We start from the raw sequence: 57,671 nt of genomic DNA, 5'->3' as shown, positions 1-57,671 counted from the left end.
TGCCGCTGTCGGCCAGGATCCCATGAGTGCACCGCCCGGCAACTTACCCGCCCCGGGCCCCGATAAGGCCGGGTTTTCGAGCATGCGGCCGGGTGCCCAGCGCCCCGTCATCCGTCGTGCCCTGTTCGCCGTCCACCCCAGGCGGCCTTGCCGACCCGCCTCGGATGCCCCTTGCCCATGGCCCTCTGCCAGCGCCGGGCGCAGACGATTGCCCAGTTGTGCGCGCTGGACAAGGCCAACGGGATCACGTACTTCGCGGCCCTGCTGGCGCCGTCCGCCCCAGGGCGGGTGGTACTGACGGCGGGGCTGCTCCCTGCCTCAGCCGAGCATGCCAGATTCCCGGCGGAGGACGTGCACGAGGGCCGTCTGCTGGTGGGCAGGGCCAACCAGCCCCGTCTGTTCCACGGCTGCGGATACTGCAGCGGAGAACGTGGCCGCACACCGCTATGACCGGGCGAAATACCTCTCGGAAGCCGTGCAGGTCAGGAAGCCCCATAGTGCACAGGGATTCCTTGATGTAGTTTACGCAAGAAGAATTCCCTGACTCCCACACCCCCATCCGGAGAAATCGATCCGATTTTGACTCATTTTCCGGGAACGCCAGAAATTCGGTCACGAATTTCTGGCGCATACTTTTTAGCAAGCCGACGAAGAGACGAGGACCCGAGGATACCGCCAGCATCATCATCAGAATATCCCAGGGTTCCCTGGCGGCGAGAATACACTTCCCGCACCTTCGTGCCGAATTTGTCACCATCAGCAGAAAAATCAGCTCTCCGATCTCTTCTGAAAGGGCACTGCGCACGATACAGGTATCGTCCGGGCCATCCCGCGTCGGACAAGATCCACAGCTTTCCGCCTCCCCCACGATCCGGCCTGGTAGGAATTATAGTTTTAGCCGGGTCACCCAGGCGGGCGGAAAAATAGCGCCGTAACTTATTCACATCGAGGGATGGGGCGATCTCCCGATCCGTTTATTCGTTGTGGCCGATTACAGAATCGGCTCACCAGCCATGATTACGGAAGATAACTGTGGTGTAACGTACGGCCGCGTCATACCGGACTTCCGGGTGAGGACCGTCTCGGGCTCCTTGATTTTCTATTTCAATGCCGTAAAATTGAATCTTTCCATCCGCCGCCTCGCCGCCTGGGAAGCGAGGCGCCCCGATTCAACAATGACCGTACCAAGCACACTGCCCCCACCTGCGCGGCCAGCCCACCATTACCTATGGCATAGGGATTCGCATCCTTCCCAAGGAATGCGTGGCATACGAGACCAGGAAGCCCGCTGCCACCGTTATGGCAATAGTTAGCCACGCCAGAGCCGACACCTGCAGCGTGGTGGATTATCGCATCATTAACGGGCCCCGGGGGTCGTTAATATTTCAATTGCGCGCACACCAAGATCGAAATCCCCTAACATTACACCCCGCCACGAAGGACCTCAACGAAGGATCGGAGGCAGGGGGAGACTCCGACTTTCACCTTCCTTAAAATACAGACGGACGGAATGACCATAGAATGATCGCACCGTACGTGCGGAACTGATTTTCAGCACTTGTAAGCCTGTCGAGTGAATAACGAACACGGATCAGCGCGTGTCAATACCCGTCATCCCAGCCAGCCCCTTTTAATTATGCATGAGCAGGCAAGACTTCCCGTCCACCGCGAGAAGGCGTGCGATCACATGAGCGCATACGATCCAGAATGGGAGCTACGTAATCTCGGAATCCCTATCCACTATATGCAACTCCGAGACATGCTTGCAGTCTGGGACGCCGAAAGCAACAAGGTCTACTGCGCAATGGGTCTTGGGCCAGTTCAGAAACGATGTGCTCTGGCACACGAAGTCGCACACATCATGCTCGGGCATCATCGTTGTGCACATGGGGGCGGCGCAGCAGCAGTTTCCACTCTGGCTCAGGAACGGGATGCAGAAATCTGGGCAGCCCGTAAGTTGGTCACAGTAGTAGAACTCGCGGTCGCACGTGACTCTGGATTGCCTAATCGCATCATCGCCCAGGAGCTCGGCGTTACAGAACGCATTTATCATGCCCGGCTCCTCGCAGACGAAGAGGACGAGCAACGCTGGCTTGCCCGAGCATAGAACGGGTCATGAACGGATCATACAAGAGGATCCCGCAGAGCGACTTCGACTGATCCACGCCATTCGCTTTGTGCCCCTGCCAAGGGCTTCGAGACAGCGCCCGAAATACGGTTGCGGAATAGGACATGGTGCACTCAACCGATCAGCGCAATACCCACGTGGTGAAGTACGTGCTGCATCGCGCGGTTGAAGCGTCCAGGCGTGTCGGACATACAGAACCGTGAGTTGTGGGTTTGCTGGAAAGCCAGAGAGTTGAACGGTGACCCTTTTCATCCTGCCCTGTAGGGGTGAAGCATGCAGGTCAGGTTGGGTGACATGGTGGAACCCCTCGCCGTTGGGGCAGTTATTGCACTCATCGCCCCCCGGACGATGAGTGCCTCGTCAAGCGAGGCAGGCGGTTCGGGGTTCACAGAAGGCACAGTCACGGAGTGTCGCGAAGAGCACGCTGATGCGGTGCCGGATGAGACGGAGTGAACCTCCTTCATCCTGAATAGTCACTGGTCAGCGTGTGGACGGTTTGGACGGTGTGGCTGATGCGGTTGGCCGAGTATCTGGTCCTGCGGAGGATGCGCCATGTCTTGAGTCGGGCGGAGGCATGTTCGCCCGGTGCCCGGAGGCGGGCATGGGCACGGTTGAACCGTTGGTAGTGGTCGGGGAGTTCGCGGTGTCCGTAGCAGGGGGTGCGGATGGTGGCGTCGGCGCTTGGGTAGGCGCGGCCGGCCAGGACGGGGATGTGGCGCGTGAGGCAGGCCTGGGCGATGCGGTGGGCCCGGGCCGCGGTCAGGTCGTGGGTGCGGCCGGGCAGCGCTCGGGAGAACCACAGGGGTGTTCCGTCCGGGCGGGTAATGACCTGCGCGTTCATCCCGTGCTTCGTGTGTTTCTGGCTGTAGTACAGCTTGTCCGCGGCGATGCGGTCGGGGGGTCAGGGTGCCGTCAACGATGACAGAGTCGCCCTCACCCAGCCCGGCCAGGGCTTCGCGGAGACCAGGTGCCCATGCGGTGAGAACCTCGAGCGTCTCGTCGACGTACCGCCAGGCCGTAACCTCCCGACACCCCGAAACCAGCCCCACCCTGGCGGGTCGCGGATGCTGCGTATCCTTCACGTCACGCTCTCTTTGAATCAGCCCTGCGTACCCGGGACCGTGATCAGCAGTGCGTGCCGACGTTTCGAGAGTCCTTTCAGGGACGCTCGAAGGGGTACGAGGGCTCCACCGCGTTCCCCTCGTTGCCCCAGTATTCTTCTTTCTTTCGCCAGTCTTTCGGCGTGCTGTATCTCGAGGAGCCAGGAGCTTTCTTGGCCTTATAGCCGATGAGGCCGTCATAGCGAGAACCGAGATCAGCGAATGGGTCATACTCCCCTTCCGGATTCTCCATGATATTCCGCAGTACGGGGAATCCGAGATGCCAGGTCTTGATGCTCAGCCGGACCAGACGCTCCTCGGGAAGATCCAGTTGCCCGTCGTCTTTGACGTTCACCGGGAAGGGCTGTTCATCGAGATCGAGAATGAGCTGTGTGCGCCATGCGCTGACGAGACTTCCGGATGGGATCTTGAATGGTGCGACCCATTCGCATTGGCTGGCGGCAAAGGCATGTTCTTTGGCCGTGCAGTACAGCTTGCGGCGGCCCTCCAGAAGGTTTTCCTCAACGCTGATGAAGTAGCGGCTGGGAACCAGGCGGTACAGCCACATTTCCTGGGAGTAGACCTTGGCCTGTTCCGTTTTCCAGCCGTGTGTTTCGTTGCGCTGCATGATCTTGAGCATTTCCAGCGCACCGACGATTGAGCTGCTGGTGCTGATGAATCCGGTACGTCCTCGGTGAGTGCCTCGGACGTGTCCAGCCAGGTCATAGGTTGTGCCTGTCGTGGCGGTTCCGGTCTCCGGATCAGTCCATGTGGTCGTGAACCCTTCGGGGAAGATGATGTCAGGATCACGTCGGTCGAATCGGTACAGCATCGGCGGCAGGGGGCGTGTGCGTAAGTATGGGAATACTCGGGCGCGGACGAGGCCCTGCTTGTCACGGGTGGCGTCGCCCTGGTTCGGCTTGTCCGCGGTGGCGAGAGGCATGCTGGTCACGGGGTACTCCTCATGCTGACGGCTGCCGCTGCAGGGACGGACGGCTGGGGCAATAATGCGAAGGCGACCTTGTTATGCGGGGTTCTGGCCGCAAGCAGCAGGTGGGAGGTACTGCTGGTGTAGGACAGGTCCAGCTCCGTGAAAGTGGGCACCAGGGCACGGGGCATGTTGACGAGGTCGATCCCGAACATGCCTGCCACGGCGTCGAGACCAAGGCCGGGGGTATCGGTCCAGCGTGCGGTCAGCTGGGTGCCGAGATCGCTGCGGGACAGGTCGGTCACCAGTCGCATGACACCGCCGTCAGTCTCCTCGTCCGGGGGCAGGACAAGTGTCATGTCGGCCGTGAAGCCACCGGAAGCGCCTGCCTCACCATGGGCGGCGGCCAAATGCGCACGGAGTTCGACCGCGGCGGGCAGCGTGCCAAGCAGTGTCTCCGCACCCAGGATCAGCTGACAGCTGATCGGCTGAGTGGCTGCGTCAAGGGCGAGAGTGTGCAGTCTGAGGTCGGTGAAGCACGCAGGGATGGCAAACCCTCGTTGCCTAAGCCCTGATCCACCGACGTGGTTTGGGGAGTGATCTTGTGACCGGTTTCGAGCCGGTTTGAGGTCGGTGGTTGGGCATGGGCAGGTTGTAGTCGCTGGTCTGCCCAGCTTTTCCACGGGTTCGGTTCCGGTTGGGCCCTGGCGGTGGGCGGGTCGGGTAGGGGCTGGTCGTGTCAGCCGGGTGGGCCGTGGACGGTGTCGAAGAGGTGTGTCCAGGCATGCTGCCAGGGCCAGTTGTGCGGCAGGTGCAGGGTGATGCGTCGTGCGGAGCGGGCGATCCGGGCCGGAACCTGGACCAGGTGGGTGCGGAGAGTGGCGGTGGTGGCCTTGGCGTGGAAGGCGGAGGCCAGTGCGCCGGCCGCCCGCAGCAGGTTGCAGGTCATCGCCCACAGGGTCAGCCAGGCGGAGTTGGCATGGAAGTGTCCCGAGGGCAGGTGGGCCAGGGCGGAGGCTTTGCTGTCGGCGATGACCTGTTCGACGACGGCGTGGTGGCGGTGTTCTTGCTCGGCCTGGAGGGTCCGGGCGGGATTGTCGGTGAAGAACGGGTGGTAGCGCCAGACGGGGAACAACTCGCCCTGCTCGCCCACGGTGGCGGGTTTGGCGAGGTCACGGACCCGGCGCACGATCAGCCGGGCCGTGACCCGCGAGGCTTTCCTGCGGCTGACGAAGGCGGCGTAGACGGGTATCTCGGCGACTTCGGCGTCCGGGATGAGGTCGCCGGTCTCCGGGTCGGGCACTGCGGTCGGGTAGGTGATCTGCTGCCAGGCGGTGTCGGGGATGCTGTGGATGGCCCGTTTGATGGAGGGGTTCATGCCGGTGGTGACCGAGAAGTGGGCGCCGGCCCGGCGGCAGGCGGCGATGACACCGGCGTTGTAGAACTGCGAGTCCGCGCGCAGGATGCGCATGCCGGTGCAGCCGGCCTCGACGGCGGTGGCCAGGGCCTCGCTGACGAGTTTCGGGGCGCCGCGGGAGTCGGCGGCTTTGCCGCGGCGCATCCGCACGGTGGCGATCACCGGCCGGGAGGCGGGGGTGCAGATCGTGGCGAGCAGGGGGTGCAGGGTGCGGATGCCTTTGAACCGGCCGTACTCGGCACCCTGCTTGGCCCGGCCGTAGACGCGTTTGTGGGTGGAATCGACATCGATGAATGCCTTCTCGTCGGAGCCGGGCAGCAGCGGGGTGTGCGCGGCCAGTTCCGCGAGGAACCTGCGGTGGACAGCGTGGAGTTGGAGGGCATGGCCATGGGTGAAGGAGCGGAGGAAGGTGCCCAGGGTGGACGGGGCACGGATCCCTCGGAACACGGTCGGCATCGCGCCGTGGCGCAGCGCGCCCAGGTCGTCGATGCTGTCGGCCCCTGCGGCCATGCCGGCCACGATGCTGGTGACCTTGGCGTCCGCCGCCGCACCCGCGCCGTTCTTCGCCCCGGTCAGCCTCACCTTCTCCGTCACCAGCCGGGGCAGACCGCACCGCCCGGCCAGTCGCATCACCGGGACCAGCCCGGCATGCGCGATCAGATTCGGGTCATCGAACACGGCGGAGACCGCCGCTGGCGTGTGGGAAACTTGCATCTCGGAAGTGCCTTGCTGATTATGCGTGCTGGAAGCCTGAAGAACTCCCATCATTGCAGGTCACAAGGCACTTTCTTGTTTTCCAAGACGTTATCCACAAGGCGTCCGGCGGTGGATCAAGGCTTAGTGGCCGCAGGACGAGGGCTTCTCTCCTGACTCCGGCGGCCCGCCTTCCGAGGAGGAACGCACTGCGCCCAGAACGGGATCTTCTGGAAGGTATTTATTGACCAAGCGGAGCAGCAAGACAGTCAATACGCCAATAAGAGGGGAAGCGATTTCTAAGTAGACATTACTCATGATTGACCTTTCCGGAATGCCAGCCAACAGGCCCCGGCAGCCAAGGACGTTCCGATGTAAAGAAACAGGTTTGCCACTCTCTGCTCAGGCGAGTACTCGACCTGAAATTCAACCGCTGCAGCCGATGCCATGAAATATCCGGCAGCTAATAGTAGCCCAACGAGAGCGCGGGATGTCAGTAGTGCCGCTAGGCACAGTATGCCGATCACACCACCGAACGCTGCATAGACAGTGGGAAGCCAGGGCCCCGAGTTAGGGTCCAGAGTTCCTTGTTCGAAAGATTCTATCGCCTCATAAGCGGTATTGCCCAGGCAGCTGATTCCGAATCCAAGAGACGCAAGCCTCACCAGACCGACGCGGTCGCTCATTCTTCTTCCTGCTTTCCAATCAAGATCGACATGCTCGTGGGCAGATCCGCCTCCAGCCCTGGCTCGGGAGAACAGACCTTTCGACGGTGATTTCACGTGCTCACTGCCCACAGGTCCGGTACATCGTTGTTCGCCGGCAAGCGAGCAGTCCCTCCCTCACTCCTCAGTCAACTTCCAGGCTTACCTGTTTCCATATAAATGGCATGCCCAAAATTTCATATGCCCCTCTTCCCTGCACTCTCGGATCCGAACAAATCATCCTGCTGCAGGGCGTCACAGATGAAAGATCAACAAGCTGCCGTTCAATCAGCATGAGAACCACGCAACATGACGATAAAAAATATCCAGCCGACGACTTCCAGCACCCCTGACGAAAAAAGCACCAAGAACATTCCTGTAAAGATTCCGACAACGCTGAAGAGGCTGTTGAAATCATCATGCCCTCGCAGCTTGCGCATCCTCTCCGCAATGAGGTCACACTCCTCCACCAGAAGTTGGTGTGCGGCGGAGCCTGCAGGAAGGTTTTTGATACTTTCTCCTCTTTTACTCAACTGCAACCGCAAATCTTCAATCCGACGCCTACGACGGTGCAACATGCACGCACCCTCCTCTCTGTGGCAATACTCCCGTGCGGTAGCGGGTTACGGGGGCGGGGCAGGGTGGTCCCATACCCCGACCCCGTAACTGGATCTTGTTGAGGTGTCCTGGCCGGGCGCGACCGGTGTGAGTGAACCGCAGGCAACATCTCACGGGTGCCAGCCAGGTCGTTGCTGAGACCCCACGCCGACGTACACGTGAACGGGATCTGGCGCTAACTTGCGATGGTGCTGGGCCGAGCTGGGCATCAACCAGATATGCAGTTCAGGGCATTGGGGGTGAGTGCTGCCGCATCTACGGGATGTGGTTGTGGAGATGGCCGAGCGGTGGGCCACTACGCTCGACACCCGGGTCCGCTGTGTTGCGTCGCCGATGGTGCAGGACAGCATGCCGCCGGATGCAGGGCCGCTATATACGAAGGCTGGCGGATACGCCTGTCCGCGGTGTCCGCGGTCATGATCGAGGTGCTGGTGCGCCGATTCGAGTACAGGGCGGCTGACTGCCCAGCGGTGACGTTCGCCGAGCAGATCATCAGGCTGACCGGCCCACACGCCAGATACCAGCCACTACTCATGCCTCCGGGCACCTGAGGTGACCTCCGGGACGGGGCCGGATGACGAGGTGATGCCGCCGATGCTGCACGGCATGCCCCACTCCCGCAGTCGGCCGCGCCGTATCGTCGCCACCATGCTCAAGCTGGCTGCCGTGCAGCAGGGCAACTCCGCACCTATAACGGTCGATACACGGGTCAGCCGCGACCTGAACCTGGAATACTGCGCGGTCCACCGTTATGTCCGGAACCCCCGATGTCCGGCAGCTGCTGGTCAAGGTCACTCAGCAGCGCACGAAGCTCGCCGGGGTGTGGGGCGTGCGTGGTCACGGTTGCACTGCTGGTAGCAGGCAGACAGTTCGCGGTGATCGTCGTAGGGAGTCAGAGCGTTGACCCGACGCCCGGGCAGAGCGCAGGACAACCGCAGGGGTGTTCTGTCCAGCCATGCGATGACCTGCACGTTCATCCCGTGCCGCTTGTGTTTTCCGGGAGAGGTACAGCTCATCCACCTTGATGCAGTCCGTCGTGATCAGGGTGGCGTCGATGACGGCGAAGTCGCCTTCGCCCGGGCCCACCATGGTCTCGTGCAGATCCGGGACCCATGTGCCCAGAATCGCGACGGTCTCGTATATATCTGCCAGGCTGCCGCCTCGGAGACCCCGGAACCGGTGCTCGCATACGCGAATGTCTCGTTCTTCCGCAGATACGCCAGCGCGGGAAGAGCCTGCCTGAAACAGCCCAGCTGCTGCCACCTGATGCCCCATTCATATGCCTTCGAACGTAGGCCGACCGGAAGGTACACCCAGCCAGCTCATGCTGGACGCCGGGCATGGCAGAACGCGCAACCACCGAAGCCCCCGTCATTGGTCGTGATCAGTAAAATCACCACGGCCAACGATGAGGGGCTTTGCCATGTAACCCACCTGACCTGCTCTTTCGCCCTCGCGTGACAGGACGGAGGAGGTCCACTGAGCCTGCCAGTCCATGAACTTCACCCAAAGGGGAACAAAGGCGCTCAAAACCCCATGGTGATGAGCAATAGTGACATGTCTTCGGAGCTTCGTCAACGGAGGTGACGGCTGGTTAGGTTGCACCCGTTCTCGAGGCGGGGAGGCAGGGCTGGTGCACTCTCAGAGCAAGATCGATTACCTGAAGTCCACGGTCTCAACATGACTGGTAATGATCGACCTCGGCAGCGACATCCTCCCAACCCTCCGACGGGCGAGGTTGCCGCCAGCCGACGCGGTGGCACGGCTGTGCGCGAGAGACACAGACCGGCCAAAGACGCGAGCCGCCGAGTTCGGGTGCACCAGACGGCGACTTCTTTCCGTCCTTGCTCTGAGGGGCGTGCCGGCGTGACAGAACCCTTCGCCGTTGGGTCCGTGATTTCACTCATCACACCAGCAACTGGGAGGCTGCGGATTCTGCATGACCTCGCATCGCGAGGTCCAGCGCCTCCGGGACCGCTCCATCTCACACCTCCAGACGGGACCGGGTGATACCTCCATTCGATGGCACACGTATCGCGGTCCAGTTGCCAGAACGCTGATGGGCATGCAGGGTGGATTCATCTGAGCCCGTCTGCAGAGCAAGGGGAATTCAGTGATCATCGAATATTTCCGGATACTGACTTCCCTTATGCAGCACACCGCGCCCTCGCCGGATGTTCCCTGTGGAGCTACTGTCAGCCTGCGGGAATCCAGATACACAAGGCCAGGCAGTTTTCCCGTTGCGGGGATGAACTTCTGTCGTCCGAGTGTGTTTGATACTCAGACTCAAGATCCTTCCAGAGGCAGGGCTGGGGAATGCGGGGAAGCCGAACGGAGTCTCAGCAGACATCTGCCGCCGGACAGATGTCGCCCGGGTGCGCAGGCCCGGCTTCTTCTCGACCCAGCTGCTTCTCACTCACTTCGCGAGCACAGGGCAGTACGGGCTCAGTTCGCGGCCGCATGCTTGCAATCATTACAGGGACCGGCTCCTCGGGGCTGGCCCCTCCGTAGAAAATCGTCTGGAGTTTCCCCCCAACTCTCCAAGTCACAGGTCAGGAACACCTCATGATCTCCCCTCGTACTCTTCCTCCTGCTCTGCGCGGAGGCGCCTGTTCCACAATGCTGATCGCGGTTTGTGCCACTCTGCTGGTCGCGTGCAGTACCGGGGCGCAGGGGCAGCTTTCGGGTTCCAGGAGTGCGCACCCCAGTCCGCGTATCGTTTTCCACCCAGCGAACGGAGCTCGAGGAGTGGCTCCAGATGAGCCGATTACCGTGCAGGTCGAGCATGGATCTCTCAAATCGATCGCTCTTACAGGTCCCGAAGGCCAGCGTGTGCCGGGGCGGGCAGGAGACGGATGGTTCATCCCGGGACAGAGACTCGCGACGAACACCTCCTACCAGGTGACCGCCAGAGTGGGAACCGATGCCGGCAAGGAAATCAACCAGCGCATTACCTTCACCACGTTTGACCCGGACAGCATCAGGGGCTTCGATGAGGACATCGCCTCTTTTGATCTCGTGCCCGCACCCGGCTCCGCCGTCGGCGTCGGTCAGCCCATCTCCCTCGTCTTCGACCGCCCAGTCAAGAACAAAGCCGACATTGAGCGACGGCTCAAAGTGATCACCCACCCGAGAACTGAGGGGTCTTGGGGATGGGTTGAAGAAGTCACCGGACGGGACCGTATCGACTGGCGGCCCAAGAACTACTGGAGACCCGGGACCGAGGTCATCCTGACCACTGACCTTCACAATGCCCCGCCTGCCGAGGATGACTGCTCACCCCGCCCGTCCTCCACCCACTTCGTCATCGGACGGAGCCAGATCGCCCGGGTAGATCTCGCCGCCCACACCCTGACGCTCATCCGTGACGGCAGGCCGGTCAGGATACTCCCGGTGACCGGTGGGACTGCCGAGCACGCTACCTGGAGCGGCATACTCACGCTGATCTCGAAGGAAGGCACGGTACGTATGAACTCCCAGAGCGTCGGCATGGACGACGCCTACGACCTGACTGTGCAGTATGCGATGCGGCTGACGTTTTCAGGCACCTATGCCCATCAGGCCGAGTGGGCCGAGTCCACCATCGGAACAGCCAACACCAGTCACGGCTGTCTCGGGATGAGGTCCGTCGATGCCGCCTGGTTCTACGACCAAGCACAAACGGGAGACGTATTTGAGGTGTCCGGTGGCAAACAGACCGTGACACCTGGCAACGGGTACGGGGACTGGAACCAGTCGTGGGCTGCCTGGCAACAGCGGTCCGCCCTCCACTGACACCACGCCGGACATCCCCGCAAGCCCGCCTCCCCACGTGAGCGCACGGGCCGCATACCTCCAGCCCCCGTCATGACGGTGGCCAATACCAGGACTGGACACATCAGGCAGCCACAGGCACCGGGCATCCCGAGCGCCACAGCCTGGCGAAGAGCCGGGGTACCGGCGCAGCCCGAGCTTGGTTGCCTGCTACGCGGCCCTGCGCATTGTTCGGCTGCGCACAGCAAGCAGCATCGGCACCTCCGCCTGGTATTACCCGTCCAGCAGCTACACGCCCAAACCTAGAGAAGATCGGATCGGCAAACCTGAGAGAAGGAGCCAAGTCCATGAACGTTCTCCGGAGAGTCGACGGCACGCTCCGTCGGGAAGCTGCGGCGGTCTGCAGGTGGGCGGCACCATCTACGGGGAGAGGCCGCTGCCAACGCCATGGGCGCAGCGCCTCGTTGGCGGGTGGTGAAGTGCGCCGCTGTGGGAAGGGCCAACGGGCACCGGCACGTCAGAAAGTGCCTCAGAGCCTCCCGCAAAGTGGGAGAATGAGTCGGCTGACTGAGTCGCCGCGGCATACGGTATCGCGCCCCCGAAATTCCAAGCGCTCCTGCTGGGGCGTGGCCTTTCGAACCTTGGTGCTGGTGCTTGTGGTCGGCATCGTGTTCGGGGCTGCTCCGCCCGAAGCCCACGCCACGCCCATGGGTCTCAGGGCCTTGCATGTTGCTGCCTCGAAGAAGGGGGCTCTGTACAGGTACGGGGCTGATGGTCCGTATCATTTCGACTGCTCGGGGCTGGTGCGCTATGCGTTCAGGAGGGTGGGCAAGCGGCTCCCCCGTACGGCGGCCGGCCAGTATGGCCGCGCTCTCCATATTCCCGCCGCCGCACGCCAGGCGGGCGATCTAGTCTTTTTTCACTCCGGCCGGGCCGTCTATCACGTGGGTATCTATGCCGGGAAGAGTCGGGTCTGGCACTCCCCCAGGCCTGGTGGGAGAGTGAGGCTCGAGAGAATCTGGACCACTCAAGTGTGGTATGGACGTATACGTTGAATTTGCTACCAGGCCTTCCGTGCCCTCGTTGTCATAAGCCTCTCAGGTGTACAGCCTGCGGTGTGGCGGTGACGGTGTGTTGGCTGGGGTGTGACATACGGGGCAGACCTCTGGTCGGCGAGTAGCCGAGCTGCTGCGCCTGCGGAGGTGCCCTGTGTTCTCCTGTGCTGCTGACGGCCTCGTGCCGCGCACGGAGCTGCCCAGTTCCTTGTTCTTCTGCTTGCTCGCGTCACTGCTCTACTGGTTCTTCGCCAGCGTGCTGTTGGTGACTGCTTTCCTCCCGCCGTTGAATCTGGTCCGCCCAGGGAGCGGGGAACGCTTCGGGATTTCGGGGGCCGGTGTGCCGTGGTCTGGGGGTGGATGGACTGGGTCCCGTAAGGCGAACGTGCATACGCTGACACCAGGCCCATCTGGTCGCGCTGGTCGAGTGCGGGACGCGGGCACTGCTAGTGGATCGTCGCTGCTTACCGGTAGTTGTGCCGTGTCTGACAGACTGGCGTCTGGCGAGTTCCAACCCACTTGCCATACAGGACTGTTGTCATGGGTTCGCAGAAGAAGCGGCCAGTCAGGTTGGCTACGCAAGATCGTGAGGAATTGATCCGGCTGACCAGGACGGGTGTCCGCGCGGCTTCGATGATCATGCGTGCGCGGGTGCTGCTCGCGCTGGACACCTCGGTGGGTGAGGTGGACTCCAAGGGGGCGATCGCGGCCCGGCTCGGTGTTTCCGGTGAGACACTGCGGCTGGTCGCCAGGCGTTTCGCCGAGGCCGGCGGGGATGTTCACGCCACGATCGCGCGGAAGAAGCGCGACCTGCCGCCGGTGCCCTCGCCGGTGACCGGCGAGGTCGAAGCCCGGCTGATCGCGATGGCGTGCTCACAGCCGCCCCAAGGCTATACGCGATGGTCACTGCGACTGCTGGAGAAGCACGTCGCGATGGTCGAGGACATCCCCGACCTGGACCACTCCACCATCGGGCGGATCCTAAAAAACGGAACTGCGCCCTCACCTGAAAAAGTGCTGGACCATCCCGCCACGGGCGAACGCACAGTTCGCAGCACGGATGGAAGACGTCCCTGCCGTCTACGCCCGCTCCTACGACCCGGCACGACCGGTGGTGTGCATGGACGAGAAGCCCTGCCAACTCCTCGGCCACGTCCGCGAACCACTCCCCGCCCGCCCCGGGAACGACACCTGCCAGGACAATGAATACATCCGCTGCGGCACCTGCTCCATCTTCGTCTGGACCGAACCCCTGCGCGGGTGGCGCCGCACCCAGGCACTCTCCCGACGGACCCGCATGGACTGGGCCGGCCAGGTCAGGCAGCTGCTGAACGTGGACTACCCCGACGCACAGACCGTGGTGCTGGTGATGGACAACCTCAACACCCACAACATCGCCTCACTGTATGAGGCATTCGAACCGCAGGAAGCCTTCACCCTGGCCCAACGCCTCGAGATCCACCACACACCCAAACACGGCTCATGGCTCAACATCGCCGAGATCGAACTCTCCGCACTCACCCGGCAATGCCTCGACCGCCGCATCGACGACCTCAACACACTCAACACCGAACTCACAGCCTGGCAGAACGCCACCAACACCGACCAACGCCAGGTGAATTGGCAGTTCACCACCCACGATGCACGCACCAAACTGCGCCACCTATACCCCAAGCATTAGCCACGACGATCCGCTGGCTCCCGGATCCGCTTGCGTGCGGCGGCGAGCTCGGCCTCCAGCGGGGACTGCGGCGTCGGGGCCGTCTCGCCCCGGCCTCCGGGCCGACCCGCGCCAGCCTCCCGGGTCCAGTTCCGCAGCGTCTCCGGATTGATCCCCAAATCGGCGGCGACCTGCTTGATCGTCGCCCCGGGACGGGATTGGAAAAGGGCGACCGCGTCCTGCTTGGACTCGGCCGGATAGTGCTTCATGACCACGGCATGTCCGTTCTCAGACTCTCAAGATCTATATGCCTCAGGTGTCCAAGATCCGGGGTCATGGCTCAAGGCCGGGTAGTTAACGTTTCCGCAGGTCATGCAAGCCCGTTGAAGTGTTTCCGACGCAGAACAACGGAGCTCGTTGGTACAGGCAGTCGACCAAGACAGCTTGTTCCCGAGGAGCTCCGTTGCCGTCTCATCATGTCCTGCCTGCTCCGGTGATGGCCATCACCCGTACGGTCACTGTGGCCGCGGGGAGGTTCGCGCCCGGTCACCTGGGCGAACTGACGGCCGTCGTGCCGTTCGAGTTGGTCGACGCGGTCCTGTCGGAGACACGGACAGTGCAGCGGCGGCTGCGTGACCTCCCTTCCCGGGTCGGGGTCTACTTCCTGCTCGCGATGTGCCTCTTTCCCGAGGTCGGCTACCGACTGGTCTGGGACAAGCTGACCGCCGGGCTGGCCGGGATGCCGGTTGTCGCTCCGACACCGAAGGCCCTGCGCGATCTGCGCCGCAGGCTGGGAACCGCGCCGGTGAGGGCGTTGTTCGAGGTGCTGGCGGGACCGCTGGCCCGACCAGCGACACCCGGGGTGCGGTTCGGCCCGTACCGGACGGTGTCGTTCGACGGCTGTAGTTCACAGAAGGTCGCAGACTCCGAGCGGAACCGGGTCTGGCTGGGTCGGACGTCTCATCACGGCTATCCGACGGTGGAGTTGATGACGCTGGTCGAGACAGGGACGCGGGCCTTGCTCGGCGCGGTGTTCGGACCGCCTGCCGGCGGCGAGACCGGTTATGCCTCCCGGCTGCTGCATCTGCTGCGGCCCGACATGCTGGTCCTGTGGGACAAGGGCTTCGACGGCAACAGCTTCCTCGCCGCCGTGACCTCGACCGGTGCCCAGGTGCTGGGCCGGCTCCGCGCCAACCGCCGTACTCCGGTCCTGACGCCTCTTGCCGACGGCTCGTACCTGTCGATGATCGGTGCCGAGAAGGTGCGTGTCATCGACGTGAACATCACGGTGACCTGCGCGGACGGCACCGTTTTCACCGGGTCCTACCGGCTGGTCACGACCCTGACCGACGCCCGCCGCTACCCGGCGTCCACGCTGGCGGGCCTTTATCACCAGCGATGGGAGCACGAATCTGCGTACTACGCGCTCCGCCACACGATCACGAGCGGGCGCGTCCTGCGCTCGGGCGACCCGGTCGGCGTCGAGCAGGAGATGTGGGCCCTCCTCACGCTCTACCAGGCCCTGCGAACCGTGATGGTCGAGGCCGCGGAGTCCCTGCCCGGCACCGACCCGGATCGCTGCTGCTTCACCGTCGCCGTTCAGACCGCTCGTGACCAGGTCGTCCAGGCTGCTGGCATCGTCACCACCGACTACTCCGCCGCCACTCGCACCGGACTGATCGGGCACCGGATCCTGGCCCGCCTCCTCCCACCCCGGCGGCAGCGGGTCAGCACGCGCAAGGTCAAGTCGCCGATGTCCCGTTACAGCACGCGGCACGACGACGGCAGGCCCGACACCAGCCGCACCATCACTCACCTCACCATCAGCGTCATCCGGCCCTCCGAACCGCACCCCCAGCTCCCCGCAGTCTCCCGCGACGACCGAAATGCCGTCCCCGCCGAGCGCCGCCGTCACCGGATCCTGACACTGCTCGAAGAAGACCCCACCCGCCTCTGGCGCCCCCGCGACATCGCCTCCCATTTCGGCGACATCACCATGGAGACCATGTACCGGCAGCTCTCCAGATGGGCCGACAGCGGCCTCATCCACAAACTCGGCCCCGGCCTCTACGCCGCCACAGCATGGACACCAACTCCCCTTGCATGACCTGCGGAAACGTTAACTACCCGGCCTTGGGTCATGGCTCCTTCCCAGGTCCTCGCCGCCGCTGAACGCGGTGGCACGATCACCGGTCATCAAGAATGGGCGTCCTGTCGCCCGCTTCGTCCCCATTGAGGCGCACGAGGTCCCGCCCTACCCGACCGACCCCATGGGTGACATCGACCTGCCCCGGCTTGATCTTCCCGATCTCACCAACGACGAGATCGAGGACACACTCCGGGGAATGGGTTTGTGAGCCGGGTCGTCATCGCCGACACCAACGCCCTGTACCGGCTGCTGGACCAGAAGATCACCGGACACGAGGCCCACAGGAGAGCCTTGGCCGCGATCAGCCATCTTGTCATCTCCCCGCTGGTCCTGGCCGAGCTGGGCTGCCTCATCACGAGCAAGAAAGGGCTCATACACGGCGATCGCGGCCGCACGGTTCATCGAGACGAACACCGCCACCCGGCGGTTCGAAGTACCGCCGGTCGGGCCTCACCTGAGCGCAGCGATCGCCGTGGCACAGGGATACGCGGACGCTGACGGAGGCGGAGGTATCGGTCTGGCCGACGCCATGAACGTGGCCCTGGCTGCTGTGTACGGAACCGACCTCATGTTCACCACGGACCGGCACTTTCGCATGGTGCGCCCCTTGACCGGCCACCAGGCATTCCGGCTTCTGCCCGACGACCTGTAACGGAGGAAAGCCGGGTGTAGGGGGCGTGTACGGATGTTGGCTCTTCCAGACATGCCCGCAGCGTCATTCTCTGGTGTCAGTGTTGCTGACCGCGGCCTGCACGGTCCTGGGCGCCGTCCAAGTGGCAGTGCCGACTGGCGCGGCACCTGAAGCGTGGAAACATGAATCGTGTACGTGTGGGTGCACTGTGCGTGCCCGGCGGTTGGGTCATGTCCTGTGTGTGAGGCCATGCTTGCCGTCTTGCTCCATTCCAATACGCTCGGGCAGAAGACTGGCCAGGAGTCCGGCATGAGCATCGTGTCGGCAAGGCTTGCTCTGCCGGGGCGTGAAGGGATCTGGCGTTGTGCTGCTCGGCAGGGAGACCGTACGCGATGTCGGAGCCCGGGGCCGGAGACCGGCTCCGAAGGAACTGCAGCAGCATGCCCAAGCCAGCTCTTCGAGCTTCTCAAGGTGAGGTTTCATTCTGGGCTGCGCAGGCTGGTACACGGCAGGGGCGGTCCGGTGAGCAGGGTGGTTCAAGGGCAGTCCAGCGGTTGCTGCTGGTCAAGCGCTGCCGGGAAGGTCGAGCGGGAGGCTGTGCGGGGTGTAGTTCATGGCGAACAGGCCTTTGGCAGTGTTGCTGTATCCGGCTCGGCGGAGTGTGTCGCTGGCGAGGCTGAGCAGGATCGCCTTGCTCTCCGGTCCGCGGCCGTCCGCCTCGGATATCGCGCTGGCTGCGCTGGCCGCCCTGGTGGGAGTCAGTGAGGTATTCAGCGGGGTAGGCGATCGGGCGGTTTTCCGGTTCCCGACCATCCCGGCTGTGCTGACATCCGTCGCCCTTGGTGCGCTCCTGCTGGTACGCCGCCGTTTCCCCGTCACCGTGGCTGCGATTGTCGGGTTGATCGACTGCCTCGTCGTTGATGTACCGGCACTGGTCCTGGCCATGTACACGCTCGGCCGGTACTCCCGCACGCCCTGGACCTGGGTGGTCGGAGTGTCAGTAGTGGCACTGAACGCCTTCTCACCCGCCGGCACGCACACCCTGACCCTGCAGTTCCTCAGTTATGCGGCGGTCTTCGTCATCATGCCGGTCGTCGTGGGTGCGCACATCAGAACTCGGCACGAATTGATACAGGCGCTCTCCGACCGGGCGAACCGGATGGAGCGCGAGCAGATGCTGGCTGAGGAACGCGGGCGCAGCGAAGAGCGTAACCGCATCACCGGGGAAATGCATGATGTGGTTGCGCACCGGGTGACTCACATCGTGCTGCATGCGGGTTCGTTGCAGATGAACGTCGGCAAACGGGATCAGGAGTGGATTGCCGGACAGGCCGATCTCATCCGGACCACTGCCACCAGGGTCCTGGAGGAGTTGCATGACATCCTCAGAGTGCTGCGGCGCGGTCAGCCAGGGGTGGCCCAGCTAGCCCCGCCTCCGGGTATCGACGCCATTCCGCCTCTCATTGCTGAGACGCGGAAGGTGGGCCTGCAGGTCGAGGAGACCTGCAGCGGGGCACCACGCCCTCTGCCGCCGCAGCTCGAGCAGACCATCTATCGCATTGTCCGGGAATCATTGACGAACGCACTCAAATATGCACCGGATTCTTCGACCAGTGTGGGACTCTGCTATGCGCCCGGCCGTTTCGATGTTCATGTCTCCAATGGCCCTTCATCCGGAAAGTCTGTCTCCGGGGTGCCCAGTGGTGGCCAGGGGCTGGTCGGTCTTGCCGAGCGGGTCGAGCTGCTGGGCGGCAGGTTTCATTATGGTCCGTCGTCCGACGGCGGTTTTCGTGTGGAGGCTTCTCTCCCCACGCTTTCCGCACTGCCGAGAACCCATAGCCAGTCGCCCAGAGGGGAAGAAGAGGCATGATCAGGGTAGTTCTGGTCGACGACGACGCGATTATCCTTCAGGGGCTGCGCGGCATTCTGGAGGCTGCCGAGGACATTCAGGTCGTCGCTGAGGGGCGGGATGGCGTTGCGGGGGTCGAGCTGGCCCGGTCGATGCGTCCCGACGTCGTACTGACAGACATCAGGATGCCGCGCATGGACGGTCTCGCGGTGACCGCCGAGATTTCCGCTCTCCCTGACCCGCCGAAGGTCATTGTGCTGACCACGTTCGGTGAGGAGGACTATGTACGCACGGCGCTGCGCAACGGGGCCGTCGGGTTTTTGATCAAGGGGGCGGGGCCGGAGGAGCTGATCCAGGCGGTCCGGGTGGTGGCCGAGGGCAACGCGATGCTCTCTCCGCAGGTGACCATGGGACTCCTCGAGGATCTCAGAGGCACGAGGCCGGACGGCGTCACCGCTAAGGAACGGGCCCGGCTGGAGACTCTGACGGCCAGGGAACGTGAAGTTCTCGGCGCCGCAGCCCGGGGGCTTCCCAACCTGGAGATTGCCCAGATCCTGCACATGAGCGAGTCGACGGTGAAGACGCACTTCAGCCGGGTGCTCACCAAGCTGGAGGTCACCAACCGCGTGCAGGCCACGATCCTGGCTCGTGATGCCGGCATCGTGGGCTGAGCAGGGTCGGAGGCCTGCGGCGGCCACCGGGGTGTTACTGGAGGCCGCTTCGGTGCCGCACTTGGCGGGCACGGTTGCGGGCCAGCCGGTCTGCAGGAAAGGCTCAGCACCCGGCCAGCCGGGTGCTGAGCGCTCAGGTCCTGCAGTCGCTCCAGCGGCCGCGCCAGGGTCGGTCCCGGCTATCAGACGTCGGCGAGAGCCCGCTCGCGGGGGTTCTCGCCGTCCCCGCCTGGGTGCGTGTCCGCGCAGGCAGGGATCTGGCTGGTGATCGTCTCGCGCCCCCACCGCCTGAGAGCAGGCGGCACTCACCTGCAAGCACGGGTTCGGCTACCACCCGCTGCTGTGCTTCCTCGACAGCACCGGCGAGACCCTGGCCGGCCCGCTGCGACCGGGCAACGCCGCCGCCAACACCGTCGGCGATCACATCACCGTGCTGGACGCCGCGCTCGCCCAGATCCCCGACGCCCGCCGCCACGGCCCCGACAGCCTCATCCGTGCCGACAGCGCCGGATCCGCCAAAGCCTTCCCGGCCCATATCCGCGCTCTGCGCTCACGCGGGATCCGCACCATATTCTCCGCATTCTCCGTCAGGTGCTCCGTCACCGAGCCTCTCCGGCGCGCGATCCGCCAGCTCCCGGACTGCCTCTGGCACACCGCCCTCGAACAGGACGGGGCCCTGCGCGAAGGCGCCCAGGTCGCCGAGCTGACCGGCCTGGGCGACCTGCCCGGCCATTCCGAAGGCACCCGGATCATCGTCCGGCGCGAACACCCTCACCCCGGTGCCCAGCTGTCCCTGTCGGCCTGGACGCGGGCATGCGCCATCAGGCCTTCCTCGTCGAGGAGCGCGCATCCGCTGCGGCAAGACCACCGGATTCGGCCGCTTTCCCTCCCACCGGTTCCAGATCAACGCAGCCTGGCTGGAGCTGGGCCTTGTTGGGACCGGCCTGCTCGCCCGGGCCCGCGTCCTGCTGCTGGACGGCGAACTGGCCACCGCCGAACCGAAGAAACTGCCCTACCGGCTGCTACATATCGTCGCCCGCATCACCCACGGCGGACAACGCCGAACCTGCAGATCCCCGCGGCCTGGCCCTGGGGAAACGAACTCGTCAGGGCCTTCGGCCAACTCGCCATGCTGCCCCGCCCGGAGAGCTGACACTGCTGCCCCTGCCCGCTCATAACCGGGAAGGACCAGGAGAACCCGGCCACCGCGTCAGTACCCGGCGTGCCCGCAGATAGGCAACAGGCCGAACAGTAATCGATCACAATTAACCACTCCGGCCGGAGCCTAACCAAAACGGCGAGGCTAGAGCATCAGCATGGCTTCAGGAGGACGCTGATGCTGCGGGGGTCCGAGATACGCGAGTCGCTGCCTGACGGTCGCCCCCACGAGCCCATCGGGGCCCCAGGCTGAAGAGCTGAGAAGTCAGACATCTCGCTCGACAGGCCGGGGTCCCTACCGGGTTCACCACCGTCTCGAGTCATCCCGGTCGGTCGCCGTTCCAGGAAAGCTGAGTGGGACGGTGCTCCGCCTGTGCCGTCGCCCGCTACTGGTCCCCGATGGACTGCAGTGTGTTCAGCTGGGCCGCACGGCGGGCTGGCCAGGCCGCTGCCAGGATGCCGACAGCCAGTGAGAGCAGCAGGAACAGGCCAACGCTGCGCCATGGGATGGACATTTCGTAGCCGGGGAACGCGCCGTGGAGCATTTGTCCGCTCGTCCAGCTGAGGAAGAGGCCCAGCCCGATACCGGTCATCGCGCCGAACAAGGAGATGACCAGGGATTCCAGGCGGATCATCTGTTTGATGCCGGTACGTTCCATGCCGATCGCACGCAGCATCCCGATCTCGCGGGTGCGCTCGAAGACCGACATGGCCAGGGTATTGACGACGCCGATCGCCGCGATGGCCACGGACATGCCCAGCAGGCCGTATAGCAGGTAGAGGATCGTGGTGATCGGTCCGGCGGCCTCCTTGCGCAGCTCGTTGTGGTCCTGGATCTTCAGTAGCGGGTTGTTGTCCAGGTGGCTGCGGATCTTGTCGCTCAGCCCGGCGGCTTTGCCGTCCTGGGCCTTCACCAGGATTTTGTTGGCCCTGTCCTCCCCGCGTGTATGGTCACTGATGACCTGGGGGACGGTGAAGGCGTCGGAGACGATGTCGTTGTTCTTGTAGACAGCGGAGACTTTGAGGCGCTCCTTGGAGCCGGTGTTGAAGTCCACCGGTACGGTGTCTCCCATTTTCCAGCCAAAGCGCTTCGCGGTCTTATCGGAGATCGCGAAGCTGCCGGCCTCGACGTCGTTGAGTGAGCCGGCGAGGAGGAGCAGGTCGGTGACATGGCGGAGTGCTGCCGGGTCGATGCCCTTCATGGTGGCGTGGTCATGGCCGATGGCGAAGCCAGTGCTCTGGACGGGGACGGCGGACTGGACCCCAGGCACCTGGGCAGCTTTCCTGGCGGTCTTCGAGGATAGGCCGCCGGAGGAGGAACTGGTGATCTGGTAGTCGGCGGTCAGGTCCTGGGTGCTCCGGAGTTCCATCAGCTGCTGCGAGCCGGTCATGGCGACCGTCACTGCCGTGATCAGGGTGAGGCCGACCATCAGCGCGGAGGCGGTCGCGGCGGTACGGCGCGGGTTGCGCAGCGCGTTCTCCTTGGCGAGCTTGCCGCTGACGCCGAAGAGGTGGGTGGTGACCTTGCCGGCCAGGGTCACCAGTGGCCGGGAGAGCAGTGGGGCAAGGATGATCATGCCGGTCACTGTCACTGCCGAGCCCAGCATGGCAGTGGATACGCCGCTTTCGTTCCGGAGCGTGGACACGTACAGCATGATTGCCACGCCGAGCATGGTGATGGCTGTGCCGATGGAGTTGCGGACCGTCAGGCCGCTTGGCGCAGGCGTCTGGTCGGCACTGTTGAGTGCCTCGATCGGTGCGATCTTCGCAGCCTTGCGGGAGGGCAGCCAGGCGGACAATACGGTTACCAGCACACCGACCGTAAGTGCGGAGAGTACCGCCGTCGGGCTGATGACCAGCGGGCCGTCCGGGAAACCCGGGCCGTTCGCGCCGAGCACGGCAAGCACGCCCCGGGCGATGCCCAGGCCGAGGAGGAAGCCGACGGCGGAAGAGGCGAGGCCGAGCAGGGCTGCCTCGGCCAGTACCGAGCGAACGACCTGTCGGCGGGAGGCGCCGAGCGTGCGCATCAGCGCGATCTCGCGGCGGCGCTGGGCGATGAGCATGGTGAAGGTGTTGGCGATGATGAAGACACTGACGAACTGCGCGATACCGGCGAAGACCAGCAGAGTCTTGCTCAGGGCTTTGTTGTCCTCGGCGATCATCTGGGACTGCTCGGCGGCAAGCTGAGTGCCACTGGTCGCCTTGGCGCGGTCCTTCGGAAGGATCTCCCCGACCTTGGAGGTCAGGGCCTGGTCGTTGCTGCCGGGCTCGGCTGCCACGAGGAATTCATCGAACTGGCCGGGGCTGAGGAACAGTTCCTGCGCGGTGGCGGTGTCGAAGAGGGCGAGGCTGCCGCCCGCTGTCACCCGGGGATCCTCGGTGCCGACGATGCCGACGAGCTTCTTGGTGATGACCGGGCCGTCGGTGGCGAAGCGGACGGTGCCGCCGATCTTGTGGCCGCCCGTCGCGGCGGTCTTGGCTTCCAGTGCGATCTCGTCGGACGCAGCCGGGCCACGGCCCTCCTTGACCGGGTAACGGCTGTCCTTGCCGTCCCGGCCAGGCTGGTAGTTGGCCGCGATGTGCCAGTCGTTGCCTATGGGCTGGTTGTCTTTGCCCACGACGGTAGCAGTGCCGTTGACGTTGGAGCGTACAGACTCAACGCCTGGCAGCGAGCGGATGCGGTCCGCCAGATTGCTGTCGAGGGCGGTGATGTTCTTGCCCTCATCGCTGCGTGAGGGCGCCTCGCCGGAAGGGACGGACGGCTGCACGGAGACGGCCACGTCCTTGAGGTTCTTGGCCGAGGCATTCTTGACGGCCGCGCCGACGGTGTCGCTGAAAACGAGGATGCCGGAGACGAAGGTGACGCCGAGCATGATGGCAAGCGCCGTCATCAGCAAGCGGGCTTTGTGCGCAAGGACGTTACGCAGGGTGGTACGGAGCATGATGGAGGTGTCAGTCCTGGAGTCCGGGTACGGCGGCGGGGGTGTCAGCTGGTACGGCCCTTGGCGTCGAAGCGCTTCATGCGGTCGAGGACGGCGTCGGCGGTGGGCCCGTGCAGCTCGTCGACGATGCGGCCGTCGGCGAGGAAGACGACACGGTCGGCGTAGGAGGCGGCGACGGGGTCGTGGGTGACCATGACGACGGTCTGGCCCAGCTCGCGGACGGAGTTGCGCAGGAAGCCGAGGACCTCGGCGCCGGAGCGGGAGTCGAGGTTTCCGGTGGGCTCGTCGGCGAACATGATCTCGGGCTTGCCGGCCAGGGCGCGGGCCACGGCCACGCGCTGCTGCTGGCCGCCGGAGAGCTGGTTCGGCCGGTGCTTCAGGCGCCCGGAGAGGCCGACGGTGTCGACGACCATGTCCAGCCACTTCTGGTCGGGCCTGCGGCCGGCGATGTCCATGGGGAGCGTGATGTTCTCCAGGGCGGTCAGGGTCGGCAGCAGGTTGAACGCCTGGAAGATGAAGCCGATCTTGTCGCGCCGGAGGCGGGTGAGCTTCTTGTCGCCCAGGTTGGTCAGCTCGGTGTCACCGATGCGGGCGGATCCGCGGGAGACGGTGTCGAGGCCGGCCATGCAGTGCATCAGCGTGGACTTGCCGGAGCCGGAGGGGCCCATGATCGCGGTGAACTCGGCCTGCCGGAACTCCACGGAGACCGAGTCCAGCGCGACCACCTGGGTCTCGCCGTGTCCGTAGACCTTGGTGAGATCCGTGGCGTGGGCAGAACAGACGGGCGGAACCTGGTGCAACACGGCAACTCCTGTACATACGCTGAAAGTACCCTCACATTTTTACTCAGCCATCCGGCTGCCAGCTCATCCAAATGACCCGAATCCACCCACCGGCCAAGGGTGTTGCAGGGCATCAGATGTCATCCTCTGGGACCATCCCCGTAACCCCACAGAATGACGTCACTCGCCCATCCGGCTGACGGCCTGTCAACGGGACCGCCGGGCGGGACCCGGCGTCGCCATGACGCGCACCCGCTGCCTTCATACTGGCCGCCGCCCTGCTGGTGTGGTGCCGACGGCACTGTCAAGCCGGCCGCTGCGGCACGTTGGCTGCTGAGGCTTGTGGAATGGTCTTCAGGTTGGCCATGCCAAGACGTGCCGCCTGTGGACAACGCAGCACTGTCGCGTGCAAGAGGCTGAGGTTCCCGGGGATTAGCACGTACAGAGTGCGGCCATGACCCCGGCGGATGTACCGGGTTGACGCTCTCACCCAGTTGTCTGTACTGCCCCCGTACAGTCTTTGCGGACCCGTGCGCCGCATGAGCACAGCGAAGCGCGGGGCAAAGGCAGTCTCAGGACGACCGGTGGACCCGGAAGCGGCACGGCAGCTGATGGTACGGAACAGCTGCAAACCGAAGACAGTGTTCATCAAGGCCAAGAGTGAACAGCCATACATCTGCACCCGTTACAGGGCGGGTATCGAGCCGGCCTACGACTGCATCCTCAGGATGGCAAAGAGGCACGGCGGCTCCCCGCACGGCTGCCGGGACTGCGCCGACTGTGAACGGGCCGAGACGTTCCGTCTGGACGAAGCCGGGGTTCGACGGCCCAGCCGTTCACTTGAGTCGATGCCTTTGCGGGCGATACGGACGTCAACGTGCTGGCTGTGCAGCCATTGCCACAGGTCAGGGAGGTCATAGGCTTTGTCGGCATGGAGTCGCTCAGGCTTGCAGCGGTCGCTGTGGAGTTCGTGTCCTATATGGAAATGGGTCACCATCGGCTTCAGCCCGAGGCTGTCGTGGACGTTGGCCGCGGAGACTCCGACGTGTAAAGGCAGTCCGCTCGCGTCAGACAGGATGTGCATCTTGGAACACGGCTTTGCCCGGTCCACGGGCGACGGACCCGCAAGCCCCGCAAACTCCGCGCCGACAAGACCTATGACAACATCGAACTGCGCCTGTGGGTCCGCGGGAAACGTAACCGCGGCCAACGGCATCAGGCAGACCCACGCACTCGCCGACAGCATCCCGCCCGCGGCCGGACGCACGGACGCACGCGCAGACGCCCCAGTGCCCTTGCGGCAAGGGGCTATGACAGCAGCCCCAGCCGCCGGGAACTGGGCAAGCACCGCATCCTGCCGGCCATCTCCCCACAGACGCCCCGGACACCGAGGACCTGGGCAAAATCCGGTACCCCGCCGAGCAGACCTTCCCGCTCCCGCACCAGTTCAAGCGCCGCGCCGTCCGCTGGGAACGACACCTCGACCTCCACGGCACCCCGTCTCCCTGGCCTGCGGCCTCATCTGCCGGAAACGCCTGACCAACCCCAAACCATGATCCCGATACGAGCTCCCGCCTAAGCAGAGTGCCAGTTTCCCAGGCCCCCCTTTCCTTCCTGCGCCTGACCAAAACTCAGCAAGGAAAGGGGGAAACTCATCATCAGCTACCAGGCAACGCAGGGAAGCCCCTGCCTCGCGGTAGCCTCGCCCAGACCGCAGACTGCCAAAAGGACGGCTTCCGGATCGGGCTCTGCCCGGTTGCGGAGATCGGCGGTGCACCCATCAGCACTTGGCTATGATCTTCCCGATGATCGCCCCAAAGATCATTCCGATCTCGCCGTCCTGGTATGTGCCGCGGGCGTCAGAGATGTTGCTGCCCAGCGACACACCCGACAGTGCCCTGTCATAGTCGTCGCACTTACTGCCCTTGTCGTAGGTCCCCTTGACCAGGGTTGCACCGTCGCCAACAACAAATCCCACCAGTGCTCGGTTCCCGCCGCCGAACTTGCTGGAGTCGACCTTATGCGACTTAAAATCTGAGCTTGCGGGGACCCCCCAGGTGTTCCCACCCTTGTCTATACCCGACACACCGTGCCTCATCGACTGCACAGTGTAGTTGTTCTTGCCGGAGAACGGGTTCTCCCAGCCGACATTGACGAGCCCGCCGCCGTCAAATTTGTACTGGACCCTGGCGCCGGTCCCCTTCAGGAAAGTCCCCTTGGTCCCGATGTTGGCGCTCTGGCCCGGCTTTATCTCCTTCGGAGGCTTGAGGCTCTTGGAGTAATAACCGTCGTACAGGTCTTCCCAGTCGAGACGCATGGTCTTGTCCGTGCCGTTGATGAGGACAACTTCAGTGAAATTGTCACCGCTGTGACCCGACCCGCCCTGCATCGCAACGGAAAGGTCCCACAGGGACTTTTGCTCGGCAGCGCTCGCCGGAGCTGCGGCGAGGGCGGTGACCGCAACAGCGCCCACCGCAACGGACAGCACGCTCTTCGTTATCGTCTTCACAAGACGCCTTCCTGATAAGAGAGTTGATACACGCGGCTTTGACTCCACTCCGCTCTCGCCACCCGAGAGGCCGCTAAAAAGATCATCGCAAATGCGCGGCACCCCTGTGCCGGACCAAGGTCCTCACCCTCCGGGACCAAAGTCCCGAACGCCAGCCCCCCCCTGAGCATGGAAGTTCATCAACTAGCCTTAATGTGCAATCTCTTGACACTGCATCAGCTCTTCCGCAGGCGGGCGACTGGAGGGGACCAGTGCCGTTGCACCAGCCGATAACTCTGCGGAACCGATGCAGGCCGGGAGCGGAGAGGATACCGGTGGACATATGCGGCCTTGACAGCCGAATTCACGGCTTCCTCGGCCGCGTCGTCCAGGACCAAGCCGACGTGCCCCGTGGGCTGCGACAGCACCCACCCGGCCGCAGACTCTCCCGACGAGCTTCGAGGTCCGCTCATTCAAGGTTTTCTCAGCAACCGATTACGTGGAAGAGAAGTCCGGCCTACATAGCCCCTAAAAGCATAAGAACCCCCTGGCAGGAGGAGACTTGAGCAGTCCCTCGCCCGAGGAGGCTTCACGTGCTGCTCAGTCGTACCGTGCTCAGCGCCCGAGCCCAGGCCCGGAATCCTCGCCAGCCTGCCCCGCGCGACCGGCACGCACCACCGTTCTCGCAGTTCCAGGCACATTGCGCCAAAGCGGTGCTGTTCCGCGGTACTTCTGTACCCACGCATGTGCACCTGGGACACCGGCACCTCACGAACTACCGGACACCGCTACCTGCACGGAGGCACCCAGATTCCCAGATCCGAGGCTCCCGGTCCCGCAGCGATCCTGGGAGGCTGCCAGCAACAGGGACTGCTGTTCACAGTCCTGGACCGCACCCTCATCTGCTGCAGCCCGGACCAAGTCTTGCCCGGCCTCTGCGAGGACGCCCACCGCGGCCTACCCGCCTTCACCAGCAACAGAACCTGGCTCCTGAATCCTGGACACGGGGATATGCAGCTCAGGCCAGCACAGTTGATGCTGTACCGAGTGCCGCCTCAAAGCGATCGGGCTGTGATGCCCGGGGCAAGCAGGAGTGGCAGCAGACGTACTGCAGCGGAGCAGCCGACGCGGAACACACCAGGACATGCCTCGCGCTCGCGAGACCAGCCTCTTTCTGGCCCTGAAGCGTCTTCCACAGGAACCACGTTGACGGACTCCACGAGCGCATTGCCGTCAGAGCTGTCCACCTCACCCATCGGCTGGATCGCACCTCGTGTACTGAGCGCCGTGGCCGGTGTGCATGATGGCGTCGTCGAGGCTGACGAGAGCCCGCCCGGCCACAGCCGGGGCGCCGACGGCGAGCTCGGCCTGATGTGATCGGCAAAAGCCCAGCCGACCAGACAGCGCGAACCGATGTCGGTCACGGCTGCCGGATACAGAACTTCCCGGTTTCCAGCGGGAGATCACAAAGCGTCCGGTGCGCTTCGTGTTCACCGCCTCCGCGGTGAGTCCCGTCCCATCAGGTGCAGAGGCCTTCGCGGCAGCCGGACCGGTGATCGTGATGCAGTACCTGCGCCACAGAGGGTGCCCGGTAGGCCCGGTGGACCGCCTGAGACAGGCGACGCGCCTGCGACTGATGCGCTCACTGCTGTTACGGAGCTTGACAGTGATCCTGGGGACACCGCAGACACCATTAGAGTCACGGCAGGCAGTCCCTCTCCGGGTGGCGAGCTTCACGTCGGCGGACTGGCAGACCACGCAGGCCGCAGCAGTACGGCGCCAGTACCAGAAACTGGGCCATCACGGTCAGGATGCACCGGACGCAGACCTTCCGCAGGCCGCAGCAGCAAACTCTGCACAGTCCGCATAGTTCCGGATCGATCGGCTCCCCCGGTCAGTTACCGCCGGCCTGCACCAGTCTCTCCAGCGAGACCCGCAGCAGCTGAGCGTGCGTACCGCTGCCAGCTGCATGCGGGATCAGCACGCTGGTGACCTCCGGTCTCCACCAGCCGGACCGGCACCATTCACAACCGACCGGCCAGCTCACATCGCCTTTCGGCCAGCCACGCCCAGAGTCTGGTGAGCATCGAGCGTTCAAAGCCCCTTGCGGACACGCCGCTGCGCTGTGTGCACCGTCCGGGCCGGGACCCACAGGAAGCTTCTCAGCCGCGGCGGCCTCGCGCCCCACCCCGGGACCCGAGGCCGCCGCGCACCCTTCCGGTGAAGCAGCATCCGCTCCCCCGCCGTCAGCACCCCAGCAGATCGCCCACGGAGTCCCGGCAATTGCTGGTCGCCGGTACGGCCACCAACCGGACAACAGCTCACGCGAAAGGCCGGGGCGGACCGCCTGAGGCCGCCCCGGCCAGGGATATCCCGGGGCCGGTCACGGTCTCAGGCCGCTCGGCCGCGCCTCAACAGCAAGTCAGCAGCGCCGTCCGACTACTTGCCCTGGTTGTAGGCCTCACGCTGCTTGTCGAACTCTTCCTCGTTGGACGCATCCGTCATACGCGGGAAGTCAATGCCGTCCAGGATCGAAGACAGGTCGCCCTTCTCCCCGTCCTTCGCCTGGGCAGCCTTCTCAGCCTCAGCCTGCTTGTTGTAGGCCTCACGCTGCTTGTCGAACTCTTCCTCGTTGGACGCATCCGTCATACGCGGGAAGTCAATGCCGTCCAGGATCGAAGACAGGTCGCCCTTCTCCCCGTCCTTCGCCTGGGCAGCCTTCTCAGCCTCAGCCTGCTTGTTGTAGGCCTCACGCTGCTTGTCGAACTCTTCCTCGTTGGACGCATCCGTCATACGCGGGAAGTCAATGCCGTCCAGGATCGAAGACAGGTCGCCCTTCTCCCCGTCCTTCGCCTGGGCAGCCTTCTCAGCAAGCCACTCAGCGCGCTGCTTCTCCATGGCCTCCTGGCCAACATGCTCAGCACGCTGCTCCCAGAACTTGGCCATCTCAGCCTCTTCCGAGAAGTCCGGCAGCTCGATGCCGTCCAGGATCGAGGACAGGTCGCCGCCCTCAGTCTCGGGCTTCGTCTCACGCTGCTTAAGGTCGTGGACAGGCTTGCCCTTGTTGTCCTTGACGGTAGTGCTGCCGTCCTTGCCCTTTTCCACCACATACGTGGCGTAGGTGCCGTCGGCAGTCTTCACCGTCACGGGCACGCGCTTGTTGGTGATTTCGGTGATGGAGCCCTTGCGGACATCGACCTTGAAGACCTTGCTGGACGTCGCGTCCTGGAACAGCAGGAGGCCAGTGGTGGACTGCTCGCCCAGGTAGCGGAAGTCCGATCCCTGGTAGGCGCCCTTGGTGCTGTCGACCAGGACTGTCTCCGTGCCGGTCTTGGTGTCCTTGGCCACGATGCTGCCGGTGAAGGTGTCCTTGACAATCGACTTGCCGGTCAGGCCATGCTTCTGCATCAGCACTCGGAAGCCATCGGCCTCGATGTCACGGACCTGGTCTGCTGCTGCGTGGGCGCCGGCGTTGTTGTTCGCGGTGTTGGCCTGCGCCACTCCGGTCATAGCAAGCGAGGCGACGGCTGTGCCTCCGAGGATGGCGGTGAGAAGGTGTCCACGGCGTGAGTTAGCGCGCTTCATTAAAGAATTCCTTCGGTGAAATCAGGGGTGGTGGTGTTACTCATCCATGATGCCGACTGAATCCGCCCTGGCGCGTCACACGATCGTATCCATCACCCTGGACTTTCCGCGTATACGAGCATGCAACTTTAGTTGCAGAGGGGGCGGCTTCTCCGCGTTGCCAGCTTGGCTGATGCCCTGTTCGGGAGCATGATCGCAGGACTGGTTATCCACAGGCCTCGACCGCGAATTCCGGCTACTCAGGATATTCCAATTTTGATGATCCGGGAGAACGGTATATCTCATGGCCGTGAAGGGCTACTCGCTTGAATTCACAGCTAACGCGGTCACGTGTGCCACTCTCGGGCCCGGAACGATGATCAAGCAGATCACCCGTCTGCGGAGATGATGCCCGGGGACAGGCAGTCGGTGATTGCCGAGGCGGTCCCGTGCCTCAGAAACCGCTGCAGACGGAGAACGCAGCTCTGTGCTGGACGGTCCGGAAGCTGAAAGAACGCAGAGGTCTCCTGTCCGTCCAGGAGCGTCCGCTGTGGCACCAGGCAGGCTTAAGGAGGCCGCCTCCAGTCCGTCGCCGGAGACTGGCACCGATACGGCGTGATTCGGCTGGTGCCGGATTTTTCAGAATCGCCGATCGAACCTATTACTTGGCGCTGCACCACACCGGTCAGGGCCATCCGTCAGGCCGGCGGCGCGGAGTACGCCGCTGAATGGCCAAATCGCGTACTTACAGCATGTCTTATGTGGTGAGTTGGAGGAGTCTCTTGTAGCAGAGGAGTGCGGCGGCGTGTCCGAGGAAGGCGAGGTAGTTGCGGGGTTGGCGTTCATACCTGGGTGAGAGTCGGCGGTATCCGGTGAGCCAGGACATGGTGCGCTCGATCACCCAGCGATGACGTCCGAGCTGTTCGCTGGAGTCGATGCCTTTGCGGGCAATGCGGACGGCGATACGTTTCCCGCGGAGCCATCGACGCAGTTCGGAGGTGTCGTAGGCCTTGTCGGCGTGGAGTTTGCGGGGCTTGTAGCGCCGTCCCCGTTCCGGGTCGTGCCGTGACCGGAGTCCGCCAGCCATGGGTTTCAGTCCGTGGAGGCCGTGGGTGTTGCCGGCGGAGATGCCCACGACGAGGGGCAGCCCTCCGCGGTCGGACAGGATGTGCATCCTGGAACCCGGCCTGCCCCGGTCCACGGGCGACGGACCTGCAAGTTCGCCCCCTTTTTGGCCCGCACGTAAGCGCAGTCGAGCACCACACGGGACAAGTCCAGCAGCCCCTTCGCGGCGAGCCGGTCGAGGACTGTCTGGTGCAGCCAGCCCCACACTCCCGCTCTCGACCAGATCAGGAACGGCGGTGAACCGTCGCTCTCGAGGCCCCGGAACAGGGCGGCAGAGCACGCCAGGCACAGCCGCTGACCAAGACGTACACGACCGCGGCGAACACAGCTTCATGGTCGATGTTCGCCGTGCCGCCACCCTGCGGACGGACCTTGTCCGCCGGCAGCAACGGCCGCACCAGCTCCCACAAACCCGCAGGAACAATCCAACCCCACCGCCCACTCCCCATAACCCAACCAACGACCAACCCACCACATAAGACACCGTCTTAACAGCCCTTGCATCAAGGTTTCAGCACTGGAACCGGATCAAGCCAACCAGCGGTGCCCTGGATTCCTGGTCGAGTACCCGTCTGCCGGCGATCGCGAAATCCTGGTCTGCGGCACGTTCGTGATCATCATGGATTGAGTGTGTCTCCGCCGGTTCTGGGGGCCGGTCTGCCCGCCGTATACGGCACACGGCTTTCCAGGGTCCGCACAGCTGTTGTCCGCAGGCGCTGGTGCGGTTTCGCGAGTGAGGCAGCCGGCCATCAGGCCGGCCACGCAGAGGTGGATCACGGCTTCGGAGCAGACAGCCTGACGGGAGGGCCCCTTCGTGCCAGGGCCAAGGCCCCCCGGCACACAGGACACGTTCTTATGGCTCGAAGGATCCGGGGGTGACGTCGTCGGTGGGGAAACGGAGTGAGAATGTCGTCCCGCCGCTGAGGGTGCTGGACACTGTCGCCGTGCCGCCGTGTGCTTCGGTGAGCTTGCGGACGATCGTCAGGCCCAGCCCGCTGCCGCCGGTCTCGCGGTTGCGGGACTTCTCCGCCCGCCAGAAGCGGTCGAAAACGTGTGGGAGATCGTCGGCGTCGATGCCGGTGCCGGTGTCCGTCACCTCGATCACCGTGACGTCTTCCTCCTGGGCTGCGCGCAGGGTCACGCTTCCCCCCGGGGGGGTGTGGCGTACGGCGTTGGAGACGAGGTTGCCTACTGCCTGTCGCAGCCGGACCGGGTCCACGTTCAGGAATGGATCCGCATCGCGGCATACGGAGAGGGTGACCCTGGCTCTGCGGGCGTTCGCGAGGTGGGCCGCCGCCACTTGGCTGAGGAGATCTGCCAGGTATACGGGTTCGGGGCGCAGTCGCAGGGTGCCTGCGTCGGCGGCAGCCAGGTCCTGGAGGTCGTCGATGATGTGCTGGAGGAGGACGGCTTCTTCGAGGAGGGAGGAGAGGAGTGCGGGGTCGGTGGGGACGATGTGGTCCTGGGCTGCTTCCAGCCAGCCGCGGATGTTGCTCAGAGGCGTGCGCAGTTCGTGTGCGATGTCGCTGACCATGGCTTTGCGCAGGTCTTCGAGGCGGGCACGGGTTTCGGACATGTCGTTGAATGCTGATGCTAGTTGGCTGATCTCGCTGTTCGCGGGGACGTTCACTCTGGCGGTGGTGTCGCCTGCTTTCATGCGTTCGGCGGCGCTGGTCAGCGCGCGCAGTGGCCGTACCAGGCGTGTGGCGGCGAAGACGGTGACGGCCAGGGTGACGGTGAGGACGAGTGCTGCTGCTCCTGCGACCCGGGCGGTGTCGGCTGGCGACAGGCGGAAGCCAGCGGACGGGGCGCCGTCCGCGCTGCTGAGGTAAAGGAGTGCGGGAGTTGAGACGTAGGGGGTGAGTTGTTCCCGGCGTCCGGAGTCGACACACGAGGCTGTCGTGGGGTCGGAGCTGCCGGTGTGGGGTGCGGGGGTGGTCCAGGTGTAGTCGAGGCTGAGGTTGACCGGTCCCATCTGGTGTCGTTTCAGGCAGGCGTTGACCAGAGTGTCGAGCTGGTCGAGTGCCCTGCGTTCGGTGGGGGTGGGCTTCCCGAGCTCGGGGATGGCGCACTGGGTGGCGCTGAGGTTCTGGGAGTCGTTGGCCGCCTGGACGTACGGGCGGCCGCTGGGGGTCTCTTTGACGTCTGCGGTGACGGCGTTGCGGTGCAGGCATGCGGCGCTGCGCTCGGCTAGTTTGCGCAGGTCCGCGTGTTCGGCTGCGGTGAGGGTGTAGGGGCCTGCTGCGCGCGGGTCGATGCGGCTGGCGGCGGCTTTGGGAGACAGCGCTGTATCGACGGACAGCGGGTCGAGGACCGCGGCTGCCTTGGCTGAGGGCGGCAGCGCCCTTGTGCTGGAGGAGGCGATCGGCTTGCCGTCCTGGGTGGTGAGCGTGATGCGGCGGCCGGTCTGACGGGCCAGGTCGCTGACTGTGGGGCCGGCGTTTTTCCAGCCCGGGGCGCGGGCGGCGATGCCGAGGAGGGTGTTGTAGATGCGGGTGTCTTCGGCGAGGGCTTGTCCTCGCTCTTGGTTGAACGCGCCGGAGGTGGTCTGTACTGCCAGCCATGTGGTCGCGGCGATGGAGCAGACGGCCACGATGACGGAGGTGGTCAGCAGCCGGGCCAGGAGGGTCTTGTGCGGGGGTACGCTACCCGGCACGGTGGGGGCCTTGCGTGCTGGCCGGGCTGTCGGTGAGTTTGTAGCCGACTCCGAAGACGGTGAGCAGGTGGGCGGGCTGTCGCGGGTCGGCTTCGATCTTTTTCCGGAGGTTCATGATGTGGACGTCGACGGTCCGGTCGGTGATGTAGCGGCCGGAGCCGTGGATGGCCGCCAGCAGTTGGGGGCGGGTGAAGACTCTGTTGGGTTCGGCGGCCATGGCGGCCAGGATCTGGAATTCGCCTGGTGTGCAGTCGATCAGCCGGTCTTCTTGGCGCACCTCGTAGCGGATGGGGTCTACCGTGAGGCCGCCCACGTGGAAGGAGCCGTCGGGAAGGCCGGCATGCCGTGTCCGGCGGAGCAGCGTGCGTACCCGGGCCATCAGCTCGCGCGGGCTGTAGGGCTTGGTCATGTAGTCGTCGGCGCCCAGGTCCAGGCCGAGGAGCAGGTCGTCTTCCGTGGAGCGCGCGGTGAGCAGCAGTACGGGCAGGTCTGTCTCGCGCCGAAGGATGCGTACCACGTCCAGTCCGTCGGTTTTGGGCATCATTACGTCCAGGATGAGCAGGTCGGGCTCTTGGCGGCGGACCTCTTCGAGTGCGGCCCGCCCGTCGTGGACGACGGTGACGGTGTGTTTCTCGTGTTCCAGGTAGCGGTGGATCAGTCCGGCCTGCTTCTTGTCGTCTTCCGCTACGAGGATGTATGCGCACACATGGGTGATCGTAGGCGAGGTGTGGCACTGCAGGCTGGGAACCGGGCCGGGGCCGGGGCGTCCAGCAGGAGCTGAGGGGTTCTTCATATCCGGTCGTGGTTTGTGGTGCTGCGCGTGTATCGGTTGTGTGGGCGGGTCGTCTTCGGACGTGTCTCGGCATGTGGGGGTCGGTGGTTCGTGGATGTGTGCGGGTCTGCAGGCCTGCGGCTGGCAGTCGGGGCTGTGAGCAGTTTGGGGGCTGGGCCTGGATTTCGTCGGGGCGTGGTGCTGGGGGGTGATCGTCGTGGGTGGGCCGGTTCAGGTGTTTCGGCGCAGGCGCGTGATCGCGGTGATGATGAGTACAGCAGCTCCTGCGCCGGCTGCCCATAGCGCTGCCGGGCCGGGCTGTGCACGGTGCCTGTTGCCGGTGGTGGTGTCGGTGTCTTCTGGTGCGGGGCTGCTGCCGTGCGAGGTGGTCTTTATCTTTACTTCGGTGATGTCCTTGGCCGGCTGGGCCGTGCCGTTGAGGATGGCTTCGGCTTTGTCCTGGCCGCGCAGGTGGCGGTCGAAGAAGGCGGTCACGTAGGTCTTGGCCACCTCGCGTTGCTGAGTGGGGGTGAGCTGCTGGACGGCTGCTGAGCCTTCGCCGCTGGTTGTCCGGCAGCGGCCTCCTTCTTCATGGGTGGCGTCGTCGCTCGAGGCGGGCTGGCCGCCGTCGGGGGACCATTGTGTGTTGAAGAAGTTGTGGTTCGCGCCCTGGACGGAGAACTGGTGGGTGGGGTAGCGGTTGCGGCTGTCGCCGAGCGCCGCCGCGGTTTTCCCTTCTTGGTAGAGGCCGTCGCAGGTGCCGAGGAGGGTCGCGAGGGGAAGGCCGGTCACGGGAAGTGGTTCGGGGACGGCCAGGGCGGCTGGTTCCATGGCGAAGACCGCCTTGACCTGCACTCCGGATGGCCATGCCGGGCGTTTTTTGTCCGAGGCGTGATCGAGTACGCCGGCGCCGCCGCGTGAGTGTCCCAGAGTGCCGACGCTGGCCATGTCGATGCGGTTGGTGAAGTCCACCGGCTTGGCTTCGCCGGTTTGCGGGTCGGTGAATTTCCCGGCGAGCTCTCCCCTGCCGGAGGCTGCCAGGCCTTCCCACATTGCCAGATGCTTGTTCAGCAGACTGGTACGCAGAGCACGGCCTTCCAGCTGCTGCTGGGCATCGACGCTGTCGGCGCTGATCGACACGACTGTGTAGCCGCGGCTGGCCAGTTCCTTCCCGAGGTAGTCGTACCCGCGGTAGCTGCGCATCGGCTGGACGTCCGGTGCGCAGGGCCAGCGTCCCAGGGCTTGTCTGTGGGCGGTGGCCTTGGCGCGCTGGTTCTCCGTTTCTGCGGTGTCGCCCCTGGCTTCGGACTGCTTCGCGGCGAGCTCGGCTGCGGCGGCCGCGGTTTCGGCGTCCTTGTCTGCGCAGCTGTACCAGGAGCCGTGCAGCATCATCACCAGTGGCAGGGCTCTGCCGCCGGGCCGTTTGGGGTAGTGCACGATGCCGGCGAGCTCAACGGGCGGAGGATTGTGTCCCTGTGCGGTGAAGGCCGAGTCGCCCAGGTTGTAGACAGCCGAGCCGACCTCGTACGTCCTCGCATCTGTGCTCGGGTCCGGCGGTGCGGCGCCGGCGGGGACAGTGCCCAGCGCTGCTGTGGCCATCGCGGCGGCAGCGGTTGTCCAGAGCCGGGCAGTACACCGCATGTGGGGAACCCCTTTTCGGGTGGCGGCCTGTCGCCCTGATACAGGGGGACCAGGAGGAATGGCTGATGAGGACTTGCTTGTGGGGGCTGTCTCGTGAGTGCGGCCCCGTCTCCCGGCGGGGAGCCGCGCTGGCCGGCGACGGGACAGGAGTGGCGGGCCGTCTCACCGGCGGGGGTGAGAGGAGGTTGCCTGTGTATCCGGCATCCGGAAAGGGCGCACTGCGCTGCAGGCGCGCTCATCCGCCGGCCAGGGCCTCTACAGGGGTGAGACAGGAGGCTCGTACGGACGGGTAGAGACCCGCGGCCACCCCCACAAGCACCGCACCACCGAAACCGGCCGCGACGGACGTGAAAGGGATCACCGCCGGCCAGTCCTGGGACAGCGCGAAGGCTGCGGTAGCAGCCATGCCCAGAGCAGCGCCCATGATGCCTCCCAGCCCTGACAACGCGATAGATTCACTCATGAACTGACCCCGGATCTGGCCTCTGCTAGCACCCAGCGCACGGCGCAGACCAATCTCCCTACGCCGTTCCAGCACCGAGATAACCATAGTGTTGGCCACACCGATGCCGCCGACCAGGAGGGCCACACCGGCCAGTCCCAGGAACAGGGAGGAGAAGGCGGATTCGGTGACGCGCTTGGCGGCGAGGGCGTCGGAGGGGCGGCTGACCTGGACCAGGCCGGGAGTCTGAGGGCTGAGAGTGGGGCCCAGGACAGCGCGTACGTCTTCGAGGGCGGACTCTCTGGCCTGGACGTAGACGACCGTCGGGTGACCGCCGAAACCCAGCTCACTGCGGGCCGCGTCCCATCCGACCAGGACCGAGCGATCGAGGTCAGGGGCGAGCGGGACCGGTGCCAGGATGCCGATGACCGTGAACCAGCGCTTGTCGATGTTCACTTGCGGTGCCTGGCCGCCGGATGTGAGGCTGGCGAGGCCAAGGCGGGCAGCAGCCTCGTAACCGAGGACGGCGGTGGGGAACTTCTGCGTGGTGGGGTCCAGGAACCGGCCGGAGTGCACCGTGCCGTTGACGGTGTCGAGAAGATTGAGTTTGCTTGCCAGGACTGTCAGGCCGGAGGCATCGTTCTCGTCCACGCGGTCGGAACGCCGTACCAGAGCGTGGGTGTTGGCGACCGCACTGGCCTGGGTTACCGGGCCGATGCGCTCGGCCATGCCTACCGAATCCTCGGGCAGTAGTACCGGGGGCTGCTGGTCGGGAACGGGCTGCGCGCGCAGCATGTTGGTGCCCATCGCGGAGAGTTCGTTCATCAGGGCCCGCTGGCTGGAGGCTGGTATCCCGATGACCGCGATCAGGGTGGCGATGCCGATGGAGATGCCCAGGGCTGAGAGCACGGCCCGGGCCTTGCGGGTGCGGATCCCGAGGAACCCGAGGTGCAGCATGTCGAGGGGCGAGATCCTGGTTTTCGGGATCCGGGTGTGGTGGCCGGTCATACCGGGCTGCTCACTACGGGGATGGCGGTGGTGGGTGCGGTGCTGTCGGTGACGATGCGGCCGTCGAGGATCTCCACGCGGCGTGGCAGGCGCGCGGCGATGTCCCGGTCGTGGGTGATGATCGCGATGGTGGTGCCTTCGGTGTTGAGGCGGCGCAGGAGTTCCATGACGGAGCGGCCGGTGGCGGTGTCGAGGGCTCCGGTCGGCTCGTCGGCGAGGATCAGGGCCGGGTCGTTGGCCAGAGCCCGTGCGATGGCGACCCGCTGCCGCTCACCTCCTGACAACTGGTGTGGCAGGTGCCCGATGCGGTGTGCGAGGCCGACCCGGCCGAGTGCTTCGGCTGCCAGGTGGTGGCGGTGGCGGCGGGGAATTCCTGCGTACAGAAGTCCGGTTGCGACGTTCTCGGCCGCGTTCAGACCGTCTGTCAGATGGAACTGCTGGAATACGAAGCCCAGCTGGCGGCTGCGCAGCGCGGAGAGCTGGCGGTCGGTGAGTTCTGCGATGTCCTGGCCTCCGATCTCGACCGTGCCGGTGGTGGGCAGGTCGAGCGTTCCCATGATGTTCAGGAGCGTTGACTTGCCCGAGCCCGACGGCCCGACGATGGCGAGGATCTCGCCTTCCTCGATGACGAGGGAGGCATCCTCCAGTGCGGTGACGCCCCTCTCGTACGCCTTGGTCACGTTTCGGACGGCAAGTACGGGTGTCATGTGGTGGTCACCACCTGGGTGCCTTCGGTGATGTTCTCCCCGGTGATTTCCACCATGCCCCGGGCGAACATCCCGGTCTTCACTGCGATCAGCTTGCCGTCCGGGAGCTGCACGGCGTAGCCGCCCTCGCGCAGCGCCGTGAGCGCGCCGACCGGCACGGCGAGGACACCGCGCCTGGTCTCGGTGGTGAAGCGGACCTGTACCGGTGCCGCGTCCAGGTCCTTGATCTGGTGACCGCTGTCCAGCAGGACTGTTACGTCCAGCTTCGGTGAGGTCCTGGCTTCGCCGGCTCCGTTCTTGGAGCTGTCCGTGGCGGTACGGCTGATCTCCTTGATCTTGCCATCGGTTTCCGTGCCGTCCGGCAGGACGACCGTTACCCGGGCCCCTGCCTTTGCCTGCCCCGCCTGGGTTGCCTCGACCGGTACCGTCACCGTCTTGCCGGTCTGCGTAATCGTCAGCAGCTCGCCTCCTGCATCGTCGCCGAGTGCTGCCTTGATGCTGCTGATGCGGGCCGCGCCGGGAAAGACCGCTATGTCGCCGATGCCGAGGGTGCCAGTGGCTTGCATGCCGGCGGCGCGCTGCCAGCGTTTGAGGGCCTCGGACAGAGCGGGAGTGAACTCGCCGACGTCGTCACCGTGCGGGCGGCCGTCGGCCGGGGTAGTCGGAGACCAGCCCGGCGTGGGCTGTGCGCCGATGTCGTATCCGAGTGCCTTGAGGTTCTCCGCGACCATTTTCACGTCGCGGCCGACGAGCGGTTTCTTGCCTTTCATAGCGGGCTCGAGTGTGCGGAAGAGCGGGGTGTCACCGAAGAACGCCATCACAGGCTGATCGTCGACCCAGTAGACAGGCTTGCCACGGTCCACCGCTGCGCCAGTCTCCGGAAGCCGTGTGACCAGCCCCTTCTTCGCCCCCTTCAGCACTCTTTCAAAGCCGTAGCCCAGGGTTCCCGTCAGCTCCATGGTGTTGGCGAGGTCGGTCCTGGTGACGGCGATGGTGTGCAATGACAGAGGGCGGGACGCGGCCGGCGTCTTGTCCGGACCGCCTGAAACCAGTCCCCATACACCCCCGGCAACGGCACCCGCCGTAACCACCGCAGCAACCGCGATGACAGCCCGCCTCCTGCCCTGCTTGCCCTGCCGGCCCCCGGGCGGTGTGCCTGCGTACTCAGCGCTTTCCGCCACCGAATGTCTCCACCTTGCAGTCGTTGGCGATCTTGTTCACTTCGGTTTCGGACTTGCCCGACTCACCCGCGTACTCCCAGCCGCTGCCGTCGGGCTTCCCCTTGACCGGGACGCCCTTGCTGTTGATGCACCGGACCCAGTCACGGAAGTTGTCCAGGTACTGCGGGTTCTTCTTCTCGTCCATCTCCGGCGGCAACAACGGCATCTTGACCTGGCACTTGTCATACGCGGCCTTCGGCTCCCCGCCTTCAGCAGGCCCCTCTCCCCCTCCGGGACGGGGCTGCATCTCGACACCGTTCGTCTTCAGGCAGGCGTTGTACGCGTTCCAGAGCCGCGCCTCCTCCTCCTGAGAGCTGTCCAGCCGCAGCTGCGGCCGCCCCTTCTCCGCATCGGCGTTCTCCCCTGTGCCGCCCCCGGCTTTTTCCTTGCTCTCACTTTTGGCACCATCGCCACGGTCGACCGAGGCCACCTGGTCGTCCTTCTTTCCCGCACCCGCCGCCCCGTTCCCTCCGCCTCCGCAGGCGGTAAGAACGAAAAGCGAGGCGACAGCGGCTACAGACAGAACGCCGGTCCGCAACTGCGGACGGCCGGGAGAATTCAGCATGTGCCAATGCTCACCAGTGGATATGAAGAACCTGTCAGACCGGCATGATGATCGCGTAGTGAGCACCAGCTGCTGGGCTCTGGCACAGATACAGGATGCCGACGCTCTTCAGGTGACCAAGGTCCGGAACAGTCGCCGGGGCTGAGCGAAAGCCCCGGACAGCACCAGACAGATCCGGGCATAGCATCACTGAATCCATTTCATCCTGGATAGTCGCTGGTCAGGAGGGTTGGACTGCAGCGACGACGGTTCCGGTCCGGTTGGTGGGGCATTGGGCCCTGCGGAGGATGGGCCAGGGCTTCAGGCAGGCGGAGGCGTGTTCGCCGGGCGCCCGGAGACAGGCGTGGACACGGTTGAACCGCTGGTAGCAGCCGGGGAGTTCGCGGTGTCCGTAATACGAGGTGCGGACGGTACCGCCGGCTCCTTGGCAGGCGCGGCCGGCCAGGACGAGGATCTGCTGGGTGAGGCAGGCCTGGACGATGCCGTGGGCCCGGGCCACAATGAGGCCGTGGGTACGGCCGGGCAGAGCCCGGGAGAACCACAGCGGGGTTCCCGTCCGGGCAGGCGATGACCCGTACATTCATACCGTGCTTCCGGTGTTCCCGGCTGCCGTACGGCCCGCCCGCGGCGATCCGGCCGACCGGGATCCATATCCCGTCAGCGATAACGGAGCCCCCCTCACCAGACCCACCAGAACCTCACAGAGACCAGACACCCAGGAGGCAAGGACGCCGAGGGTCTCGCCGACGTACCGCCAGGCCGTTGTGGTGGAGGCCTCTGCTGACTTTTCGGGCGTGATGACGTCAGGGTGAGTCCGGTTGCGGCGAGGCATCTGTCGATGACGTCGCTGCGGTACTGAATCTCGCGGAGGGTCCGGCGCAAGGAGCACATCAGGTGGTCGGGGTCGGTGAAAGCGGTGTTGTTCTGGCCGGCGCGCCGTACCAGTGACCAGATGCCTTCGACCGGGTTGAGGCCGGGTGCATAGGACGGCAGCTGGAAGGAAGTGATCCAGTCGTGGGCGTCGATAAAGGCGCGTAGTCGGGCATGCAAGTGCATGTTCAAGTTGTCCCAGACGAGTACCAACGGGGCATCGAGCTGCTGGTGGGCGGCGGTCAGGAGGTCGCGGTATTCGGCCCAGGTGAAGCTGCGTCGGCCACCGCCCTTGTGGTCCGCATGTCGTCTGGGCCTGAAGATCAGCCGGGATCGTTCGCCGGGTTTGTAGCAGGTCAGGGCGGCGATGGAGAAGCGGCGCTGGGAGCGTCCTCGCACCCGGATCACGGGTGTGTGACCGGGGCGGGCCCAGGTGCGGGTGGTGGGCGGCGTCATCGAGAATCCGGCCTCGTCCTCGAAGACGATGAAGGCCCCGAGCGCCGCCGCGGTGCTTCCGCCTGCGGCCACGTGTCTTTCACCCGGCCGGTGACCTTCTCCTCGTCACGCTCCAGAGGACGCCGGGCCGGGACCTGGTGGCTGAACCCGTGGCTGCGGAGCGTCTCCATGATGGTCGACAGTGCGAGGGTCTTGTGGAACCGGCGTCCGATCAACATCCTGATCCTCACCAGCGTCCAGGTCTGGTCCGGCCAGCCGTACGCGACCGGCCCTTCGGCCAGCTCCTTCTCCAGCACCGTGAACAGAGGCTCACTCAGCTTGCAGTGGGCGGCCGGCCCCGGGAACGCAGGGCCTGTGGCCCGCCGTTCTGCCAGGAACGGCGCCACCGCCGCACCGACCGCACACTGACCCGCAGTTGCTTCGACACCGTCATGTTGTCCTGCCCTGCGGCGAACGTCCCGACCGCTTCCATACGGATGCGCTCGCGAAATGCACGCCGCTCGTCGGCCAGACACCGCCTTGCGGATACCTCATAGTCCGGGCATACCGCGAGGATCACCACACGTCATCCCTCCGCGACACCACACCCGAAAACTCAGTAACTCCTGCCGCCTGGGCGAACATCTCGTTCTTCCGCAGATGGGCCAGCACCGGCAGGGCCTGCTGAAACAACCGGGCTTCCGCCATGGCGAGTCAATCTCACGCCGACGGGCATGGACCAGCCACGAGACGTACTCGACCAGCTCGTGCGGGACATCGGGCATGGCAGGATACGGAACCAGCAGAGCCCCTCGGACGCTGCGCGATAAGCGAAGTCACCACGCCGACGACGAGGGGCCCTGACACGTCGTCTCGGCCCACCCTGACCAGCCTTTTCACCCTCCCGGGACAGGATGAAAGAGGTTCACTCACCGCCTGCCCCGACGCCTACGGCACCAACACCCCCAGACAGCATCAAACCTGCATGTTGATTTTCTGCAAGCCCTGCACGGAGTCGCTGACACGCCAGGATTTGCACAGCCAGTTGAGTAACCCTGCACGGGGCGCGGTCAGCAGCCGGACCGCACCCCACGCCGGCCGCATCGGGTCAGCGCCTGCCAGTGCCCTCAATGACGCTCTCAGCCGGGCCGTCGTCAGCTTTGCGCCATGGCGCCAGGGCGGCCACGGCCGCGATCGCGGCAACTCCGGCAACGACGAAGAGCAGGGTGCGGTTGGAGACGGCCGAACCGATGTCCGCCACCTTCTCCTCGAGGGCGAATTCGGTGTCGACGCTCAGCAGGGAAGGCAACGCGGAGGTGCCGTCGAAGAGCAGGAACACCGTGCCCAGGGTGATGAAAAGGGCTCCGCCGAGGAGGGAGGTGCTGTGTACGGCCAGGCGCCCGACAGCCAGCGGGCGGCCGCGCAGCCACCTCTTGTGGCCGAGGCCGAAACGGTCCCACAGCACGGCCAGAACGAACAGCGGCATGGCCATGCCCAGCGCGTAGAGGGCAAGGAGCATCCCGCCGTTGAAAGGGCTCCCGTCGACAGCAGCGATGGTGAGGACGCTGCCGAGGATCGGCCCGGCGCAGAACCCGGCCAGCCCGTACACAGCCCCGAGGACAACGACAGAGGGGGCCGATCCCGAACGGCGTGCTCCGGCCGCCTGCTGAAGGCGCCGTGACCCGAACCCGAATCCGAGGATCTGCGCCACACCGAGCGCGATGACAGTCCAGCCCCCGGCCGTGACGAGCAGGTCACGGTGTCCGTAGAAAAGCCGGCTGGCGAAGGATCCGGCAACTCCCAGCGGTACGAGGGTGGCACACAGCCCGAGATAGAAGAGGGCAGTGCGTGCCGCGAGCCGGGTGCGGCTGGTGAAGGAGTAAGCAAAGAACGAAGGGAGCAGCAGGGCGCTGCAGGGGCTTACGAGGGCGAGGAGGCCGCCGAGGAACGCGGCCAGCATGCTGAAGTCACTCACTGTTCTTTCCCTTCGTCTTGGCTGTCTTTGCGGCATCTTCGATGGCCTGTTTGAAGATCTGGGTGGGCTGGGCGCCCAGCAGGGGCCGGCCGTTGATGAGGAAGGCGGGTGTGCTGGTCACGCCCAGCCGGTAGCCCTCTTCCTTGTCTTTCTCCACTGCTTTGCGGGCCTCGTCGGAGGCCATGTCGGTGCGGAACTGTCCGATGTCGGCGACGCCGGCCTGTTTGGCCATCGCTTCCAGGTTTTCCTGGCTGAACTCGCCCGAGTTCTTCTTCCGCTGTTTGGCGAAGGCCATGTCGTGGAACTGCCAGAACTTCTTCTGGCGCCCGGCGGCATAGCTGGCCAGAGCCGCCTGGTCGGACTCCTTACCGAAGATGGGGAAGGCGCGCATCTCGATCCGCAGCAGGCCCTGGTCGACGTAGGAGCGGAGCAGCTCCGGCTTGGTCTCGCGGGCGAAGCGGCTGCAGAAGGGGCATTGGAATTCCGAATACTCGATCATGACGACCGGTGCGTCGGTCCGGCCGATGGCCATGGGGTCGGTGCTGTCACGGCGGGCGAGCTTCGTCAGTGCGTCGTCGGCCGGTGCCTGCTTGGCCGGGCTGTCGCTGGAGGACGTCACATCGCGGCCGGTCTCCTGCCCGTCATTGGTCAGAGCGATGGCTCCTCCGGAGGCGGCCAGTGCGCCTACGAGGGCAATTGCCGCGAGCAGGGGTCGGCGGCGGGAGTGGGGCTGCCGGCGGGGGGTGGTGGGCTGGGTGTTCTTGGGCATGCGAAAACCTCGTGGTGCGGGGGAAGATCGGGTGAAGTGGTCTGCGCTCAGGCGGCAGGCTGCGGGAGCGGGCAGACGGCTTCTGCGGAAAGCCGGCGCAGGGCGGCCTCGGCCAGCAGCGCGATCGACAGAACAGCAATCAGCGGCTGCAAAAGAGCCCAGTAGCTGAGCGCGCCTGATACGCCGAGCAGGGCCACGACGGCCTTGTTGCAGACGGGGCATCCGACTGCCAAGGCGGACATCAGTGTGCCGGTGGACGCCATCCGGCTCCGCGCCAGAGACTTGCCGGCCACAGAGCGGGGAGTTCCGCGGACATAGGTGGCGATCACAAGCCCGCCCAGCACGGCGCTGAGGATCAGGACGGGGTAGTTCCACCACTGCGCCGGGACGGCCCGGGTGAACAGGGGTGTGCGGATCACGGCGGTCGGCACACCGATGAGGACAGCTGTTGCAGCAGCACTGGCCAAGGCGACAGCCCACTGCCGGGGCCGCCAGCTGCGCAACGTACTGCCCGCACGGCTCAGTGAGCGGGTGGATGAAGGCATATGGAGTTCTCCGTTCTGCGGATTCCAGGGAGGCGACGCAAAGGCCGCGGCCTAGATCCGCAGAACGGAGACGAGCCGGACAGAAGACGGCGGGGAAGGGCCGCAGAATGCGCCGGCAACCGCCGAAGGCGCCTGGTACGGAGCGGACATGGCGGAAACTGCAGTGGCGTCCGGCAGGCAGAGATCACATGCTGCCGCCTGCCGCGGTCCCTCAATGACGTTGGACTTCGCACTGCACGGCTTCACGCCCTGTCCGGCATCGGCTGAGGGCTCGGTGGGTACCGGCTTGCATGCCTGCACCGCCGATACGGAACTCGCAGCGGCCGGCGCAACCAGACCGCTGGCAGCACTGGCCGGGCTGCCCAGGGCGCACAGGGAGAGAACCACAGGTACGACGAGCCCGAGCAGTGCGCGCACCACGGCCAGCGCCGCTTTGTGCTGTCCGGGCCAGTCCATCACTCCGCGCTATTCCTCTCATTCCAGCTATGACGGTCACGATAGAACACCAGCACATAAATACCCTGTCAGAGGAGTGCCGGTCAGGTCTGGGGCTGTGGTGTCGGGCAGGGCTTCGGCAAAGTCGTTCAGGTGAGGTCGGGCACGGTCAACGGGCGGGTGTAGTCGCGGGCGTTGTGACGTAGGGTGCGGGCGATGTTGGTGGCTCCGGCCAGGCGGCAGGCCCTGATGGCGAGGTTGTGGAGGTGGCCATGGCCCGGGGGCCGTTGCCGGTGCGGACTTGCAGCGGTCCTCGTCGAAGATGACGTTGCGGACCCAGTGGGGCCTGTTCTCGGTCCCCCAGCGTCCGCTGGCATAGGAGCCGAGCTGGGCGGGGCCTGCCTGATGTGGTTCCAGACTGGTGATGCCGTAGACGGTCTCGGGGTGTTTCGGCTGTCTGTCGAGGTGCCGGACGGTGCGGCGGAGCCGGAACGCCTGGGCGGCATAGGGGAAGTGCAGGTCGGCGGGCACGGTGACGGCCAGGACGACACAGTGCTCTCTGCGTCCGACCAGCCCGGATAAGGCACTTCCACCGAAAGAGGGGACGTGCCACTTTCGTCGCATCACAGCTCAACGCCAGACAGAGCTGAAACCAGCCCCTGGCCCCATTCCGGGAATCAGTCATCGCCTCAAGAATGGAATTACACCAGCCGGACACCCGGCGAGACTGACTGGCGGGATGCGTTCCTGCGCCAGCAGTGCCCCTCCGGCATTCTGACTCCTTTGCCGTGGTGCGTGCGCAGGACCCCTTCACTTACCTGCATCTCACAGAATATGAGAGATTTTCGTGTACGGATTTACCCGGAAAAAGGCCGCTGTCGTGGTCGGCGTTGCCCTCGCGGGCACGTTGATGACTTCTGTACCCGCCCAGGCGGCAGATAACCAGTCATCGGGTACGGCATGCGCGTACTTCCAGAAGCTGAGCGGTGGCACGCTCGGCAATACGAGTGCCAGTGCACGCGGCGGGGCCGCCGTGACGGTCACCGCCCTGGGTGTGCTGGGTGAGAGCCTGGCATGCAGCAACGATCCGGCGGCCCGGGCATTCGGTGAGGTCGCGGGAGCCGTGTTCGAGACCATCGACACGGTATGGGACGGTGCTCAGATGGGATTGCATAAGGGTATCGCTCCCAATACATACCGAGGGAAGGTCGCGAAGAACATCACCATGAAGTTCTACAACAATTCCCTCCTTTCCGACTACGTCGAAGAGGCATCAGAGCTGGAAGGGGTTGACTGGTGGTCCGATGCGCAGTTCACGTGGAACACCGACTGGGCCAAGCCTCCCTATCTCAACCCCAGTTTCAGCGAGGATCAGCTCAGCAATGTAAGAAAGGCTCATCAGTACGCCCTGCACCGGAAGGCGATCGACGAGACGCTGCCGGCCCTGAAGACTGAAGCGGCACAGAAGGCCCGGGGGAAGGGAGGCGTCGCCGACAAGGCAGTCGATTCCGCACTGGATCAGCTCACCTCCCACAAGATCGCCTGGAAGGTAGTGCACGACGGCGTCAAGCCGATCGACGTCATCGCGCAGACCATCCAGAGCGAGATAGAGAAGCGGGAAACCGGACTGCAGAAGCTGAAGAATGAGGTGGACCAGCTTGAGCGGCAGATAGCAAAGGACAAGCAGGAGCTGGGCGAACTCAAGAGTATGAACGAGAAGATTGAGCAGCGGATCGAAGAGCTCAAGACAGAGCAGGCAAAGGCCCGGCAGGCCAAGGATCGCGCGAAGCACAGCGAAATCACCGCGAAACTCGCCCAGGTCCGATACGCCAACATGCAGAGCGGCCGCAACGCCAAGATCAGTAGCATCGAAGAACGGCTCAGCCATGCACCGGACAAGCTGGCGGAGCTCAAAAAGCGACTCGAGCAGGAACAAGCGTAGTAGTTCCCGGTTCCAGTGCAAAGCGGTGGGCTCGTTAATATCGGCTGGCAGAACCCGTTCTCCGGCAAGAACGACTACACCGTTCAGCCAATGAAACACAGCGTGCCAGGCGTAGATAAAGGCGGGAACATCTGGCCTCCGGACGCCCGGATTTCAAGCCGCACAAAGGTCGACTCCAGCAAGTTCGGAGGCGGAAACCGTGCATTGGCGGGATTTGCCGTTGGTGAGGGTGCAACCCTGGACAAGGGAACCTGCAACAAGGGCAGCAAGTGTGACGACTGCGACAGGGCACTGTCGGGTGTGTCGCTAGGCGGTAACGTCTCTGACGCCCGCGGCACGTATCAGGATGGCGAGATCGGAATGATCTTTGGCGCAATTATCGGAAAGATCATCGCCAAATGCCGATGGGGGCACTACTGGTCCCCGCAACCAGGCAGAGCTCGATCCGGAAGCCGCCTCTTTGGTGGTCCGCTGCCTGGGCGGAGCCCCAGGGCCTCGGCATAGTCGTGGTGTGAGGGGTGTTCGTGCAGGTGGGCGGGCATGGAGGTCGGTGGTCATGTGGGGTGTTGAGGCTCACGCGATCGAAGGGGACGTCCATGCCCGCGTGTACGACATCGTTGCATCCCGCGCTGGACCGGCTGTACCGGGCGGGCTGTTCTTCGTCGGGGGCGGGGCTGCGAGAGTGGTTCACGCGGATACCGGATCCCCGCGGGGTGCGCGGGGTGCGGCACGTGCTCGTGGTGGTACGGGAGAGAGCCCGCCGATTTGAGGACCCGTCCCTCGTGATCCTTGACGCCCAGTCCGTCCGCGCGGCCGCCGGTGTCCCCAGGACCACGACGGGACTAGTACTGCAACGGTCTTTGCTGTGACGGGTGGGCAGCTGGGTCGTTGGTGGGGTTGTGGGTGGGGTACTTGTTGATGTCTGGTCGTGGGCTGGCGAGTTGAAGGCTCTGCACGAGCGGTTTGTGCACCGCTTCAGCAGGTCGGAGCCTCGTGAGTCGGCTCTGGCCTATATGCGTGGGCTGCTGGCTCCGCTGGAGCGGAAGAACGGCTGGACGCTGGCGGAGGAGGCCGGGCATGCGGGCCCGGACCGGATCCATCGGCTGCTGAACCGGATCGACTGGGATGCCGATGATGTCCTCGACGACGTCCGGGAGTACGTGGTCGAGTATCTCGGCGACCCGGAGGCGGTGCTGATCGTGGACGACACCGGCTTCCTCAAGAAAGGCACAGCCTCGGCCGGGGTGCAGCGAATGTACTCCGGCACCGCGGGCCGGACGGAGAACTGCCAGGTCGGGGTGTTCCTCGCCTATGCCACCGACCGTGGCCGCACCCTCATCGACCGCAGGCTGTATCTCCCGGTGTCGTGGACGGAGGACCGTGATCGATGCCGCCGGGCCGCCATTGATGACAGCACCGGCTTCGCGACGAAGGTGGCCATGGCCAAGGCCATGGTCCGCCGGGCGATCGAGGAGAAAGTCCCGTTCCGGTGGGTGACCGCGGATGCCGCCTACGGCTTCTCCAAGGGCTGGCGATACGAACTCGAGCAGGCGGACGTCTTCCATGTCATGGCTACCACCCGGCATGACACCGTCGTCACCCGCTGGGCTCTCGACCACCCCGTCCATGACCTGTTCGAGGGCCTGTCCCGGCAGAAATGGAGGCGCCGTTCCTGCGGCAACGGCTCCCACGGACCCCGCGTTTATGACTGGGCCCGGGTGGAGGTCCGGCCCTGGCACCGGCCGGACCGGCAGCACTGGGTCATCGCACGCCGCAGCATCCGCCGGCCCGAGGAGATCTCCTACTACATCGCCTACTGCCCGGCCGGCACCCCCCTGGATGACCTGATCCGCATCGCCGGCAGCCGCTGGGCGGTCGAGGAATGCTTCCAGAGCGCGAAACAGGAATGCGGTCTGGACGACTACCAGGTCCGCCGCTACCCCGGCTGGCACCGCCACATCACCCTGGCCATGGCCGTCCACGCCGCCCTGACCGTCCTGCGGGCCCGGGAACTCGACGCCGGGAAAGCAGAAACGGATCCCCCGGCCTCATCCCGCTCAGCCTCCCCGAACTCAGACGCCTGATCACCCGCCTCACCAACCGCCGTCCCGCACCAGCTGACCATGTCCTGCACTGGTCACACTGGCGACGCAGAAGGCAATACCAAGCCCGCATCTGCCACTACAAACGACGAGGCCACACCCCACCAGAAGCTGCACAACCGTCACAACAAAGACCGTTGCAGTACTAGGCCGTTTCTTTCGGATCAGTGTGCTGACCAGAGGAAGATGCCTGCGAGGTGGAGTCCGGCGAGGTAGACGGTTGCGGTCTTCTCGTAGCGGGTGGCGATGCCGCGCCATTGTTTGAGGCGGTTGATGCAGCGTTCAAGGAGCAAGCCGCACTGCACACGTATACGAGTTTGGGGCGGGGAATGCTCCGGTTGTAGGGGTTGATGGCCTGCTGGCCGTGGCTGCTGCTGTCCGGCGGTTGCGCGAGCGGCAGGCCGGTCGTGCGGAGGGTGGTGAGCCGCAGTGGACGGACCGTGTGCCGCTGAGCTCCCCAGATCCCGGAGTGGGAGACCGTTCCGGAGCTGAACCGTCAACAGGTGGTGCGGCTGCTGGCGTTGCTGGCCGCGCGGATCGTGACCATTCCCGACCTGCCGGGCGGGGGTGATCACGGTGAGCGTGACGGCTGCGCCGTGGGACCGGATTGAGGGCAAGGTCCAGTCCTGGCATCTCGATCGTCTCGCGGTCGTCTATGTCCGTCAGTCGACTCCTCAGCAGGTCATTGACCACGCGGAGTCGACCCGGCTGCAGTACGGACTCACGCAACGTGCTGTTGATCTGGGCTGGGCGCCGTCGCGCGTCCTGGTGATTGACGAGGACCTTGGCCATTCGGCGTCCGGCCTGGTGGACAGGCCCGGATTTCAGCGGCTGGTCTCGGAGGTCGGCCTGGACCATGTGGGCCTGGTCCTCGGTGTGGAGATGTCCCGGCTGGCGCGAAGCGGCCGCGAGTGGCACCAGCTGCTGGAGCTGTGCGCGCTGGCCGGGGCCCTGCTCGCCGATCCGGACGGGGTGTATGACCCGTCCGAGCACAACGACAGGCTGCTGCTCGGGCTCAAGGGCACGATCAGCGAGGCCGAGCTGCATCTGATCAAGCAGCGGATGTGGAACGGGCGGATCGGCAAGGCTCGCCGCGGAGAGCTGGCCATGCCCCTGCCGGTGGGCTATCTCCGGCTCACGGACGGCCAGGTTGTCAAGGACCCGGACGAGCAGGTCCAGACCGTGGTCCGTCTGGTCTTCGACCTGTTCGATGAACTCGAGCTGATCAACGGGGTGCTGCGGTTCCTGGTCGATCACGGCATCCAGATGGGCATCCGTGCCCGTGAAGGGCCGGAGAAGGGACTGCTGGTCTGGCGTCGGCCCAGCCGGATCCTGATCCAGAACATGCTCCGGCATCCGGCCTATGCAGGGATCTATGTCTATGGCCGCAGCCGCACCGACCCCCGCCGCCGCGTTCCGGGCCGCCCGTGCACCGGCCGTGTCCGCAAGCCGCGCGAGGACTGGCTCGTCTGCTTGCCCGGGATGCTGCCTGCCTATATCGGCATGGAACAGCACGAACGCAACCTGACCCGGATCGAGGCGAACCGGGCCCACGCGCTGAGCATGGGAGCCCTGCGCGACGGGCCGGCACTGCTGGCCGGGCTGATCCACTGCGGCCGCTGCGGAACCCGCATGACCGTCCACTATCAACGCGGCCAGGGCGGCAAGCTGTGGCCGAAGTACGAGTGCAGCCGCCTCAAGGCCGACTACGGCGGCGAGCTGTGCCAGCAGCTGTCCGGAGCCTGCCTCGATCGCTTTGTCACCGCTCTGCTGCTGGCCGCCATCGCACCGGCCGCCATCGAGGTCTCGCTGGCCGCGGCCGAGCAGACCCAGCACCGGCGCCAGGAAGTGGACCGGATCTGGCATCAGCGTCTGGAGCGCGCGGACTATGCCGTCGACCGGGCCCGGCGCCAGTACCAGCTCGCCGAGCCCGAGAACCGCCTGGTCGTCCGCGAGCTGGAACGCAGCTGGGAGTCCGCGCTGGCCGGGCGGCAGCAGCTGAGCGAGGAGTACGACCGCTTCGCCGCCGCCCGGCCCCGCTCTCTCACCGCAGCCGAGCGCGAGCAGATCCGGGCCCTGGCCGGCGATCTCCCGGCCCTGTGGCAGGCGTCTACCACGACCGACTCGGACCGCAAGCGGCTGATGCGGCACCTGATCGAGAAGATCCGCGTCACCGTCCTCGGAGACAGCGAACGCGTCACCGTTCAGGTCACCTGGGCCGGCGGACATCAGACCGACGGCGAGGTCGTCCGCCCCGTCGGCCGACTGGACCAGCTCAGCTACTTCCCCCAGCTCGCAGCCCGCGCTCGCGAACTCGCCGCGGCCGGACATGCCGCCCCCGCCATCGCCAAGACCCTGAACGCCGAGGGCTTCCGCCCGCCCAAACGTCGCGAACATTTCGGCGCTCAAGGCGTCCGCGAACTACTGCGCGAACTGGGCTGCATCAGCCAGCAGGAACGGAGCCTCCGCCGAAAGGCCCAGCCCCTCGGCCCCGATGAATGGTGGCCGAGCGACCTTGCCCGAGAGATCGGCATGCCCCGCGTCACCCTCTTCGGCTGGATCACCCACGGCTGGGTCACCGCCCGTCAGCAGCCTGACCGGCGCCGTTCCTGGGTCATCCACGCCGACCCCGTGGAAGTCGAACGACTCCGCCGCCTCCACCGACTGCCCCGCGGCCACGGCGCACGCCAACCCTGGCTGTACCACCAGGAGATGGCGATAATCCACAACGAGAAAGGAGCCCACGGCAATGACGGCGAACCGCAGGTATGACAGCACTGCGGCTTGCTCATCTCGACGGTGTTGCGTTGCTTGTAGGCCTCGCGGTCGAAGGCGGGTGGCCGGCCGCCGTGGCTGCCGCGTCGCCGGCGGTGTGCCTGCTGGTCGGCGGGGATGGGGATCACGGCCTTGATTCCGCGCCGTCGCAGGTGGCCGCGGATGGCGCGGGACGAATACGCCTTGTCGGCCAGGACCGCATCCGGCCTGACGCGCGGTCTTCCGGCGGGCCGTGGCACCCGGATCGCGGCCATGACCCGTCCGAAGGCGGGTGCGTCGCCGGCCTGTCCGGGTGTGAGGACGAAGCACAGCGGGCGGCAGCGGCCGTCGGCGGCCAGGTGGATCTTGGTCGTCAGTCCGCCGCGGGACCGTCCGAGGGCATGGTCCCTGGGCTCGCCAGCTGGGGCCCCTTTTTGCGGGCCCCGGCCGCGTGCTGATGCGCGCGCACGATGGTCGAGTCGACCGCGACCACCCACTCCAGGTCCTCGTCCGCGTCGGCCTGGGCGAGCAGAGCAGTGAAGACACGTTCCCAGGTGCCGTCGATCGCCCAGTTCCGCAGTCGCGTATAAGCGCCTTTCCACGAGCCGTACTTCTCCGGCAGATGGACCCACTGCGACCCGGTCTGGAACTTCCAGGCGATCGCGTCGATCACCTCACGGTGATCACGCCACCGGCCACCCCGTCTCGGGGTCCGGTCCGGCAACAGCGGCTCGATCCGCACCCACTGCGCATCCGTCAACGGCACACCAGACCAACGATCAGATGATCCGAAAGAAACGGCCTAGACGCCAACAAGAAGATGTCGGGGCGCAAGCGGGGACTGGCCGTCGACGTTCTGGGGCTGATCATCGGCGTTGTCGTGCTCGCCGCGTCCGCCCACGACAACGCCGCTGGCACCACCCTGCTCGACCAGGCCGCAGAGAAATGCGGGATGCGCCTGGAGGAGACCCTAGTGGGCTTGATTCGGTTTGACGGACATCCGAGATCAGGGGCTCTGCCCCCGGAAGGATGTCCACCATGGAGAGCATGGGGAAGAAGAAGCCGCGTCCTCGCCGCTCGTTCACGCCGGAGTTCAAGGCCGAGATCGTCGGGCTGTGCCGTCGTGGTGACCGCTCGGTCGGCCAGGTGGCCAAGGACTTTGATCTGACGGAGACCGCGGTGCGGTTCTGGGTCGGCCAGGCCGAGACCGACGCGGGCGAAAGGCCCAGACTGACCAGCGGCGAACGAGAGGAACTGGCCCGTCTGCGGCGGGAGAACCGGCGCCTGCGGGAGGATGTGGAAGTCCTCAAGCGTGCGACGGCTTTCTTCGCGACGGAGACCCGGTGAACGCGCACCCGTTCATCGAGGCGGAGAAGCAGAGCGGCCACAGCGTCAAACGCGCCTGTGAGCTGCTGAAGGTCTCCCGAGCCGCCTTCTACGCCCGCCGCACCGGCATCCCCGGCCCCCGCGCGGCCCGCGACGCCGAACTCACCGAGAAGATCAACGAAGTTCACCAGGCATCCCGCGGAACCTACGGAGCCCCGCGCGTCCACGCCGCCCTCCAGCGCGAGGGCACCGCCTGCGGACGCAGACGTGTCGCCCGGCTGGTAAGAGCCGCCGGCCTCACCGGCCGCCACCGCACCACGGTCCCCGACCCCAGCGCACCCACTCGGCCCGACCTGGTCGCGCGTGACTCCCTGCCCGACCCCACAGCGGCCGATACCCGCTGGTGCGGCGACATCACCTACCTCCCCACCGAGGATGGATGGCTCTACCTGGCCACCGTCATCGACATCGCCACCCGCCGCGTCATCGGCTGGGCCACCGCCGACCACCTGCGGAGCGAACTCGTCGCCGACGCCCTCGGGCAGCCTGCACCCAGCGCCGCCCGCCCCGTGGGGTGATCTTCCACTCGGACCGCGGCTGCCAGTACACCAGCCGCGAATTCACCGTACTTTCCGCAGAGTTGGGCATCAGGCTATCTGTCGGCCGCACCGGCCAGTGCTGGGACAATGTCCTGGCCGAGTCCTTCTTCGCCACCCTGAAGAGGGAACTTCCCCGTGACCGGCCCTGGCCCAGCCGGACCGCCGCGCGCCGACATCTTCGAGTATGTCGAGAGCTGGTACAACCTTCGCAGACTGCACAGCAGTCTCGGCTACCGCAATCCCGCCGACTACGAAACCGCCCTCGCAGCCTGACCGATACAACCAACGTGTCCGTCAAAGCGGATCAAGCCCACAGGTAGCTGGCGGCAGGAAAGGTAGAGGCGGGGTAGACCAGCCGGAGCTGAACGAGCAGGTCGCCGTAGCGGAGAACCTCCCATTGCAAGTTGAGCAAGTCCTGGTGAGTCGGCGAGCGGGTCTGGGCAGCGCGCGAGAAGGGCTTCGGTCACCGCGATCTCCGCCAGAGGTTTTAAGGTGGTCTTGGCAGCAGCCTCGGAGGACAGCTTCATCTCCTGCGCCCTGGCGAGGTGCGGCAGGGCGTCATGCAGCCAGCCGATGGCGGTCGGCAGGATTGCCTGGCTGCGCGGCGCACGGTGTCACTCACCTGCGGCATGACTGCCCCAAGAACCGCTGGGCGATGGAAGCGTGCAGCAGCGCGTAGGGGTTGCCAGTTGCCCGGCGGAGCAGCAGGCGCAGCGCCTGGGGCAGAGCTGCCGTCTGCGTTTGGCCTGGGGTGTGGGGCGATCTAGCGGGCCAGACGACTGACGGTGCGGTGATCGCCGTGCAGCATGGAGTAGGTGAAGGTCCGCGCAGACCTGGCTCGGCTGACGTTCAGCTGGCTGGCGACGCAAACCGGCGCTGCAACGCCGCTCCGCATCCGACTATCTCACACCCATCGGGTCCGGACAGCAGTTGAGCACTTCATGCGGGGCCCGCTCGTCGGGTGAAGTTCATTGCTCACTCCTGGGTTTGAGCCTCAAAAACCGTCGTCTCATAGCGAGGGTTCCAACAATGGGGTGGACTCACCTCCCAGCCCCGAGGGCTGACGTCCCATCATCTCCACAACTTTAGTTTACTTTGCCATTTATTTACCATGCGCTACAGTTGACAACTCGACAGGAAGAAGGAGAGGGATCGATGGATTATCTGATGCTCAGGTCCAGGAGGATATGGAAAGCCAAGGTCGTGGCAGCCTCAGCCTTCGGCCTGGTCGCCACATCCGCTCTCCCGGCTTTCGCGGCAGGGAACGAAGATCGGGTACTCCGGGCAGAGGGAGCCGGAGAGCGCATCTATACCAGTGCATCCGACATCCCTGCTGACGGACTCAAGTACAACATCGTGCTGCCGTACTACCAGGAGAACAACGCATACGCAGAGAACGCCGGCAAGGTGGTGGACCTCTCAACCGTGGGCGTGGAGCGAACTCTTACGGTGAGCGATGCCAAAACAACATCGCAAACAATTACCGACGGCGGCCCCGCACAGTTCAGCCTGGACATCGGGACCCTCCTGAACTTCGGCATCAAGTCCCTGAAGCAATTCGGTGTCGGCGGACTTCCCAAGGACCCTGGCGGCCGCGCCGGCAGTACAGGGAACATGCTGTACAACACCGATACCGTCACCAACTCGACCAGCCAGACGTTCACCCAGACCGACAGCATGAAACTTACACCGAGAAAGCCGATGACCGCGGAACCGGTGTTTTTCAAGGCCAAGACCGTCTCTGACGTGTGGTCAAAAGACCCAGCATCCGGGAAGCTGAAACTGGAGCGGGCAAACGTCGTCAGTGATGTTGTCGTCAAACAGGGGTGGCTGCTGAAGTGCGATGGCAAGGTATGCAAGCCCGGAACTGACTTCACCTCGCCGGGACAGAATGACTCCGACGCCGAGTTCAAGACAGCGAGCGAACTCCCTCCCGTCAACGCTCCCGACAACCCCGGAAACACGTACTACGATGACAGCTGGATCAAGTTCGTCGGAAGAGGGCCGAAAGCCTGCAAGATAGAACGGGGTGGCACCATATGGCACTGGGCAGTGCCAGAGGAGCAGGTAAAGATCACCTGCCCCGGAGCGGAGAGCCTGCAGAACACGAAACCGTTCAGCAAGTACCGGGTTCACCTGACCAACACTCAAGGCGACAGCGTCAGGACCGACCCCGGAGGGGCCCTGGTCGCGACCGGAAACAAGGACAGCAACGGGCACTATCGATACGTCAGCCCCAGGGCCCGGAACCTCGCGTCTGTCACCCCGATGCCTAACGGCAAACAGGTCGACAGCCGTCTCGCGGCCAACGACGGTTTCACGGTTGTACCGAACCAGCCGACCTACATATCGATGGTCGGAATGAGCCACGGTAACAAGAAACAACACTTCTACTTCGACGTCTACCCCGTCGAATAGCCAAGCACGGGGCTCAAAAGTCGCTCCCGCCGGTCTCGGGCCCACCCCCCTGAACGGATCAGCCCGAGTCCGGTCCCGTATCCCCAAGAAGACCACACCACCCAGCACAGCTTCCGCAGGACCAACAGGGCGACGCAGGACGTCAGACAGTGAGGTACGAGACCCTTCCCGGCATGCTCTTGTCCCCTCACGCTTTCGCGCCCAGGTGAGCCAGGCGATCCAGGAACCCCCTTCCCGAGTCCGTCCCGACTGAGCCGGGATACAGCGAAGCGCAACATGGCGGACCACGGACATCACACGGTTCCCCAGCGCCGCCCATCTCGTCTCCTGGGCTGGAGTCTGCCCGGACCACCGCGGGTCTGCAGGGAAACACAAGTCCGGCAGACGACGCCTGGGCAACCGATGGCTCGGCACCGCGGCCATGACCGCCTCCCCCACCTGGGAGACCGCTTACCCCGGCGCCCGCTACCACCGGCTCATGCCCCGCCTGGGCAAGAAGAAGGCACTGGTCGCTCTGGAACACTCGCTCCTGACCGCGCTCTGGCACATGCTCACCCAAGACACCGAGTACGCCGACCTCAGCGGCGGCTACTACGCCAGGTGCGCCCCCGAGCGCGCCATGCACCTCACCCGCCAGGCCCATGCCCTCGGCTTCACCGTCCACTTCAACCCCACCCAAACCGCATGAACCCACCCCACCAGGCCCCAGCTGGCCTGGACTCACCCTTCATTTTCGGACCAGCGATCAGGGAAACCTGGGCCACGACGCCCTCATGAATAGACCTCCAGGTCGCGGAGGTCACGAGTGTGGGGTAGACAGATCGCATGACGCGCATTTCGCACAGGCACTCACTGGTTCGATGCACCGCAAGCTGCCAGACGCGTGCATTCCGAATTGCCGCGCCTTCGTCGCCCGTTGCGGGGATATCTACTTCAGTGAATCTCTTCCACCCCGCCCCGGATGGGTTATGACGCTGGGGCGAGCCGCAGAAGGACTGCCTCAACGCCACTGGTCGGGGGGGGCTTCCCTGCTCGCGGCACACAGCCCCTGACATGCAGGACCAGAAGATGAAGA

At 65.1% G+C, this 57,671-nt stretch carries 36 protein-coding genes and 13 pseudogenes; 23 read left to right on the top strand and 26 right to left on the bottom strand.

All coding sequences use genetic code 11. The features are described from left to right. Positions 1 to 1,687 precede the first annotated feature (1,687 nt). Positions 1,688 to 2,107: an ImmA/IrrE family metallo-endopeptidase gene (locus DXZ73_RS37205; protein ID WP_162889915.1), complete on the top strand. Its 420-nt coding sequence runs from the start codon at positions 1,688 to 1,690 to the stop codon at positions 2,105 to 2,107. Between the two features lie 481 nt (positions 2,108 to 2,588). Here the strand turns inward: DXZ73_RS37205 and DXZ73_RS37200 are convergent. The 5 genes and pseudogenes from DXZ73_RS37200 to DXZ73_RS38590 all read right to left on the bottom strand — a co-directional run. Beyond that, a pseudogene (locus DXZ73_RS37200) lies at positions 2,589 to 3,181 on the bottom strand (transposase family protein); the annotation flags it as partial. A 105-nt stretch (positions 3,182 to 3,286) separates the two neighbouring features. Further along, positions 3,287 to 4,180: a hypothetical protein gene (locus DXZ73_RS37195; RefSeq protein WP_116209100.1), complete on the bottom strand. Its 894-nt coding sequence runs from the start codon at positions 4,178 to 4,180 to the stop codon at positions 3,287 to 3,289. Then, the gene (locus DXZ73_RS37190; protein WP_116209102.1) at positions 4,177 to 4,515 is read right to left on the bottom strand and encodes a hypothetical protein; all 339 of its coding nucleotides are present in this window, start codon (positions 4,513 to 4,515) and stop codon (positions 4,177 to 4,179) included. Before DXZ73_RS37190 ends, DXZ73_RS37195 begins: the two co-directional genes overlap by 4 nt. 380 nt (positions 4,516 to 4,895) lie before the next feature. Then, complete coding sequence (locus tag DXZ73_RS37185) at positions 4,896 to 6,287, bottom strand: IS1380 family transposase (protein ID WP_116209103.1); 1,392 nt, start codon at positions 6,285 to 6,287, stop codon at positions 4,896 to 4,898. A 967-nt stretch (positions 6,288 to 7,254) separates the two neighbouring features. Continuing rightward, positions 7,255 to 7,548 (bottom strand): hypothetical protein, encoded by a 294-nt coding sequence (locus DXZ73_RS38590; RefSeq protein WP_162889916.1) that lies wholly within the window; start codon positions 7,546 to 7,548, stop codon positions 7,255 to 7,257. 2,605 nt (positions 7,549 to 10,153) lie between these two features. Here DXZ73_RS38590 and DXZ73_RS37180 point away from each other — a divergent pair. The 4 genes and pseudogenes from DXZ73_RS37180 to DXZ73_RS38905 all read left to right on the top strand — a co-directional run bounded on the left by DXZ73_RS37180 (position 10,154) and on the right by DXZ73_RS38905 (position 14,077). Then, complete coding sequence (locus DXZ73_RS37180) at positions 10,154 to 11,362, top strand: Ig-like domain-containing protein (protein WP_116209105.1); 1,209 nt, start codon at positions 10,154 to 10,156, stop codon at positions 11,360 to 11,362. 533 nt (positions 11,363 to 11,895) lie between these two features. Further along, complete coding sequence (locus DXZ73_RS37175) at positions 11,896 to 12,396, top strand: C40 family peptidase (RefSeq protein WP_116209107.1); 501 nt, start codon at positions 11,896 to 11,898, stop codon at positions 12,394 to 12,396. A gap of 540 nt (positions 12,397 to 12,936) precedes the next feature. Next, positions 12,937 to 13,320: pseudogene (locus tag DXZ73_RS40745) on the top strand (helix-turn-helix domain-containing protein); the annotation flags it as partial. Between the two features lie 70 nt (positions 13,321 to 13,390). After that, positions 13,391 to 14,077: an IS630 family transposase gene (locus DXZ73_RS38905; RefSeq protein WP_338059169.1), complete on the top strand. Its 687-nt coding sequence runs from the start codon at positions 13,391 to 13,393 to the stop codon at positions 14,075 to 14,077. Here DXZ73_RS38905 and DXZ73_RS37165 read toward each other — a convergent pair. After that, positions 14,074 to 14,325 (bottom strand): transposase, encoded by a 252-nt coding sequence (locus tag DXZ73_RS37165; protein WP_162889918.1) that lies wholly within the window; start codon positions 14,323 to 14,325, stop codon positions 14,074 to 14,076. The genes DXZ73_RS38905 and DXZ73_RS37165 overlap by 4 nt on opposite strands. A 194-nt stretch (positions 14,326 to 14,519) precedes the next feature. Between DXZ73_RS37165 and DXZ73_RS37160 the strand changes: the two genes are divergently transcribed. The 6 genes and pseudogenes from DXZ73_RS37160 to DXZ73_RS40740 form a co-directional block, all read left to right on the top strand. Continuing rightward, positions 14,520 to 16,163, top strand: a complete 1,644-nt coding sequence (locus DXZ73_RS37160; protein WP_162889919.1) for an IS4 family transposase — start codon at positions 14,520 to 14,522, stop codon at positions 16,161 to 16,163. A 70-nt stretch (positions 16,164 to 16,233) separates the two neighbouring features. Continuing rightward, the gene (locus DXZ73_RS37155; RefSeq protein ID WP_240351025.1) at positions 16,234 to 16,413 is read left to right on the top strand and encodes a hypothetical protein; all 180 of its coding nucleotides are present in this window, start codon (positions 16,234 to 16,236) and stop codon (positions 16,411 to 16,413) included. Beyond that, positions 16,410 to 16,703 carry a PIN domain-containing protein gene (locus DXZ73_RS37150; protein WP_425315802.1) on the top strand — a complete coding sequence of 98 codons (294 nt, stop codon included), beginning with the start codon at positions 16,410 to 16,412 and terminating at the stop codon, positions 16,701 to 16,703. The genes DXZ73_RS37155 and DXZ73_RS37150 overlap by 4 nt, the downstream gene beginning before the upstream one ends. 746 nt (positions 16,704 to 17,449) lie before the next feature. Further along, positions 17,450 to 18,706: a sensor histidine kinase gene (locus DXZ73_RS37145; protein ID WP_116209111.1), complete on the top strand. Its 1,257-nt coding sequence runs from the start codon at positions 17,450 to 17,452 to the stop codon at positions 18,704 to 18,706. After that, complete coding sequence (locus DXZ73_RS37140; protein WP_116209112.1) at positions 18,703 to 19,356, top strand: response regulator; 654 nt, start codon at positions 18,703 to 18,705, stop codon at positions 19,354 to 19,356. The genes DXZ73_RS37145 and DXZ73_RS37140 overlap by 4 nt, the downstream gene beginning before the upstream one ends. 325 nt (positions 19,357 to 19,681) lie before the next feature. Further along, positions 19,682 to 20,509, top strand: a pseudogene (locus tag DXZ73_RS40740) (transposase); the annotation flags it as partial. 391 nt (positions 20,510 to 20,900) lie between these two features. On the opposite strand, the gene DXZ73_RS37130 reads toward DXZ73_RS40740, so the two are convergent. From DXZ73_RS37130 to DXZ73_RS37030, 18 genes and pseudogenes are all read right to left on the bottom strand, one after another. Then, positions 20,901 to 23,456 carry an ABC transporter permease gene (locus tag DXZ73_RS37130; RefSeq protein ID WP_116209114.1) on the bottom strand — a complete coding sequence of 852 codons (2,556 nt, stop codon included), beginning with the start codon at positions 23,454 to 23,456 and terminating at the stop codon, positions 20,901 to 20,903. A gap of 44 nt (positions 23,457 to 23,500) precedes the next feature. Then, entirely contained in the window at positions 23,501 to 24,259 is a 759-nt protein-coding gene (locus DXZ73_RS37125; protein WP_116209115.1) for an ABC transporter ATP-binding protein, read from the bottom strand. A gap of 799 nt (positions 24,260 to 25,058) precedes the next feature. Further along, positions 25,059 to 25,361, bottom strand: a pseudogene (locus tag DXZ73_RS37120) (transposase); the annotation flags it as partial. Between the two features lie 657 nt (positions 25,362 to 26,018). After that, complete coding sequence (locus tag DXZ73_RS37110; protein ID WP_116209117.1) at positions 26,019 to 26,747, bottom strand: hypothetical protein; 729 nt, start codon at positions 26,745 to 26,747, stop codon at positions 26,019 to 26,021. 2,418 nt (positions 26,748 to 29,165) lie between these two features. Then, complete coding sequence (locus DXZ73_RS37100; protein ID WP_162889920.1) at positions 29,166 to 30,227, bottom strand: hypothetical protein; 1,062 nt, start codon at positions 30,225 to 30,227, stop codon at positions 29,166 to 29,168. Positions 30,228 to 31,047: 820 nt separating this feature from the next. Next, positions 31,048 to 31,864 (bottom strand): annotated as a pseudogene (locus tag DXZ73_RS37095) (IS5 family transposase). Positions 31,865 to 32,268: 404 nt separating this feature from the next. Continuing rightward, positions 32,269 to 34,071 (bottom strand): sensor histidine kinase, encoded by a 1,803-nt coding sequence (locus tag DXZ73_RS37090; protein WP_116209119.1) that lies wholly within the window; start codon positions 34,069 to 34,071, stop codon positions 32,269 to 32,271. Beyond that, on the bottom strand, positions 34,061 to 34,777 hold the full coding sequence (locus DXZ73_RS37085) for a response regulator transcription factor (protein ID WP_240351027.1): 717 nt from the start codon (positions 34,775 to 34,777) through the stop codon (positions 34,061 to 34,063). Before DXZ73_RS37085 ends, DXZ73_RS37090 begins: the two co-directional genes overlap by 11 nt. Before the next feature lie 297 nt (positions 34,778 to 35,074). After that, a complete protein-coding gene (locus DXZ73_RS37080) occupies positions 35,075 to 36,442 on the bottom strand; it encodes an alpha/beta hydrolase (protein WP_116209121.1) in 1,368 nt (455 codons plus the stop codon). A gap of 277 nt (positions 36,443 to 36,719) precedes the next feature. Then, positions 36,720 to 37,934 (bottom strand): ABC transporter permease, encoded by a 1,215-nt coding sequence (locus DXZ73_RS37075; protein WP_116215318.1) that lies wholly within the window; start codon positions 37,932 to 37,934, stop codon positions 36,720 to 36,722. Next, positions 37,931 to 38,641 (bottom strand): ABC transporter ATP-binding protein, encoded by a 711-nt coding sequence (locus DXZ73_RS37070; RefSeq protein WP_116215317.1) that lies wholly within the window; start codon positions 38,639 to 38,641, stop codon positions 37,931 to 37,933. The genes DXZ73_RS37075 and DXZ73_RS37070 overlap by 4 nt, the downstream gene beginning before the upstream one ends. Next, positions 38,638 to 39,642, bottom strand: coding sequence for a peptidoglycan-binding protein (locus DXZ73_RS37065; RefSeq protein ID WP_240351667.1), 1,005 nt, complete (start codon positions 39,640 to 39,642; stop codon positions 38,638 to 38,640). The genes DXZ73_RS37070 and DXZ73_RS37065 overlap by 4 nt, the downstream gene beginning before the upstream one ends. 163 nt (positions 39,643 to 39,805) lie before the next feature. Next, the gene (locus tag DXZ73_RS37060; protein WP_116215315.1) at positions 39,806 to 40,291 is read right to left on the bottom strand and encodes a hypothetical protein; all 486 of its coding nucleotides are present in this window, start codon (positions 40,289 to 40,291) and stop codon (positions 39,806 to 39,808) included. A gap of 335 nt (positions 40,292 to 40,626) precedes the next feature. Then, positions 40,627 to 41,198 (bottom strand): annotated as a pseudogene (locus tag DXZ73_RS39895) (transposase family protein); the annotation flags it as partial. 32 nt (positions 41,199 to 41,230) lie between these two features. After that, positions 41,231 to 42,286: pseudogene (locus DXZ73_RS40735) on the bottom strand (IS630 family transposase); the annotation flags it as partial. A gap of 553 nt (positions 42,287 to 42,839) precedes the next feature. Further along, the gene (locus tag DXZ73_RS37040) at positions 42,840 to 43,691 is read right to left on the bottom strand and encodes a cytochrome c biogenesis CcdA family protein (protein WP_425315944.1); all 852 of its coding nucleotides are present in this window, start codon (positions 43,689 to 43,691) and stop codon (positions 42,840 to 42,842) included. A 7-nt stretch (positions 43,692 to 43,698) separates the two neighbouring features. Further along, complete coding sequence (locus DXZ73_RS37035; RefSeq protein ID WP_116215312.1) at positions 43,699 to 44,475, bottom strand: DsbA family protein; 777 nt, start codon at positions 44,473 to 44,475, stop codon at positions 43,699 to 43,701. 47 nt (positions 44,476 to 44,522) lie between these two features. Then, positions 44,523 to 45,020, bottom strand: coding sequence for a hypothetical protein (locus DXZ73_RS37030; RefSeq protein WP_116215311.1), 498 nt, complete (start codon positions 45,018 to 45,020; stop codon positions 44,523 to 44,525). A 1,282-nt stretch (positions 45,021 to 46,302) separates the two neighbouring features. Between DXZ73_RS37030 and DXZ73_RS37020 the strand changes: the two genes are divergently transcribed. The 3 genes and pseudogenes from DXZ73_RS37020 to DXZ73_RS37010 all read left to right on the top strand — a co-directional run bounded on the left by DXZ73_RS37020 (position 46,303) and on the right by DXZ73_RS37010 (position 49,481). Then, positions 46,303 to 47,397, top strand: coding sequence for a hypothetical protein (locus DXZ73_RS37020; protein ID WP_162890485.1), 1,095 nt, complete (start codon positions 46,303 to 46,305; stop codon positions 47,395 to 47,397). 743 nt (positions 47,398 to 48,140) lie between these two features. Then, positions 48,141 to 48,239: pseudogene (locus DXZ73_RS40335) on the top strand (IS5/IS1182 family transposase); the annotation flags it as partial. 57 nt (positions 48,240 to 48,296) lie between these two features. Next, positions 48,297 to 49,481 (top strand): IS701 family transposase, encoded by a 1,185-nt coding sequence (locus DXZ73_RS37010; protein WP_116208983.1) that lies wholly within the window; start codon positions 48,297 to 48,299, stop codon positions 49,479 to 49,481. Between the two features lie 182 nt (positions 49,482 to 49,663). Here DXZ73_RS37010 and DXZ73_RS37000 read toward each other — a convergent pair. Then, positions 49,664 to 49,786: pseudogene (locus DXZ73_RS37000) on the bottom strand (IS5/IS1182 family transposase); the annotation flags it as partial. Between the two features lie 289 nt (positions 49,787 to 50,075). On the opposite strand from DXZ73_RS37000, the gene DXZ73_RS36995 reads away from it, so the two are divergent. Beyond that, positions 50,076 to 52,271 carry a recombinase family protein gene (locus DXZ73_RS36995; protein ID WP_116215378.1) on the top strand — a complete coding sequence of 732 codons (2,196 nt, stop codon included), beginning with the start codon at positions 50,076 to 50,078 and terminating at the stop codon, positions 52,269 to 52,271. A 20-nt stretch (positions 52,272 to 52,291) separates the two neighbouring features. Here the strand turns inward: DXZ73_RS36995 and DXZ73_RS39880 are convergent. Continuing rightward, a pseudogene (locus DXZ73_RS39880) lies at positions 52,292 to 53,019 on the bottom strand (IS5 family transposase); the annotation flags it as partial. A gap of 24 nt (positions 53,020 to 53,043) precedes the next feature. Between DXZ73_RS39880 and DXZ73_RS39875 the strand changes: the two are divergent. The 8 genes and pseudogenes from DXZ73_RS39875 to DXZ73_RS39860 all read left to right on the top strand — a co-directional run. Then, positions 53,044 to 53,229: pseudogene (locus tag DXZ73_RS39875) on the top strand (transposase); the annotation flags it as partial. 62 nt (positions 53,230 to 53,291) lie between these two features. Continuing rightward, a complete protein-coding gene (locus DXZ73_RS36975) occupies positions 53,292 to 53,600 on the top strand; it encodes a transposase (protein WP_116215306.1) in 309 nt (102 codons plus the stop codon). Next, on the top strand, positions 53,597 to 54,157 hold the full coding sequence (locus tag DXZ73_RS36970; protein ID WP_116215305.1) for an IS3 family transposase: 561 nt from the start codon (positions 53,597 to 53,599) through the stop codon (positions 54,155 to 54,157). Before DXZ73_RS36975 ends, DXZ73_RS36970 begins: the two co-directional genes overlap by 4 nt. After that, positions 54,154 to 54,300: pseudogene (locus DXZ73_RS40730) on the top strand (IS3 family transposase); the annotation flags it as partial. The gene DXZ73_RS36970 and the pseudogene DXZ73_RS40730, both read left to right, overlap by 4 nt. A 13-nt stretch (positions 54,301 to 54,313) precedes the next feature. After that, a complete protein-coding gene (locus DXZ73_RS39870; protein WP_240351666.1) occupies positions 54,314 to 54,451 on the top strand; it encodes an IS3 family transposase in 138 nt (45 codons plus the stop codon). Between the two features lie 882 nt (positions 54,452 to 55,333). Continuing rightward, positions 55,334 to 56,596 (top strand): hypothetical protein, encoded by a 1,263-nt coding sequence (locus tag DXZ73_RS36960; protein ID WP_162890482.1) that lies wholly within the window; start codon positions 55,334 to 55,336, stop codon positions 56,594 to 56,596. 259 nt (positions 56,597 to 56,855) lie between these two features. Further along, positions 56,856 to 57,014 (top strand): annotated as a pseudogene (locus DXZ73_RS40200) (transposase); the annotation flags it as partial. Between the two features lie 3 nt (positions 57,015 to 57,017). Continuing rightward, positions 57,018 to 57,284 carry a hypothetical protein gene (locus DXZ73_RS39860; RefSeq protein WP_240351665.1) on the top strand — a complete coding sequence of 89 codons (267 nt, stop codon included), beginning with the start codon at positions 57,018 to 57,020 and terminating at the stop codon, positions 57,282 to 57,284. Positions 57,285 to 57,671 lie beyond the last annotated feature (387 nt).

It is taken from the genome of Streptoverticillium olivoreticuli subsp. olivoreticuli (assembly GCF_003391135.1).
GTDB classification, from domain to species: Bacteria; Actinomycetota; Actinomycetes; order Streptomycetales; family Streptomycetaceae; genus Streptomyces; species Streptomyces blastmyceticus.
This window is presented reverse-complemented; position numbering and strand designations above follow the sequence as displayed.

What these genes read in the sequence shown, in the direction of transcription:
- DXZ73_RS37040 (WP_425315944.1), bottom strand. Translation starts at nt 43,691, where the DNA reads ATGCTGGCCGCGTTCCTCGGCGGCCTCCTCGCCCTCGTAAGCCCCTGC.
- DXZ73_RS37205 (WP_162889915.1), top strand. Translation starts at nt 1,688, where the DNA reads ATGAGCGCATACGATCCAGAATGGGAGCTACGTAATCTCGGAATCCCT.
- DXZ73_RS37075 (WP_116215318.1), bottom strand. Translation starts at nt 37,934, where the DNA reads ATGACCGGCCACCACACCCGGATCCCGAAAACCAGGATCTCGCCCCTC.
- DXZ73_RS37070 (WP_116215317.1), bottom strand. Translation starts at nt 38,641, where the DNA reads ATGACACCCGTACTTGCCGTCCGAAACGTGACCAAGGCGTACGAGAGG.
- DXZ73_RS37130 (WP_116209114.1), bottom strand. Translation starts at nt 23,456, where the DNA reads ATGCTCCGTACCACCCTGCGTAACGTCCTTGCGCACAAAGCCCGCTTG.
- DXZ73_RS37185 (WP_116209103.1), bottom strand. Translation starts at nt 6,287, where the DNA reads ATGCAAGTTTCCCACACGCCAGCGGCGGTCTCCGCCGTGTTCGATGAC.
- DXZ73_RS37030 (WP_116215311.1), bottom strand. Translation starts at nt 45,020, where the DNA reads ATGCCTTCATCCACCCGCTCACTGAGCCGTGCGGGCAGTACGTTGCGC.
- DXZ73_RS39860 (WP_240351665.1), top strand. Translation starts at nt 57,018, where the DNA reads ATGACCGCCTCCCCCACCTGGGAGACCGCTTACCCCGGCGCCCGCTAC.
- DXZ73_RS37165 (WP_162889918.1), bottom strand. Translation starts at nt 14,325, where the DNA reads ATGAAGCACTATCCGGCCGAGTCCAAGCAGGACGCGGTCGCCCTTTTC.
- DXZ73_RS37145 (WP_116209111.1), top strand. Translation starts at nt 17,450, where the DNA reads ATGGCGAACAGGCCTTTGGCAGTGTTGCTGTATCCGGCTCGGCGGAGT.
- DXZ73_RS37175 (WP_116209107.1), top strand. Translation starts at nt 11,896, where the DNA reads ATGAGTCGGCTGACTGAGTCGCCGCGGCATACGGTATCGCGCCCCCGA.
- DXZ73_RS37140 (WP_116209112.1), top strand. Translation starts at nt 18,703, where the DNA reads ATGATCAGGGTAGTTCTGGTCGACGACGACGCGATTATCCTTCAGGGG.
- DXZ73_RS37180 (WP_116209105.1), top strand. Translation starts at nt 10,154, where the DNA reads ATGATCTCCCCTCGTACTCTTCCTCCTGCTCTGCGCGGAGGCGCCTGT.
- DXZ73_RS38590 (WP_162889916.1), bottom strand. Translation starts at nt 7,548, where the DNA reads ATGTTGCACCGTCGTAGGCGTCGGATTGAAGATTTGCGGTTGCAGTTG.
- DXZ73_RS37080 (WP_116209121.1), bottom strand. Translation starts at nt 36,442, where the DNA reads ATGGCCACAGCAGCGCTGGGCACTGTCCCCGCCGGCGCCGCACCGCCG.
- DXZ73_RS36975 (WP_116215306.1), top strand. Translation starts at nt 53,292, where the DNA reads ATGGAGAGCATGGGGAAGAAGAAGCCGCGTCCTCGCCGCTCGTTCACG.
- DXZ73_RS37035 (WP_116215312.1), bottom strand. Translation starts at nt 44,475, where the DNA reads ATGCCCAAGAACACCCAGCCCACCACCCCCCGCCGGCAGCCCCACTCC.
- DXZ73_RS37190 (WP_116209102.1), bottom strand. Translation starts at nt 4,515, where the DNA reads ATGACACTTGTCCTGCCCCCGGACGAGGAGACTGACGGCGGTGTCATG.
- DXZ73_RS36960 (WP_162890482.1), top strand. Translation starts at nt 55,334, where the DNA reads ATGGATTATCTGATGCTCAGGTCCAGGAGGATATGGAAAGCCAAGGTC.